The sequence below is a fragment of the Streptomyces sp. NBC_01669 genome (assembly GCF_026339735.1).
Classification (GTDB): Bacteria; Actinomycetota; Actinomycetes; order Streptomycetales; family Streptomycetaceae; genus Streptomyces; species Streptomyces yanii.
Genome location: NZ_JAPEQG010000001.1, coordinates 8,480,489 through 8,538,159 on the forward strand (window position 1 = coordinate 8,480,489; position 57,671 = coordinate 8,538,159).

Annotated in this window: 45 protein-coding genes and 7 pseudogenes (2 of these 52 running past the window's edge); 25 read left to right on the plus strand and 27 right to left on the minus strand. The window is 68.7% G+C overall.

What is annotated here, in order from left to right:
* The 4 genes from OG972_RS37935 to OG972_RS37950 all read right to left on the minus strand — a co-directional run.
* Nucleotides 1–3,219: the 5' portion of a S8 family serine peptidase gene (locus tag OG972_RS37935; protein ID WP_266989292.1), read on the minus strand. The gene continues 453 nt to the left of window position 1, outside the view; 3,219 of the gene's 3,672 nt are visible here — the first part of the coding sequence; it begins with the start codon at nt 3,217–3,219; its stop codon lies off the left edge, out of view.
* Between the two features lie 548 nt (nt 3,220–3,767).
* Nucleotides 3,768–7,505, minus strand: a complete 3,738-nt coding sequence (locus OG972_RS37940) for a S8 family serine peptidase (RefSeq protein WP_266989294.1) — start codon at nt 7,503–7,505, stop codon at nt 3,768–3,770.
* Between the two features lie 385 nt (nt 7,506–7,890).
* Nucleotides 7,891–8,628 (minus strand): response regulator transcription factor, encoded by a 738-nt coding sequence (locus tag OG972_RS37945; protein ID WP_266989296.1) that lies wholly within the window; start codon nt 8,626–8,628, stop codon nt 7,891–7,893.
* Complete coding sequence (locus OG972_RS37950) at nt 8,625–9,818, minus strand: sensor histidine kinase (protein WP_266989298.1); 1,194 nt, start codon at nt 9,816–9,818, stop codon at nt 8,625–8,627. The genes OG972_RS37945 and OG972_RS37950 overlap by 4 nt, the downstream gene beginning before the upstream one ends.
* 994 nt (nt 9,819–10,812) lie before the next feature.
* Between OG972_RS37950 and OG972_RS37955 the strand changes: the two genes are divergently transcribed.
* Nucleotides 10,813–11,073 carry a hypothetical protein gene (locus OG972_RS37955; protein WP_266989300.1) on the plus strand — a complete coding sequence of 87 codons (261 nt, stop codon included), beginning with the start codon at nt 10,813–10,815 and terminating at the stop codon, nt 11,071–11,073.
* A gap of 91 nt (nt 11,074–11,164) precedes the next feature.
* On the opposite strand, the gene OG972_RS37960 is transcribed toward OG972_RS37955, so the two are convergent.
* The gene (locus tag OG972_RS37960) at nt 11,165–11,344 is read right to left on the minus strand and encodes a hypothetical protein (protein ID WP_266989302.1); all 180 of its coding nucleotides are present in this window, start codon (nt 11,342–11,344) and stop codon (nt 11,165–11,167) included.
* 70 nt (nt 11,345–11,414) lie between these two features.
* Here OG972_RS37960 and OG972_RS37965 point away from each other — a divergent pair, with 70 nt between their 5' ends.
* A complete protein-coding gene (locus tag OG972_RS37965) occupies nt 11,415–11,624 on the plus strand; it encodes a hypothetical protein (RefSeq protein ID WP_266989304.1) in 210 nt (69 codons plus the stop codon).
* 83 nt (nt 11,625–11,707) lie between these two features.
* Here the strand turns inward: OG972_RS37965 and OG972_RS37970 are convergent, their stop codons facing one another.
* Entirely contained in the window at nt 11,708–12,934 is a 1,227-nt protein-coding gene (locus tag OG972_RS37970; RefSeq protein ID WP_266990983.1) for a cytochrome P450, read from the minus strand.
* A gap of 105 nt (nt 12,935–13,039) precedes the next feature.
* Between OG972_RS37970 and OG972_RS37975 the strand changes: the two genes are divergently transcribed.
* Entirely contained in the window at nt 13,040–14,272 is a 1,233-nt protein-coding gene (locus tag OG972_RS37975) for an FAD-dependent oxidoreductase (protein WP_266989306.1), read from the plus strand.
* A 467-nt stretch (nt 14,273–14,739) separates the two neighbouring features.
* On the opposite strand, the gene OG972_RS37980 is transcribed toward OG972_RS37975, so the two are convergent.
* The 5 genes and pseudogenes from OG972_RS37980 to OG972_RS37995 form a co-directional block, all read right to left on the minus strand.
* Nucleotides 14,740–16,707, minus strand: coding sequence for an ABC transporter ATP-binding protein (locus tag OG972_RS37980; protein ID WP_266990985.1), 1,968 nt, complete (start codon nt 16,705–16,707; stop codon nt 14,740–14,742).
* A gap of 23 nt (nt 16,708–16,730) precedes the next feature.
* The gene (locus OG972_RS37985; RefSeq protein ID WP_266989308.1) at nt 16,731–17,189 is read right to left on the minus strand and encodes an NUDIX domain-containing protein; all 459 of its coding nucleotides are present in this window, start codon (nt 17,187–17,189) and stop codon (nt 16,731–16,733) included.
* 325 nt (nt 17,190–17,514) lie between these two features.
* A pseudogene (locus tag OG972_RS49665) lies at nt 17,515–17,676 on the minus strand (IS5/IS1182 family transposase); the annotation flags it as partial.
* 107 nt (nt 17,677–17,783) lie between these two features.
* Nucleotides 17,784–18,095, minus strand: coding sequence for a hypothetical protein (locus tag OG972_RS37990; RefSeq protein WP_266989310.1), 312 nt, complete (start codon nt 18,093–18,095; stop codon nt 17,784–17,786).
* A gap of 188 nt (nt 18,096–18,283) precedes the next feature.
* Nucleotides 18,284–19,836 (minus strand): annotated as a pseudogene (locus tag OG972_RS37995) (MFS transporter).
* A gap of 113 nt (nt 19,837–19,949) precedes the next feature.
* On the opposite strand from OG972_RS37995, the gene OG972_RS38000 reads away from it, so the two are divergent.
* From OG972_RS38000 to OG972_RS38010, 3 genes and pseudogenes are all read left to right on the plus strand, one after another.
* Nucleotides 19,950–20,879: a TetR/AcrR family transcriptional regulator C-terminal domain-containing protein gene (locus OG972_RS38000; RefSeq protein WP_266989312.1), complete on the plus strand. Its 930-nt coding sequence runs from the start codon at nt 19,950–19,952 to the stop codon at nt 20,877–20,879.
* Between the two features lie 76 nt (nt 20,880–20,955).
* Nucleotides 20,956–21,402, plus strand: a pseudogene (locus OG972_RS38005) (transposase); the annotation flags it as partial.
* 403 nt (nt 21,403–21,805) lie between these two features.
* Nucleotides 21,806–22,567, plus strand: a complete 762-nt coding sequence (locus OG972_RS38010) for a hypothetical protein (protein ID WP_266989314.1) — start codon at nt 21,806–21,808, stop codon at nt 22,565–22,567.
* 153 nt (nt 22,568–22,720) lie between these two features.
* On the opposite strand, the gene OG972_RS38015 is transcribed toward OG972_RS38010, so the two are convergent.
* Entirely contained in the window at nt 22,721–23,257 is a 537-nt protein-coding gene (locus tag OG972_RS38015; protein WP_266989316.1) for a hypothetical protein, read from the minus strand.
* Nucleotides 23,258–23,547: 290 nt separating this feature from the next.
* On the opposite strand from OG972_RS38015, the gene OG972_RS38020 reads away from it, so the two are divergent.
* Complete coding sequence (locus tag OG972_RS38020; protein WP_266989318.1) at nt 23,548–23,931, plus strand: hypothetical protein; 384 nt, start codon at nt 23,548–23,550, stop codon at nt 23,929–23,931.
* A gap of 243 nt (nt 23,932–24,174) precedes the next feature.
* Here the strand turns inward: OG972_RS38020 and OG972_RS38025 are convergent, their stop codons facing one another.
* Nucleotides 24,175–24,630, minus strand: a complete 456-nt coding sequence (locus tag OG972_RS38025; protein WP_266989320.1) for a MarR family winged helix-turn-helix transcriptional regulator — start codon at nt 24,628–24,630, stop codon at nt 24,175–24,177.
* A 154-nt stretch (nt 24,631–24,784) separates the two neighbouring features.
* Here OG972_RS38025 and OG972_RS38030 point away from each other — a divergent pair, with 154 nt between their 5' ends.
* Complete coding sequence (locus OG972_RS38030; RefSeq protein WP_266989322.1) at nt 24,785–26,242, plus strand: MFS transporter; 1,458 nt, start codon at nt 24,785–24,787, stop codon at nt 26,240–26,242.
* Between the two features lie 89 nt (nt 26,243–26,331).
* On the opposite strand, the gene OG972_RS38035 is transcribed toward OG972_RS38030, so the two are convergent.
* Complete coding sequence (locus OG972_RS38035; RefSeq protein ID WP_323135926.1) at nt 26,332–27,765, minus strand: site-2 protease family protein; 1,434 nt, start codon at nt 27,763–27,765, stop codon at nt 26,332–26,334.
* Nucleotides 27,766–27,999: 234 nt separating this feature from the next.
* Between OG972_RS38035 and OG972_RS38040 the strand changes: the two genes are divergently transcribed.
* A complete protein-coding gene (locus OG972_RS38040; RefSeq protein WP_266989324.1) occupies nt 28,000–28,176 on the plus strand; it encodes a CsbD family protein in 177 nt (58 codons plus the stop codon).
* Nucleotides 28,177–28,476: 300 nt separating this feature from the next.
* Here OG972_RS38040 and OG972_RS38045 read toward each other — a convergent pair whose 3' ends face one another.
* Nucleotides 28,477–32,097, minus strand: coding sequence for a S8 family serine peptidase (locus tag OG972_RS38045; RefSeq protein ID WP_323135963.1), 3,621 nt, complete (start codon nt 32,095–32,097; stop codon nt 28,477–28,479).
* A gap of 46 nt (nt 32,098–32,143) precedes the next feature.
* Nucleotides 32,144–32,617, minus strand: a complete 474-nt coding sequence (locus OG972_RS49350) for a phosphotransferase (RefSeq protein WP_323135964.1) — start codon at nt 32,615–32,617, stop codon at nt 32,144–32,146.
* 390 nt (nt 32,618–33,007) lie between these two features.
* On the opposite strand from OG972_RS49350, the gene pip reads away from it, so the two are divergent.
* Nucleotides 33,008–33,970 carry a prolyl aminopeptidase gene (gene pip, locus OG972_RS38050; RefSeq protein WP_266989328.1) on the plus strand — a complete coding sequence of 321 codons (963 nt, stop codon included), beginning with the start codon at nt 33,008–33,010 and terminating at the stop codon, nt 33,968–33,970.
* A 596-nt stretch (nt 33,971–34,566) separates the two neighbouring features.
* Entirely contained in the window at nt 34,567–34,947 is a 381-nt protein-coding gene (locus tag OG972_RS38055; RefSeq protein WP_266989330.1) for a tetratricopeptide repeat protein, read from the plus strand.
* A 411-nt stretch (nt 34,948–35,358) separates the two neighbouring features.
* Here the strand turns inward: OG972_RS38055 and OG972_RS38060 are convergent, their stop codons facing one another.
* Complete coding sequence (locus OG972_RS38060; protein ID WP_266989332.1) at nt 35,359–35,766, minus strand: DUF2795 domain-containing protein; 408 nt, start codon at nt 35,764–35,766, stop codon at nt 35,359–35,361.
* 130 nt (nt 35,767–35,896) lie between these two features.
* Between OG972_RS38060 and OG972_RS38065 the strand changes: the two genes are divergently transcribed.
* From OG972_RS38065 to OG972_RS38075, 3 genes are all read left to right on the plus strand, one after another.
* Nucleotides 35,897–36,163, plus strand: a complete 267-nt coding sequence (locus OG972_RS38065) for a hypothetical protein (protein ID WP_266989334.1) — start codon at nt 35,897–35,899, stop codon at nt 36,161–36,163.
* 380 nt (nt 36,164–36,543) lie between these two features.
* On the plus strand, nt 36,544–36,675 hold the full coding sequence (locus OG972_RS38070) for a hypothetical protein (protein WP_266989336.1): 132 nt from the start codon (nt 36,544–36,546) through the stop codon (nt 36,673–36,675).
* 202 nt (nt 36,676–36,877) lie between these two features.
* Complete coding sequence (locus OG972_RS38075) at nt 36,878–37,954, plus strand: glycerophosphodiester phosphodiesterase family protein (RefSeq protein ID WP_266989338.1); 1,077 nt, start codon at nt 36,878–36,880, stop codon at nt 37,952–37,954.
* A gap of 416 nt (nt 37,955–38,370) precedes the next feature.
* On the opposite strand, the gene OG972_RS38080 is transcribed toward OG972_RS38075, so the two are convergent.
* The 3 genes and pseudogenes from OG972_RS38080 to OG972_RS38090 all read right to left on the minus strand — a co-directional run bounded on the left by OG972_RS38080 (nt 38,371) and on the right by OG972_RS38090 (nt 40,572).
* Nucleotides 38,371–39,390, minus strand: a complete 1,020-nt coding sequence (locus tag OG972_RS38080) for an LLM class flavin-dependent oxidoreductase (protein WP_266989340.1) — start codon at nt 39,388–39,390, stop codon at nt 38,371–38,373.
* A gap of 327 nt (nt 39,391–39,717) precedes the next feature.
* Nucleotides 39,718–40,002: pseudogene (locus tag OG972_RS38085) on the minus strand (GyrI-like domain-containing protein); the annotation flags it as partial.
* A 3-nt stretch (nt 40,003–40,005) separates the two neighbouring features.
* Nucleotides 40,006–40,572: an isochorismatase family protein gene (locus OG972_RS38090; RefSeq protein ID WP_266989342.1), complete on the minus strand. Its 567-nt coding sequence runs from the start codon at nt 40,570–40,572 to the stop codon at nt 40,006–40,008.
* A gap of 361 nt (nt 40,573–40,933) precedes the next feature.
* On the opposite strand from OG972_RS38090, the gene OG972_RS38095 reads away from it, so the two are divergent.
* On the plus strand, nt 40,934–42,118 hold the full coding sequence (locus OG972_RS38095) for a PP2C family protein-serine/threonine phosphatase (RefSeq protein WP_266989344.1): 1,185 nt from the start codon (nt 40,934–40,936) through the stop codon (nt 42,116–42,118).
* Between the two features lie 221 nt (nt 42,119–42,339).
* Here OG972_RS38095 and OG972_RS38100 read toward each other — a convergent pair whose 3' ends face one another.
* From OG972_RS38100 to OG972_RS38120, 5 genes are all read right to left on the minus strand, one after another.
* Nucleotides 42,340–43,392 carry a PP2C family protein-serine/threonine phosphatase gene (locus OG972_RS38100; RefSeq protein ID WP_266989346.1) on the minus strand — a complete coding sequence of 351 codons (1,053 nt, stop codon included), beginning with the start codon at nt 43,390–43,392 and terminating at the stop codon, nt 42,340–42,342.
* A gap of 208 nt (nt 43,393–43,600) precedes the next feature.
* Nucleotides 43,601–45,973 (minus strand): SpoIIE family protein phosphatase, encoded by a 2,373-nt coding sequence (locus OG972_RS38105; RefSeq protein WP_266989348.1) that lies wholly within the window; start codon nt 45,971–45,973, stop codon nt 43,601–43,603.
* Between the two features lie 569 nt (nt 45,974–46,542).
* Complete coding sequence (locus OG972_RS38110; protein ID WP_266989350.1) at nt 46,543–47,379, minus strand: alpha/beta fold hydrolase; 837 nt, start codon at nt 47,377–47,379, stop codon at nt 46,543–46,545.
* A gap of 69 nt (nt 47,380–47,448) precedes the next feature.
* Entirely contained in the window at nt 47,449–48,213 is a 765-nt protein-coding gene (locus tag OG972_RS38115) for an alpha/beta hydrolase (RefSeq protein ID WP_266989352.1), read from the minus strand.
* Nucleotides 48,214–48,804: 591 nt separating this feature from the next.
* Nucleotides 48,805–49,149 (minus strand): hypothetical protein, encoded by a 345-nt coding sequence (locus OG972_RS38120; protein WP_266989354.1) that lies wholly within the window; start codon nt 49,147–49,149, stop codon nt 48,805–48,807.
* Here OG972_RS38120 and OG972_RS38125 point away from each other — a divergent pair.
* The 5 genes and pseudogenes from OG972_RS38125 to OG972_RS38145 all read left to right on the plus strand — a co-directional run.
* Nucleotides 49,078–49,269: pseudogene (locus OG972_RS38125) on the plus strand (TetR-like C-terminal domain-containing protein); the annotation flags it as partial. The gene OG972_RS38120 and the pseudogene OG972_RS38125 sit on opposite strands and share 72 nt — an antisense overlap.
* A gap of 103 nt (nt 49,270–49,372) precedes the next feature.
* Nucleotides 49,373–49,630, plus strand: a pseudogene (locus OG972_RS38130) (lipase); the annotation flags it as partial.
* A gap of 142 nt (nt 49,631–49,772) precedes the next feature.
* A complete protein-coding gene (locus OG972_RS38135; RefSeq protein WP_266989356.1) occupies nt 49,773–50,528 on the plus strand; it encodes a dienelactone hydrolase family protein in 756 nt (251 codons plus the stop codon).
* A gap of 305 nt (nt 50,529–50,833) precedes the next feature.
* On the plus strand, nt 50,834–51,364 hold the full coding sequence (locus tag OG972_RS38140; RefSeq protein WP_266989358.1) for a hypothetical protein: 531 nt from the start codon (nt 50,834–50,836) through the stop codon (nt 51,362–51,364).
* A 438-nt stretch (nt 51,365–51,802) separates the two neighbouring features.
* Nucleotides 51,803–52,051, plus strand: a complete 249-nt coding sequence (locus OG972_RS38145) for a hypothetical protein (protein ID WP_266989360.1) — start codon at nt 51,803–51,805, stop codon at nt 52,049–52,051.
* A 94-nt stretch (nt 52,052–52,145) separates the two neighbouring features.
* Here OG972_RS38145 and OG972_RS38150 read toward each other — a convergent pair whose 3' ends face one another.
* A complete protein-coding gene (locus OG972_RS38150) occupies nt 52,146–52,604 on the minus strand; it encodes an Lrp/AsnC family transcriptional regulator (RefSeq protein ID WP_266989362.1) in 459 nt (152 codons plus the stop codon).
* A gap of 176 nt (nt 52,605–52,780) precedes the next feature.
* Here OG972_RS38150 and OG972_RS38155 point away from each other — a divergent pair, with 176 nt between their 5' ends.
* Nucleotides 52,781–53,425 (plus strand): AzlC family ABC transporter permease, encoded by a 645-nt coding sequence (locus OG972_RS38155; protein ID WP_323135965.1) that lies wholly within the window; start codon nt 52,781–52,783, stop codon nt 53,423–53,425.
* The gene (locus OG972_RS38160; RefSeq protein ID WP_266989366.1) at nt 53,418–53,747 is read left to right on the plus strand and encodes a branched-chain amino acid transporter permease; all 330 of its coding nucleotides are present in this window, start codon (nt 53,418–53,420) and stop codon (nt 53,745–53,747) included. The genes OG972_RS38155 and OG972_RS38160 overlap by 8 nt, the downstream gene beginning before the upstream one ends.
* A 406-nt stretch (nt 53,748–54,153) precedes the next feature.
* Here OG972_RS38160 and OG972_RS38165 read toward each other — a convergent pair whose 3' ends face one another.
* Nucleotides 54,154–54,426: a DUF6225 family protein gene (locus OG972_RS38165; protein ID WP_266989368.1), complete on the minus strand. Its 273-nt coding sequence runs from the start codon at nt 54,424–54,426 to the stop codon at nt 54,154–54,156.
* A gap of 211 nt (nt 54,427–54,637) precedes the next feature.
* Between OG972_RS38165 and OG972_RS38170 the strand changes: the two are divergent.
* The 3 genes and pseudogenes from OG972_RS38170 to OG972_RS38180 all read left to right on the plus strand — a co-directional run.
* Nucleotides 54,638–54,886 (plus strand): annotated as a pseudogene (locus tag OG972_RS38170) (IS200/IS605 family accessory protein TnpB-related protein); the annotation flags it as partial.
* Nucleotides 54,887–55,360: 474 nt separating this feature from the next.
* Nucleotides 55,361–55,882: a hypothetical protein gene (locus tag OG972_RS38175; protein WP_266989370.1), complete on the plus strand. Its 522-nt coding sequence runs from the start codon at nt 55,361–55,363 to the stop codon at nt 55,880–55,882.
* A 397-nt stretch (nt 55,883–56,279) separates the two neighbouring features.
* A protein-coding gene (locus tag OG972_RS38180) for an AAA family ATPase (RefSeq protein ID WP_266990987.1) crosses the window boundary here: on the plus strand, nt 56,280–57,671 show its 5' portion. The gene runs 819 nt beyond the window's last position; only the first 1,392 of its 2,211 coding nucleotides appear in the window; the start codon lies at nt 56,280–56,282; its stop codon lies beyond the right edge, outside the window.

Genomic DNA, 57,671 nt, shown 5'->3' on the forward strand with positions numbered 1-57,671 from the left:
GTCGACCGCGTTGTCGTCCCGCGTGACCCACGTGGTGAGCTGCCGTTGGCTGGCCGGCTTGGGCATGTCCATCTCCACTACAACCGGGCCGGCGTCGGTGGTCCGGCTCCAGCCGAAGTAGGTAGTCACCCCGGGCCGGTCAGCGTGGATACGGTGGTCGACACGGTCGAGCTCCTCGGGCAGGACCTTGTACGGCAGGCTGGCGGGAATCCGACCGCTGGTGCTGAACGCCAGCGCGTAGCTCTTCGACACCTCGCTGTTGCCGCCGAGTTCGACCTGGACGCCGGAACTCGCCCCGCCCCCGATCCGCCGGATCAGCGTGGCGGCCTCGGCCGGGGATACGGTCACGATCGGCAACGCTGCGTACGGTTCGACCGGCGGGCAGCTGTCCGGATCACTGTTCTCGCACTTGTAGTTCCGGGTCCCGTACGACTCCAGGGTGACCCGATCGGTCCCGCCGGCCACCAGCACCCCGACCGCACCCGCCGCGGCAGCCGCCGCCACTCGCTCACGGAGTGCGGTGAAGTTGCAGGTCGTCGTGCAGATGTCGGTCGGCCGCAACAGCACCAGCGCACCCTTCGCGTCGACCTTGGCGAGCTCCTCGGCCGAGCCGGTGCCTGCGTAGACCACGGGCTTCTGCCCGTTGGTGGGCAGTCGGGGGATCGTCAACCGCACGGAGCGGACCCGGTTCTTCCCGTCTTCCTTCCACCCCTGGCCCCCGCCGTGGATGGAGTTGTCCGGCGTCGCGTAGCGGGCGTCCAGGTCGAAGGAGTCACCGTTTCCCGTGACCTTCATCGTTACTGACGGCGGTACCAGGACATGGCGGCTGTTGAAGGTGAGCGTGCCGAGGCTCACCTCGCTGGTCGGCAGTACCCACCAGTTCGGTTCACCGGGACCGTATTCGGTGCCCACCCCTCCGCCAAGCCCCCAATTGCTGTCCACAGAGGTCCGCTGGTATTTGAAGGCCGCGCGGTATGTCTCCGTCGGCTCCGGGGCGTTCACCCTGACCGGCTTGGCCTTCCGCAAGTCCAGCTCCACCGTGGTCGCCCCGGTGATCTGCACCTGCGGTGCCATCGGTGCGGCCCGGTGCAGCTCACCGGCCGCGTCCCGCCACGACATCGCGAGGCCCGCCGCGACCGTGCCGGCGAAGACCCTGGCCTTGACCGTCTCGCCACCCGGTGCCACCAGCGGGTCCTCGTAAAGGCCCAGCTTGTCCTCGTTCATCGGGACGATCAGCGCGTTGCCGTACCGGATGTCGGTGGCGCCGGCCGGAGGAATGACCTTGATGGTCAGGTCGTGACGGATCGGCTCCAAGAACGCCGAGAGCCGCGACGTTCCCAGCGTCGTCCCCGTACTGTCCTTGGCGGTCAGGGCGCCTGTGTATCCGCCGTACTGCCCGGCATCGTCCACCCCCTTGCCGTCCAGGGTCACCGTCACGTCGGCCGACCCCTTGGCGGGCACGGTCACCTGGTTGGCGCTGAGCGTGAGCAGCCCCGCCGGCGCGGGCTTGCCCGAGGAGGAGGCCGAGGCGGAAAGCGTGAGCGTGATCGGCTCGTCGGTCCAGTTGGTGTAGGTGACCGTCCTGGACGCCGACGAGTGCGGGTATTCGAGTCGGCCGAAGCTCAGGTTCCCGTCCGGGATGATCTTCGGATCGATCGCACGGGCCACGTCCACCCGGCCGGCGCCCTGCGCGTACACGTCGTGCCCGAGGTCCTTGGCGGTGGCCATCAGCAGCGCCTTGATCTGCCGCCCGGTGAAGTCCGGGTGCTGCTGGGCGATGATCGCCGCGGCACCGGCCATATGGGGGGTGGCCATGGAAGTGCCACTGGCGGTCGTGTAGTAGTCGTCCACGGGCTTGCCCATCGCGGTGCCCTTGGCCCGGGCTGCGGTGATGGCGACGCCCGGAGCCGCGATGTCCGGCTTGGCCCCGCCGTCCCCGATCCGAGGCCCGCGGCTGGAGAAGGGGGCCATCTGGTCGCTCTTGTCCACGGCCGCGACCGTCAGCGCCTCGTCGGCAGAACCTGGCGACCCGACCGTCTTGGCGCCGGGGCCGTTGTTGCCCGCGGCGATGACGAACAGGGTGCCGTAGTCCTTGCTGAGCTTGTTGACCGACTGGCTCAGCGCGTCCGTTCCGTCGGAGGGCGGGCCACCGAGGCTCATGTTCACCACATCGGCACCGGACTTGGCGGCCCACTCCATGCCGGCGATGACCGCGTCGCCGGCGCACGAGCCGTCCGGACCGCAGACTCTGCCGATGAGCAGCTTCGCACCGGGCGCCACACCGCGACGCAGCCCGTCGGAGGCCTTTCCGGTGCCGGCGATCGTGGACGCCACATGGGTACCGTGTCCGTGTTCGTCCACCGGACCCTTCGGGCTGTTGGTGAAGTCAACCGCCTCGGCGATCCGGTCGGCAAGATCGGGGTGGGTGGCATCGATGCCACTGTCCAGCACCGCGACCTTCACGTTCGAACCGTCATAGCCGCGGCTCCAGGCGGCGGGCGCGCCGATCTGCGGTACGGACTTGTCGAGCTGAATCTTCGTCAGCTCGTTCAGCCACACCTTTTTCACTCCGGCCAGCGGGCCGGCGGCCCGAGCGGCGGAGGCGGACTTGCCGGCGTTATTCTCCCGTACCTCTCGCCACCACTGGCCGTTGCCCTTGATGGTCATCGAGCGGGCGTTGATGCTCTTCAGGACGTTCTTCGCCTTGGTACCGTCAGCGGTCGGCGCCGTCCGAGCGCCGATCTTTTCGGAGTACGCGGCGATCGCCGGGACCTCACCGGTCGTACCCTTGGCCGCCCAGTCGGCCAGCTTGGCTAGGTTGAAGAGCTCCCAGTCCAGCAGGTCGGCACGGAGCAGCGGCAACGCGTCGTCCGGTACGACGTAGAGCTGGCCGTTCCTGGTGACGGTTTGGAAGACTACCGACTCGTTCCCGGGCCGCTTCGCCGGCTCGATCTCGTGGACGACCGGCTTTCCGTCCGCGGTGATACCGATCTGCACCTTGTCGCCGGTCACCAGCGTCAGCGACAGCTTTGCCTGAGTTCCGGCGGCAGCGCGGAGAAGGTCGCCGCCGACCGAAGCGGGCTGGATCTGGTTGAGGGCTGCAGGGGTAGAGGGAGCTGGGGTTGGGCTGGCAGCAACCGCCGAGGGGGTCGATATGACCATCCCGAGGATGGTGATGCCGGCGACCGAGGCGGCCAGTCGGCGCCCAAAACGCCTCATCGCCAGGCCTCCTGAGATGCCGTTCTTTCGGTTTCGCCGTGAATATGGCGAGGGGGATGCATAAGTGCCTCCTGCTCGTCGCGACAAAGAAGTCCTTGCCGTATCAGCAGATACTTTCGGGCTCAGCACCGACCGAGGCAACTGATTGAGCGTGGCGGATTTCTTCCATGTCACAAACCCGCCACAGCAATTGGCCGGGAAATCGGCGAGGAACGCCACGCCGCCTTGCTGATGCTGGTCGGGCGCGCCGGAGTACCACGTCGAGACGTACGCCCGGTGATCCAACCCGAAGGATTCATGGACAGGAAAATACCGCCGGCGCCGCGTTCAAAAATGTGGAGCTGCGCCGATGGTGCGGTGCGTCAAGCAGGCGGGTACAGACGTCGAGAACTCTCGGACACGTCCGGCACTTTCAAGGACTTTGCTGATTTTTTTCGGCAATACGGAGTCCCGGCAAGATATTTGATTGCCAGTACAACGGGGTGCGTCCCTGGCGCGAGGGCGTGCCTTGCGCCAGGGGTGCGGTCGGAAAAGGTCTGTCATGAGCGTCAGCGCACGGCGTATGCCTTGATCAGGGTCTGCTCGATCTTGCTGCCGTTGTTGTCCTGTGCCTTGACGCGCAGGGACACGTGGCCCGATGCCGGGTTGCTCACGGACACCTTGTAACTGCCGTCGCTCTTGCTCATGACCTTCGCGGGCTGCCAGGTGGCACCGCCGTCGGCGGACGCCTCCACCTCGACCCCGTCGATGTCTGGGGTGGCGCCGTTCTGGAGAACGAACGCCAGGTCGAAGTGGTAGGTGTTGCCGCCCTGGGTGGTGTTCTGCGCATCCAGGTTCAGGTCGTACCTCGGCCAGAGCAGCGCCAGGTCCTCCTCGCCGTTCGCCGGCCGGGCGGACTTGAACGTCCACGCGGTGCTGGTCTCGGTGGACAGCGGGAACCACGCCGGGTGCGACGTGTCCATGGTGATCCGGTAGGCCGCCGGGTCAGGGCTGACCGGCAACATCATCATCGCGCGCGTCGTCTCGGTGAGGAGTTTCTCGTCCTGGTACACCCGCACCATCGCCTTGTCGGACGCCGCGCCGAACCAGCCGAAATGCTCCGGTTCGCTGTCACCCATCTCCGGCACGATGAGGGTCATGTCGTCGCCCTCGCGGACCGCGCGGGTGTTCGCCGGTCCGGCCGGGCCGTTCGCCGCGCCCAGCCAGGTCTCCTCGCGCTGTTCGCCCGGGCTATAGGTGCGGAGCACGTCATTCATGCGGCGGGCGATGTTGGTGGGGTCCGGGAAGACTGCGTGGGACCACCGCATGTCCTTCAGGGTCGGCCACCTGCTGCCGGTGGAGGACCACTCCTCCCGGTCCAGCGGCCCATCGACGAACTCCACCACCTGGACGATGAGGCGCTCTCCCGGGCGGACCACCGAGTCGGTCTCGCCAAGTTTGGTGCCCTTGGAGCCGCGGTAGTGGGACTTCACCACGGCCGAGTTCTCCGCGGTGACCGCGTCGACGGGGTCGACCGGAATTCCACCGGGAACCATGAGAGCGATGTTGTACACATACGGGCTCTTGGCGATGCCGTGCAGGTTGATCTGCGTGGGACCGCCGGCCATCCGGTCGAGGAGCACCGCGCCTTCGTCCTGGGGGAGGGTCCAGGCCGGGATGGCGGTGCGGGCGACGAGCGGCACACTGGCGTAGAAAGAGCCCGGCTGGTCGCCGACGATGATCACTGCCTTCGCCCCGGCATCGGCCACGGCGGCGATCTGGTCGGCAGTCTGCCGGGTGGCATCGCTGGTGACGACCGCGAGTTTGCCACCGAGGTTCTTGCCGGCCAGGTCCTCGGGCCCTCCCTTGTCGGCGTTGACTGCCCGGAGCGTGCTGGGGCCGTCCAGCCGGGCCGCATTGAACACTGGCTCAAGCGGGAGCGCGCCGGCCTGCCCGGCAATGGACGCCCGGATCACTGGGGCGTACCTGCGCTGCTGGAAGTTGAACTCGAAGGTGCCGTTCGTCACCGGCGCGGTGGGCACCGCGTAGGCATGATCCCAGATCGCGCTCGACATGATCTTCATGAAGTCAATCCCGTAATTGCCGGGGAGTTGCTGGCGGTACCCGATTCTGTAGCCGTTCGGCTCGGACTCCTTGGGCGTCGCGACCTTGACCTCCTTGCCCAGCCGGGCATCCAGCGTGATCGTCTTGTCCGCCTTCAGTTCCACCATGGGGTCGCCGGCGAGGGTACTGTTCAGGATCTCGACTCCGGCCTTGTCCCGCGTGTAGACGACACCCATGACCGAGTAGCGTCCCAGCGGCACTGCGACAGTTGCCGTTCCGTCCCGGAGGTAGGGCTGGATGACCTCGTCCTCGTCCAGGTCGAACACGGTCACGTCGGTGCCCTGCGCCGGGTTTCCGTTCCGGTCGATCGCGTTGACGGTGAGGTCGACGGTGGGCACCCCCTTCGTCGCGCCGACGGTGGTGTGGATCGCGGAGCCGTCGGGCGCGGTGGCGGTGACGACACCCGTGTAGTCACCCAGGACGCAGAGTTCGGGGTGGTAGGTCACCGTCACGCTCGCGGTGGAGTTCGGCGGGACCGTCACGCTGGTGGCGCTGAGCGTGAACGTGCCGCCCGGTGCGGGTCCGGTCTCCCCGGAGGCGGCCAGGCGGAGCGACAGCGTCTTGTCCGCGCTGGACGTGTTGACGTAACTGACCGTCTTGGTGACCGGCGCGCTCTCGGCCGTCGACTTGCCCATGCTGACGACGGCGGGGCTGGAGTAGACGGTGGCGTCGATGGCCTTGGGCACGTCGACCCGGCCGCCGCCCTGCTGGTAGGCCGTGTACGAGCCCTGCTCGGCGGTGCTGACCAGCACCTGCTTGAGCCGGTCGGCGGTCCAGTCCGGGTGGCGCTGGGCGAGGATCGCCGCGGCGCCGGCCACGTGCGGGGTGGCCATCGAGGTGCCGTTGGCCGAGGTGTAGTTGGCGTCGACCGGGCGACCCATCGAGGTGCCGGCGGCGCGCGCGGCGACGATGCCCACGCCCGGTGCGGTGATCTCCGGCTTGACCGCGAAGTCGCCCTTGCGAGGGCCGCGGCTGGAGAAGCCCGCGAGCAGCTCCGACTTGGACACCGCGCCGACGGTCAGCGCGGCGTCGGCGGCACCCGGCGAACCCACGGTCGACTTGTCCGAGCCCTCGTTGCCGGACGCGATGACGAACAGCGCGCCGGAGGACGCGGTGAGCTCGTTGACGGCCTGGCTCAGCGGGTCGGTGCCGTCACTGGCGACCGGCGAACCCAGGCTCATGCTGACGACGTCCGCACCTTCGGCCACCGCCCACTCCATGCCGGCGATGACCCCCGACTGGGGGCCTTCACCGGCGCTGTTGAGGACCTTGCCGATGTACAGGTCGGCGCCCGGCGCCACACCCTTGTACTTGCCGCCCGACGCGGCACCCGAGCCCGCGATGGTCGAGGCGACATGCGTGCCGTGACCGTGGTGGTCGACCGCGTCGGGGTCGTCGGTGAAGTTCTGCGTCTTCTTCACCTGCCCCGCCACATCGGGGTGGTTGGGGTCGATACCGGTGTCGAGAATGGCCACCTTGGTGCCGGTGCCGTCGTACCCGGCCGCCCATGCTTCCAGGGCGCCGATCTGCGGCACACTCTGGTCCAGCGTCACCTTGACCGGCTTGTCGAGCCAGAGCTTCTTGATGCCGCCGGCGAGCTTCGGTGCGGTCGTCGCTGCGGCGCTGTCGTCGTCGACCGCCTCCCAGAACGTCGCCGCCTTCTTCTTGCTCGCGCGCAGCGCCACCGCATTGGCGCTGGGCAGCTCGTCGGACTTCACCGAACCGGCCGGCGCGGCCTGCTTACCCGCCTTGCCCGCCTTGCCCGGCGCGCCGGCGTAGGTCGCGATCAGCGGCACGGCGGGGCGGTGCGCGTCGTCGTAGCCGTACTCGACCAGCTTGGTGACGTTGAACAGCTCGCGGTCGAGCTCGTTCGCGGCAAGGTACGGCTGTGCCTTGTCCGGGATGACATAGACCTCCTCGCCCACCCTCATGCTGGAGAAGCCCGCTGGGGTGCCGTCAGGTGTGGGCGCGACCGTCGCCGCCTGGAAGCCGCTGGCGTGACGCTCCAGCGTCACCACCTCTCCCGTAACGAGAGTGAGCTTGTGCGTGGCGACAACCGGGCCGACCTGCTGCGGCCGGGCAGCCTGAGCGGCCGACGCGACCGGTGTCGCTGCGGCGACGGGCAGGGTGCAAAGCGTTCCGGCCACACAGGCCGCGGTGAGCACCCCCAGGGCCGTACGCACTGGACGGCGTGTCAGCCGGTAGGCTATGGAGGTGGTTGAGCGGGCTGAGGATCTGGTCGACCCAGCCCGTCGTGACTGTCTCATTGAGGCGATGACCTTCTCTGAGAGGGAATGAAGGCGCGCGAAAGCCACGCGGTCGCGGGAATTCGGCGCCGCGTCGGATCACTGCATGTGGATGCGGTATGTGGTTGTGCTGCACTTTCAGGTGAGAGCAGTGCAGCAGTACCAGGACGGCGGACCGCGTGCCGTGTTGCGGCGTCGGCCATGGGCCGCCGCTGTGTCAGCTCGGTGGTGTGGCAGGGGAACCTCGCTGCGCTGTGGGGTCCGGAAACTCGGGCCGGCCGGAGGGGGTGGGCGGGTCTGCAGGATTCGGTCGTGCGGTCGGCTAGGTGGGGCCGGGCAGGGGTTCGGGGATCAGGCCGTGGGCCAGTGCCGCCGTCACGGCGCCGGTGCGGCTGTCCACCCCGAGCTTGGCGAAGACACGGACCAGATGGGTCTTCACTGTTGCCTCGCTGATGAACAGCGCGCGTGACACCTGCCGGTTCGACAGTCCCTTCGCGAGCAGGACGAGAATCTCTGTCTCGCGTGGGGTCAGTGTGGACTGCGGTGCCCGCATGCGGCCGAGCAGCCGAGTGGCGACGGGCGGAGCCAGCACGGTCTCGCCGGCCGCGACTGCGTGCACTGCGGAGATCAGCTCCTCGACCGGCGCGTCCTTGAGCAGGTAACCGGTCGCACCCGCCTCGACGGCGGCAAGGATCTCGGCGTCGGTTCTGTAGGTGGTGAGGACCAGCACCCGGGGCGGGGCCGGCAGGGCTCTGATCCGGCGGGTGGCCTCGACACCGTCCATGCGCTCGCCGCTGCCTCGCCCGCTGCCGGTCGCATCGGTGGCGACGCCTGACATCTCGTCGGTACCGCCGCCCATGCGCAGGTCCATGAGGACCACGTCGACCTCCGTCGACCCGGCGACCATTCGCAGCGCCTCGGCACCGTCCCCCGCCTCACCGGCCACCACGACCTCGGGCACGTCATCGAGCAGCGCACGCAGGCCACGGCGCACGACCGGGTGGTCGTCGACGATCAGCACGCGTACCTGCGCGACGGAGGCGGTCTGCGGCGCGGTCATGATGTCACCCCATTCGGAATTGGCAGACTGGCGGCGACCGCCGTTCCCTCGCCGATCGCGGACTCGACGGTGAGCGCGCCGCCCAGCTCCTCTATCCGCTGGCGCATCCCGAAGAGCCCGAAGCCGCCACGGGAGTCCTGTAGGGGCAGCTCCGGATCGAAGCCCTTGCCGTCGTCGAAGACATCGAGCGTCACCCGGTCGTCCAGGTAGCAGAGGCTCACCACGCACCTCTCGGCGTGCGCGTGCCCGCGCACATTGGCCAGCGCCTCCTGGGTCAGCCGCAGTAGCGCCACATCGCACTCGGCACCCAGCGGGTACGGCTCCCCGTGCAGATGGAAAGCGGTGCTGAGACCGTCCTCGGCACTCCGGTCGACCAGTCGGCGCAACGCCTCGGGCAGGGGCGTCTCGACCAGGGGCGGCGGGCTCAGTTCGTACAGGAAGCGCCGGCACTCGGCGAGGTTCGCCGTCGCGACCTCGGTGGCCGCGGCGGTCCGCTCCTGCGCCAGGGATGCGTCCGGTGGCAGCGCGGCGTCGGTGGCGCGCAACAGCATGATCACGCTCGAGAGGCCCTGCGCGACCGTGTCGTGTATCTCCCGGGCCAGCCGCTGGCGTTCGGCGAGCCGGCCGGCCTCCCGCTGCGACTCCGCCAGCGCGTCCCGGGTGACGACCAGCTCAGCGATGAGCGCCTTGCGGGCCTGGCTCTCCCGGTACAGCGACTGGTACCCGAGCAGCGTCAGCGTGGAGACCAGCGCGCCCAGCAGCGGTCCGGCCACCTGGGGGATCCCCAGCGCGCCGGCCTCCGCTCCCTTGGCGGCGACCACGATGGCGGTCCCCAGAGCGACGGCCACGACCGCCAGCCGCAGCGGCAGGTGCAGGACATACAGTGCGAACAGCGGGAACCCCAGCCAGCCGAACCCCGAACTGAACGCCATGAGGCAGGTCCATACCGCGGTCAGCGCGCCAAGCCAGCGCAGCGCACGGCCCGGGTTCCCTCCGGTTATGTCGACGGACTCGGTGGGTTCCTCGCGACGTCGAGAGTCGGCAGGCCTGGCAGGGCCGGCGAATCCCACCGCGTACGTGGCGGCGAGGAGCACGGACAGGGCGGCCACGATGGACGTGTCCTGGCTCGGCACAGCCGTGCCTGGACCGATCACGATCAGGAGGGCAGCGACGAGCGAGGAAACGAACAAGCCGTTCAGTGCATGCCGCAGCGTCGGCGGCATGGCGCACGCCGCCCCTCTGGGCTGCCCAATCCTCATCCGCGCCTCACTCCTGGTTCACTTCAGGCGGTCAGCGTTGAGACTAAGCCGTGCACCGGTTCGGGGTCGTGTCCATCGTTCGGTTGACTTGGGAGGGTGCTTGATCCTTGATCGCCCTTGAATGCAATGGTTCTCGAGGCGGATGGCGGCCGCAGAGAAGTGGCCTGCCGGGGCTGATGTGCTAGATGGGGGAGAGCGATTCGAACACTGCGCCCGTCTTTCCTCGCCTTCCTCCTGTCTCATCACAGGTCGCCTCGATCCTCCGCAACTGCCACCGACGCGACGTCAGCTATCCGGGCAAAGCAGGCCGTTCGCGGTACCGGCCCGGCCCTGGAAGATGCCGCTGAGGATCTCGAGAGGCGCGGCAGTGTCGACATCGTGGGGCGATAGGTTCGGACCATGACAACCGAAGGTTCCTGGTAGGTCCTGGTCGAGGAGAACATCGAGTCGCGCGAGCCGGCGGGCGACGGCTGCGCCGCCATCCCCCGTTGGCAGGTGACCAGCGGCCGGCCGGGTACTCCCGCGCGGGCGGTTTACCGTGCCGCCGAAGGATCGTGGCTGACCGTCGTCCGGCGCGGAACGGACAACTGGCACTTCCGGGTCACCGCAGCCGAGTTGGTGCACACGCAGGAGTACGTGCACGCACCGCGCTACCGAGGCGATGCCTCGGCAGCGCGGACGGCCCAGCCCATGACCGGACCGGACTCCGAGTCAGCCGCCTGCAGCGTCGATGCGGAGGACTGCGACGAGGTGTTGGGGTCGTTGGTGAGGATGTTCTTGGGTGTCGTCCGTGCTCGACGGATCGCCTCCGACCTCGTTGTACACCAGCTCTGCGAGCAGATAGGCGGACAGGTCGTATTTCTGCGCTGCATTCCACCGTCTGAAATCCACCCTCCGCCGCACGCCCGCTGGAAGGATTCCGGCCATGACTGACAGCGCCCCGGGCCAGCAGGCCCGCGAATTGCTCACCAAGGCATCCCAGCACCCGATCGCCAGCCCCCAGCGCGACGCCCTGGTGGCCGAAGCCGCCGTGTGGGCACGGCTGGAGCACGCAGCCAGCATGGACAAGTACACGGCCGCAGCAGTCGATATCGAGTCCGCACTGGCCTCCCTCGCTGCCCCCGTGCAGAAACTCGGCAGCGAGGTCGGTGATCTGACCGAACGCATCAAGCTCGCCCAGAAGTGAGCGGCCACGCCTCCGGCAGCGGGGCAGGAGTGCGGCGTTCGGCGATCGTCATGGCACCACGAACACGCCCTGTTCAGGCGCCGCCGGCGGGTCAGGCCGCAGCCAGGCGGCGAGGGGCCCGGGTGTCGGCGTCGGTGCGTTCGAAATGGAAGATGTCGGGGGTGCTCCGGATGTGCTCGGGGGCGACGGATGTGGGGATGACGACATTGCCCAGCCGTAGGTGCTGGCGCAGGATGACCTGCGCGGGGGTCTTGCCGGGGCGTTCGGCCACGGTGGTGGTCGCCCGATCCCTGAGCAGGGCTCCCTGAGCGAGCGGGCTCCAGCTCGGTAGCGATGCGGTGTTGGGCGCGGAAGGCGCCCAGCTTGCTCTGCTGGACCCGAGGGGGCAATTCGATCTGATCGACGGCGGGGGCGCTGTTGTTGTGCTCCAGTCGGTGTTGCACGTGCGCGAGCTGGAAGTCGGACACTTCGTCACGCTCCGGGGCACCGCGCCGGACAGCGCCGACAACAGCGTCTCCCGGACGATCACCCGGGCCTTCGGCCTGCGCTGACGTCATCGGCGGAGTACCTACCGGGTGGGGTCGAAGCCGGAGGCGTTCCGCCCGTTACTCGCGCCAGGCCGGCGTTCGCTTGCTCAGTTCGGGTCGGCCGACGTGAAGGTGACGGGCAGCCGCTCGGGGCCGCGCAGCCCGCCCGGTCGCCACTGCAGCTCGCCGGGCGGCACGGCCAGGGTGAGGTGGTGAAGGCGACGCAGGGCAGTGCCGATGGCGATCTGGCCCTCGAGCCGGGCCAGCGGCGCCCCCAGGCAGTAGTGGATGCCGTGCCCGAACGCGAGGTGAGCATTGTCCTGTCGGGTGATGTCCAGGCGATCGGGTTCGGAGAACCGTGCCGGGTCGCGGTCGGCGATGGCGGAGGCGACCAGCACGGTCGCACCGCGCGGGATGGCCACGCCCGCGATGGAGACGTCCTCGCGCGCGAACCGCGCGATCCCGGGGCTGACCGGTCCGTCGTAGCGAAGGAACTCCTCGATCGCGCCCGGCAGAAGCGCCGGATCTTTCCGCAGCATCTGAAGCTGGTCGGGGTGGGCGAGCAGCGCGGCGATGCCGCTGCCGATCAGGTTGACCGTGGTGATGTATCCGGCCACCAGCAGCAGGAAGGCCATGGCGATCAGCTCGTCCTCGTCCAGCCGGTGCTCCTCGTCCCGGGTGGCGATCAGCGCACTGAGCAGGTCGTCCCCGGGCCGGGCTCGTTTGGCCTCCAGGAGCCTGGTCAGGTACGAGTGCATCTGCCGCCACGCCGCGTCCATCCGGGCCGGGTCCGGCAGCTCCGCCCCTTGCAGGATCATGTCGTCGGTCCACCGCTGGAAGTCGTGCCGGTCGGCCACGGGCACCCCGAGCAATTCGCTGATCACCGTGACCGGAAGCGGCAGCGCGAAGTCCTCGACGAGGTCGGCGTTGCCGACCGGCACGATCGCGTCGAGCAGTCCGTCGGTGATGGCCTGGACACGAGGCCGCAGCTCGGCCACCCTGCGCGCCGTGAACGCACTGGAGACCAGGCGGCGCAGGCGGGTGTGGTCGGGCGGGTCGGAGCGGAGCATGTTGCGCAGTACGGACTCGCGTTCGGTCGCGGGCAGCCGCTGCAGGAGGCGCGGATCCGACGCGTCACGGACGTCGCTGCTCAACCGGGGGTCGGACAGAGCCACGATGCCATCCTCGTAGCGCGTGACCAGCCAGGCTTCCAGGCCGCCGGCGATGACGGCGCGCCGTACCGGGCCGTCCTCGCGCAGCTGTCGGTAGAGCGGGAAGGGGTCTGCCACGAAGGCCGGGTCGGCGTAGGGCAGAAGGACCGGCTGCTGGCTCATCATGCCTCCCAGAAGGATCCGTGAATCTTCACGGCAGATTTGCAGGTTTTGATGGTATATGTCCCAGTGAGGGATACCGGGATTTCACCGAGGGCAGGGGCTGCGATGGAACGGACCACGTGCTGTGTTGTGGGCGGCGGCCCCGCCGGAATGGTCCTCGGCCTGCTGCTGGCCCGGGCCGGAGTAGCGGTCACGGTCCTGGAGAAGCACGGCGACTTCCTGCGCGACTTCCGCGGCGACACGGTGCATCCGTCCACCCTGGCGCTGCTGGACGACCTCGGCCTGGCGGAGCGGTTTGCCCGTCTGCCGCAACGGCGGGTGACGACGGTCCAGTTGCCGCTCGGCCCTGACCGTTCGCTGGTCACCGTCGGAGACATCGGCACGCTGCGGGGCCCCTACAACTACGTGGCGATGGTGCCGCAGTGGGACCTGCTCGACCTCCTCGCGGACGAGGCCGCTCGAGAGCCGTCGTTCTCCGTGCGGATGAGCACCGAGGCGACTTCCTTCCTGGTGGAGCGCGGACGGGTCACGGGGGTGCGGTACCGCACCCCCGACGGCCGCACCGGCGAACTGCGGGCCACCCTCACGGTGGCCTGCGACGGCCGGGGCTCGCTGGCCCGGTCTCGGCCCGAACTGGGCCTGCGGAGATTCACCTGCCCCATGGACGCCTGGTGGTTCCGACTGCCACGGCGCGAGGGCGATCCGCACGGGCTCGTGGGAGGCGTCGGCGAGGGGTTCCTCACCGCCATGATCGACCGCGGGGACTACTGGCAGTGCGCGGCGCTGATCCCCAAGGGGACCGATGCCGAGCGCCGTGCCGCCGGTCTTGAGCGGTTCATGGCCGACTTCTCGGCCGGCGTTCCCTGGCTCGGGGACCGGGTGCACGGGCTGCGGTCGTGGGACGAGGTGAAGATGCTCGACGTACGGCTCGACCGCCTCCGGCGCTGGCACCGCCCGGGATTGCTGTGCATCGGTGACGCGGCGCACGCGATGTCCCCGGTCTTCGGTATCGGCATCAACCTTGCTGTCGAAGACGCCGTCGCCACCGCCCGGTATCTCGTCGAGCCGCTGCGCAGGGGTACGGTCGGTCTGGCGGACGTACGCGCCGTACAGCGCCGGCGGTGGCCGACCACAGCCGCGACGCAGGCGCTGCAGCGATTCGCCCACGCGCGGGTCATCGCACCCGTACTGGAGGGACGCCCGCCCTTCGGTAACGCCAAGCGGTCACAGCGGATGGCCGAACTGTTGACCACCTCGCGGTGGCTCAAGCGAGTGCCGGCGTACTTCATCGCCTACGGCGCGGTACGCGAGCGTCCACCCACCGCGTCCATGCGATGAGCCCCTGCTCCTGGCCTGACCTGGCCCGGCCCCGTCCTCGCTTCTGGCCCACGGACCCCTCAATACGTCCGCGGCCCGGCCACCGAAGCGGGGCCGGACGACACCAATGAGGGCGCGATCGCCCGCGTCCCGGGAACGCGGGACGTGCCGGCCGGGCTGGAACACGCGGCTTCCGGTATCCCGGCCTGCAGCCAGGGAGCGGAGACTGATCTGGTCACCCGCCCGTCCCCCATTGTGGCGGGTGGCGACGATGTAGTCGGCGTATCCCGCGTCGAGGCCGCCTCGGGGGCGAAGGCGCGCCGAGGCATCCTGCGGAAGGCGGTCTCGACAGCGGGGGTGCGGATCCGGTCGGCGCCGACGAGCTGGTCGGTCAGCCGGTTCCGCACCATGGAGGGAGCCCCGGCCCGAGCGGATGTGGCGGGGGGTGGGGGAGCTCGGCGGCACGACCGTCCTTTCGGTCTGCGGGGTCAGGAGTGGTCCGGGACGGGCGGGGTGCTGGGGTTCGGTACCTGGGCGCGGGAATCCGGTGCGTACTGGGCGGCCTGGGTGTGGAACATGGCTGCGTACCGTCCGTCTGCGGCGATCAGTTCATCGTGGGTGCCGTGTTCGCTCAGGCGTCCCTGGGTGAGGACGTAGATGGTGTCGGCGTGGCGGACACCGGACATGCGGTGAGTGACCAGGACCACGGCCCGGTGTGGCCCGGCGAGTTGGCGGATGCGGTTGAAGGCGGCGATCTCCGCTTCGGGGTCGAGCGCGGAGGTGGGTTCGTCGACGATCAGGACGCTGTCCGCGGGGCACGTGGAGCTGCGCCAGTGCGTACGGGCGAGTCCGATTTTCTGCCACTCGCCTCCGGAGAGCTCCGAGGCACCGCGGAACATCCGGGCCAGCAGGCTCCGCAGACCGTGGGGCAGTTTCGCGATGACCGGGGAGGCACCTGCGTAGTCGACAGAGGGCTCCAGTTCCTCGTGCTCGGCATCCTGGTCGGGGCGGCCGATGCGGATGTTCAGGGCGGCTGTCACCGGCCAGCGCTGGAAATCCTGTGTCAGCAGTGCGACGCGGTCGAACACCTGGGCGCGGTCCAGGCCGGTCAGTTCGGATTCGCCCCAGCGCACCGTGCCGCTCTGCGGCAGCAGCAGGCCCGCCAGGACCTTCATCAGGGTGCTCTTGCCCGATCCGTTTTCGCCCACCACTGCGGTCACCGACCCCATGGGGAGAGTGATCGAGACCCCGTCCAGTGCCGGAGCGTCGCGGTCCGGGTAGCGGTAGGTGACCTTGTCGAGGACGACCTGTTCGACCTGGTGCGGCACGGGTTCCCCGCCCGAGGGGATGGCTCGTCCTGCGGCCTCGGCCAGGAACCTGTCGTGGTCCTGGACGTAAAGACTCTCCTCGTGCAGCTGGTTGACGTTCATGACCAGCGCGCCCAGGCTCGCGGAGCCGGAGCGTACGGCGATCACGGCGGTGCCGGCCACGGCAAGACTCATGTGCCCGGCCGTGATCAGCCAGAACATCACCCCGTACGTGCCTGCCATGGCCAGACCGGACAGGGCAGCGGCCACCAGCTCGGTCAGGGCCTTGCCGTTGGCGAGCCGCTTCTGCTCGGCCTCGGCGCTCTCGGCCATCCCCTTGTACTTGTCCAACAGGAACGGGCCGACCGAGTGGATCCGCACTTCCTGGGCCGCGCTGCGCTCGGTGAGGAGGTTGCCGATGAGGCGGCTGGCGCGCACATGCTCGACCCAGGTCATCACCGACACATAGCGCTCCTGCGCCACCCGCATGGCTCCCCAGCCGCGCGGTGCCGCGATCAGCAGCAGCATGGGCAGCAGCGCGGGGTGCAGGATGGTCAGGACGCTTGCTGTGGCGATCAGAGAGATCGTTCCGTTCAGTGCGGCGACGCAGGCGCTGATCATGCGTCGGGCCGAGGCGGCACCGTATTGCGCGACATCGATCAGGCGCCGGAACTCCGGGTCCTCGATGGCCTCCAGCTCGACCGCGGTGGCTGCGGCCAGGTACTCGGTGGTCGCGATCCGTTCCACCAGGGGCTCCAGGCGCCCGGCCCGTGAAGTGGACCAGCCGGCGAGGCCGGCGTTCACCACCGCGACGACCGCGCCGGCGATCAACGCGGGAAGGGCGCCGTACAGGCGGTCGACAGGCGTGCCGCTGCCGAGCAGGGCATGCATCACGGCGTTGACCGCGAGCAGGCTGACGGCTGCCGCGATGCCCTGGCCGATCTCACTGACCCCGACTGCCAGCAGCGCGGGCCGGTCGGCGGACCAGGCCCTGCGCAGGGTTCTGCCGACCAGTCGGGGCATGGCACGAATGGCCGAGAGCATGTTCAAGTCGAGCCGTGCACGTTCATGTTCGGCCCAGCCCATGTCGTAGCGCAGGGGCCCGCCGAACAGCTCGTGCTCGGCTGCGGAGACTGTCGGCTCGACCATCCGCACCCGGCGCAGATACCGCTTCACGATGCGCCTCCCCGGGTGGGAACAGGCCAGTGCAGGGCCAGGTACGTGCGCCTCTCGGCGAGCAAGCGGCAGATCGCCACGGTGTAGGGCCGGCAGTCCTGCGACGCCTTGCCCACGGCAGCCCGGAACAGCCCATCGTGCCTGTCGGGCTCAGCATGGTGAGGCTCGCCGCTCCAGGATTGCGCCACGAACGCCGGGGTGATCCGGTCCTTGCCGAGGGGGACGTCACGCATCAGGCCGCAGAACTCCTGACGATGCGGGTCGACATCGATCCCGGACTCCACGCGTGCTGCCTGATCGAGCGACTCACCCTCTTCCAGGTGGTCGCCCGCCCCTGGGAGTTGTTCCGGCGCAGGGTCGGAACCGCCGGCTCTGCGGACGGACAGGACATGTCCGTGCGAGCGGAACAATAACCGGACAGCATCTGCCATCAAACGGTAACGATCGTTGGTCACGCGAAGGTCCCCCTCTTCTGCCACTCCACCGTGGGCCAGCCTCGCGCGGTCACGGCCTCGCCGCCATACCGCGGCCCGTAGGCCGGAGCGCCGGCTGCGTCCGCCGCTGCGAAGCGGACCAGGGCGTATTTCTCAGGTCGGCCTGCCGAGGCTGCCCAACTTGCGCGGCGGGATGCCATGCTCCCCGGGCTCGGCGAGCGCCGTCACCGAGCCGGGCGGCATCGACCCTCTGGTGAACAACGTCGGAGTGGGGGACGCCGTCCTGCCGGTCGGCGCCTCGACAGCGACGACACTCAGTGGATCCGCATTTTCGACCTCAACCTGCTCAGCACCGCCCCCGAGTCGCTCTGCCCAAGGGTTGTTCCGTCATTCCTGGTGCCGGCAGAGCGGTGAACACTCGGTCCCAGGTGTCATCGATCGCCCAGTTCCGAAGACGACCGTCGGCGCCCTTCCACGAGCCGAACTCCGCAGGCAGAACCATCCACGGAGATCCTGTCCGGTTACTTCCGGGCGATCGCGTCGATCACCTGGCGACCCATCGAGCGTCGGTCAACACACCCGGATCACCGACGGCCCGCCCACAGTCGCAACGCCTCAGAACCACGCCATCGACTTGTCGAGCACTCCTCCCACCGCACCGTAAATGCTGCACCGGACGGAGTGCCGTGCCTTGCGGCGGAGGGCGACCCCCACGAGGAAGGAGAGCGTGAAGAGCCCACCAAGGACTACTGCTACCACCGGGTTGTAGACGAAGTAGACGAAGCACGCGACGCCAACCCAGACCAGGATCGGTAGGAGAGAGCCGCGTAGAACCTTCCAGAACGTGATCCGTACCGTCCCAGGCGGCAGCACACGCGCATTCCACACCTCGATGTGGTTCCTGGTCACGCAGTGCTCAAGGCGCATGGAGTCATCAGATCACCACCAGTTCCTGACTGACGTGGTGATCCGTAAGAAATCGCCTCTGCTCGGTCAGCCTGCGAACCCTGACAGGATGTGCCATCACGCCTCCCCACGCCCGTCGAACGTGTCGTCACATCCAACCGGAGCAGGAATCCCCAGCACCAACCCGGTGATCGCTTCCGGTCACCGCACTAGAGGAGCGTGGTGAGTCCCGGTTCGGTGGACGATTGCGTCGAGCCTTTTGTCTTGCCTACGCCTCGCAGGAAGCCGAGTGAGAAGAGACCCGCTCCGGCCATGACGACGGCCGCGCCGACTGACGCGACGCCCATTCCGTGGGTGAAGGCGTCACGTGCAGCCGCCAATACGGCGTCTGCCATGGCGGCCGGGAGATTGGCTGCCGTCGCGCCGCCCAGGGTTTCGCGTACTGCTTCGGCGTGCGGCATGTCGGATGGCAGGGCGTCGGACATGTCCCGGCTGTAGACCGCGGCTCCGATGGAGCCGAGGACGGCCATGCCCAGGGCTCCACCCAGTTCCTGACCCGACTCGAGTACGGCCGCGGCTGAACCCGCGCGCTGCGGTGGGGCCGCGCCCAGGGCGAGTTCGTTGGCGAGGGTCATGGCGGCGACCAGCCCGCCGGCATAGACGGAGGCGCCGACGAGGGTGAACCAAAGGGCCGAGTCAGTACGTACCTGGGTCAGCCAGAGGAAACCGCAGGCGGAGACGAGGAAGCCGCCGCCCATGACATACGCACGGTCGATCCGCTGTGCGAGCGCCGCCCCGATCGGGGCCATGACGGCCACGCCCGCGGCCGGCACCAGGCTCCACAGCGCGGCTGTGAACGGGCTCAGGCCGAGCACGGACTGCAGATACTGGGTGAGGAAGACGGCCAGCCCACCGTGGCGAACATAGCGAGCAGATTGGCGAGCACAGGGCCGCCGAAGGCGCGCCGGCCCAGGAGGCCGAGGTCGATCATGGGATGAGCGAGGTGCCTCTGGCGACGTACGAATGCGAAGCCGAGCACGAGTCCCACGGTGATGCCGAGAACGGGCAGCGGTTCGTAGCCGTGCCGGGCCCACTCCTTGATGCCGTAGATGACCGGGAGCAAAGCGCCGAGTGAGAGCGCCGCACTCAGCGGGTCGAGGCGGCCTCGGACGGCTGGTGTGGACTCTGGCACCAGGAAGGGCACCAGCGCGAGCAGCAGCACCATGGCAGGCAGGTTGATCAGGAACACCGAGCCCCACCAGTAGTGTTCCAGCAGCAGACCACTGACCACCGGTCCCAGTGAGATCCCGGTGGTCATGACGGCCGTCCAGATGGTCACCGCCTTCCCGCGCTGCTTCTCGTCACGGAAGAGGTTGCGGATCAGGGCGAGGGTCGAGGGCATCAGGGCGGCGCCGCCGAGTCCGAGCAGCGCGCGCACGGCGATGAGCAGGTCGGCGGAGTGCGCGTACGCGGCGGCCACCGAGGCCGCGCCGAAGACCGCGGCTCCCGTGAGGACCAGCGTGCGCCGCCCGATCCGGTCGCCGAGCGCGCCCATCGTGATGAGCAGCCCGGCGAGTACGAAGCCGTACATGTCGAGAATCCACAACTGCTGTGTGGCGCTGGGCTCCAGGTCCTGGCTGATGTAAGGGATCGCGAAGTACAGGATCGAGACGTCCATCGAGACGAGGAGCAGTGGCAGCATCAGGACACCGAGGGCGACCCATTCCTTGCGGCCCGCGCGGGGGCCGGGTGTGTTCTCCATGGTGGTACGGAATCGGGTCATCACGTACGCCGCAAACAGATGCCTAGTGCACTCTGCTGTACCCCCTGTCAAAAGGGCGGGGAGGGCAACCAGTGCACTAGTACGGTGAGGGCATGGCCACCGAACCGCCCTACCTCCGCATCGCCGGGGATCTCCGCCGCCGCATCGCCTCGGGCGAGCTGGCCCCTGGCGACCGAGTCCCCTCCACCCGGCGTATCACGCAGGAATGGAGCGTCGCGATGGCGACCGCGACAAAGGCGCTCACCACGCTGAACCAGGAGGGACTGGTGCGGGCCGTGCCTGGTGTCGGCACGGTAGTTGCGGAGACAGGGCGAGAGCGCAACGCGCCCCCCGGTCAGCGTCTCACCCGCGAGCGCATCATCCGTGCCGCGATCGCGCTCGTCGACGCGGAGGGTCTCGCCGCGCTCTCCATGAGGCGAGTCGCAACCGAGTTCGGTACCTCCACCATGGCGCTCTACCGCCATGTCCCGAACAAGGGAGAGCTCATACGGCTGATGTCGGAAGCGGTGTTCAGCGGGGGACCGTCCGGCCCACCACCGGCGGGTTGGCGTCCGCGGCTGGAGCGGGAGGCGCGGTGGTTGTGGGGTCAGTACGAGCAACATCCCTGGCTGGCGAGAGCCGTGGCCGCCCTCACTCGGCCGATGGCTTCGCCCCATGCGATGCAGTACACCGAGCGGGCCCTGAGCGCCTTGAGCGGGCTCGGCCTTACCCCGGATCAGATGATCCATGTCCACCTCACGCTTCTCGGATACGCCCAAGGCGTCGCGATGGCCGTTGAGCTGGAATCCCAGGCGCGGCAGGACACCGGAATGACAGCCGAGGAATGGATGACATCCAATGAGCCACGGATGGAAGCAATCCAGACGACCCAGTCTTATCCGATCCTGTCCACGCTCTTCGACCAGGACGGGTTCGAACTCGACCTCGGCACCCTCTTCGAATTCGGGCTCGCGCGGATGCTGGACGGACTCGAGTCACTCCTCGATCGGCTTCCGAGGGAGCCTTCGCGGTGGAGCCTCTGACGTGTCGGTGCCACTGCCTGTTGGGCCGCGACGCCTGGCAGGGCAAGGTTTGCTGCGACGACGTGTCCGGTAGGTGACACGCATCAAGAACCGGATGCGCGGGCTTCTCGCACCCGGATCCACCCCTCCATGGAGCGGGTCCTGGGGCCCCGTCTTGACCATCCGGCCGTTCCGGCCCTGCTCGAACGCTGCGGCTCCCCGGTCAGCCATGTGAGGAAGGCAGGACGGCGAGGACTGGTCACCCTGCTGCGGCCCAAGGCCCCGCTCATGGCTGGACGTGTCGTCGAAGACATACTCGCCGCCCTCGACGAACAGAGGGTCGTCGTCCCTGGCGCCGACGCTGCCGCGCTGACCCGGCATCGGGGTCAGGACCGCAGCCCGGATCCTCATCGACGTCGGCGACGGCACCGCCTTCGCAACCGTCTGACGTCCGGCGGCCTACGCCGCCCCTGCGCCTGCCACGCACAGATCCGGCTCGTGCATCCGCGGCAAGTACCCCTCCCGACGCGGGAGCAAGCAACTCTAAGGAGCCTTCTACCTTGCCGCCTTCGCCTCACGGGCCTACTACGCGCCACCGTGAGTGGAACCAGTGCGAGCCCCACCAGCAGGCTGTCCGTCGGAACAAGGCCCGATCCGTGCTTTGAGCAGGTCCGGCCCTGGCCTCTTCCGTCGCCCTCTGCCGCGGCAGATCGGACACTGACTGGCACTCAGAGCGCTGAGCCACAAGGCAAGTGACAGCCATTCAGATAGAGATCGACGTGACTATTTTTCAAATAGACGCGGCTCTATGCATAAATGGCGCAAATTCACCCTATCGGCCGTCGGCATCACACTTTAGATGCGCCCGACATGACAGATAAAAGCACCATTAAGTACGTTTGTCACGCATCGGCTACAGCCGATGTCTCTGAGACAGGAGAAGTGATATGACCACGCGTACTGTCGTCGTGACCGCTGCCGCTGTAGGCGCCGCGGCCCTGGCGGCAACTGGTATCAACTACGCCACGGCCGCGGATACCCCCGCAGCCGCGCCCGTTGTCCAGCAACAGGGCGCCGCTCCCGGCGTGCCTTCGCAGGACGGCGGCGGCGCCGGGGAGAAGGGTAAGAGCAACGGAGGTGGCGGCTTCGGCGGCAACGGCAACGGCAACGGCAACGGCAACGGTGGCGGCTACGGCGGCAACGGTGGCGGCGGCGGTGGCGGCGGCTACGGCGGCAACGGCAACGGTGGCGGCTACGGCGGCAACGGTGGCGGCGGCGGTGGTGGCGGCTACGGTGGCGGCGGTGGTGGTGGCGGCTACGGTGGTGGCGGCGGTGGTGGTGGCGGCTACGGCGGTGGCGGTGGCGGCGGCTACGGCGGCGGGGAGAAGGGTAACGGCGGCCGCGACAACGACTTCGACAAGGGAAGGATTTTCTTCAACGAGCGGTCCTACTCCGCCCACTCCGACGGCTGCATCACCGTGGTGAGCGGTCTGGGCTCCAGGACTCTCAACGTCCGCAACGACAGCCGCCGGACCGTTGAGGTCTTCCGCGGCGCAACCTGTGACAACGGCTCTCCTGTTGCCACGGTCGGCCCCTGGAGCACCAGCAACGGTGTCACGCCGCGCTTCGTCCACGGCGGCGTGTGGGTCAAGAACGGTGTCGTGGGCAGCTTCCGAGTGATCAGGGACTTCCGCAACGACAAGTGGTAACAGCAACGCCCGCACAGAATGGAAACCCTGGCCCGCCGGAATCGGGCCAGGGTTTCCGGCATTCGATTCGCGGTGCTCATCGGGTCGGCGTCGCGGAAGCCGGAGGGCGCGCGGCCGCGCACGGGGTGGACGACCGGTATGCAGGCTTCGAGGTTACCTTGGCTCGGGTGAGCTTCTGGCCGGGGCGATCTCGAGGAGGCCAAGCAGTGTCTCGCGGTGGAGGTCTGCGATCGGGCTGACAAGGTCCGGGTGGCGCAACAGCGGCGCCGCGCGGTGATCGCGAGCGCTGGGAATGGTCAGCCGACGCGCATCGCCCACACTGCCCGCGCCGTGGTGGGTTGCGGCCAGGCAGGCCGCTGCCACGGTCGCGAGATCGGCGTCGGCCAGCAGGCAGGCCGCCCAGCTGACAACGGTTTCGTCCACCCAGGTGCGCCAGGCGTATTCGGCGCCATCCAGCGGGTGGGTATCGGTGCCGGTGGCAGCGTCCAGCCGTTCGGAGCCACCCGGGCCGAGCAAGTTCAGCAGTTCGGCGTCCAGCTCGGTGGGGTAACGGAGGGCGGCGGCGATCGTGGCCGCCTGCCATGCCTGGGCTTCGGCCAGGGCATCGTTCAGCGGGCCAGGTGCCGGTGGGAATGCCGACAGCAGCCAGCGAGCGGCGGCAGCTATGACTGGCGAGAGATCACTGGGCATGGTGAACCGTCCTTCACACGTGCCCGCCATGGTTGTGTTGCCTGTGCGTGATCCGGTCGCGAGCGCTCGCGCGCCCGGGGCGCGCGTGGCAGGTAAGCGTAGGGCGGCCGCCTGAGTGGCAACAGGACGTACGTCACAGCCGGGGCGCCCGTCCTCGCCCACGGCTGCGCAGGCCGCGGCCGATGCCGAAATCACGGGAGCGGTCCATGAGCCCGGCGCCGGGAGTCAGCAGCTTGTCGGCGAGTGGCTTGTCCGGCGAGCGCCTTGGCCTTGCGGATCTTGTTGCCTCTTTGGATCGGGACAGCATCCCCACCGATCGGGCCGCGAACACACTCCGCAACGGCGACAACGGCAAGTGCATCACCCAGGTCTACGACGCCGCGGACTACCGGGACTGCTCGGATTCGACCGTCTGGTGGACCGTGCAGAGCAGGTCGGACGGCAGCTTCCAACTCGTCAACCAGCAGACCGGCCAGTGTCTGTACTCCAAGGGGCTCGGCCAGGCTGTCTTCGTGGGCGACTGTGCCCAGAGCACCGGCCGACTGTGGCGTACGGGTTCAGGCGGCGGCCTCCGGAGCGACTACGGCGGCTGCCTCGACCTCGGGACGAGCAGCGGCCTGGTGACGCAGACGTGCCCCGGGGAGGCTTCGCAGCGCTGGACGAGTCAGGCCTGAGGGCTGTCCCGTAATCCCTGGCGGGCGCGCGACGACAGCTACGGCACCTCGCTGCGTTGTCGGAGCCCGAATACGCGCAGTATGAGGACCCTCCTCCGCCTTGCGATGCACCGCATCCGACGCCGCGCGCTGTTCCGCCTGGGATCACGGGACAGCCCTTAGAGGAGCGAATGGCCGGCGGAACGGCTCAAGCGGCACTGAGTGCGGCGCCGGGCCCGCCCAGAAGGCACTTGGGCTGCCGTCTCACGGCCGCGGCCAGGGCCTACCGTCCAAGCGCTCGATGTCGGTGTTGAAGCGCTTGAGGTAGTCGGCGAAGGCGGCGATGTCCTCGTCGGACCAGTCGGTCATGATCTGGTCCAGGGTGTGGATGGTGCCCTCGCGCTCCTCGTCGAGACGCCGCTCGCCTTCCGTGGTGATACGGAATTTGCGTGCCATGCCGCCGTCCGGGTCCGGGATGCGCTCGACGAGCCCGGCGCGCATGGCGGCCGCGGTCTGCCGGTTCAGGGTGGACGCGTCGAGGCCGAAGGCGTCACCGAGCTGGCCGATGGACATCGGGCCCTGCACCCGGATGCGGCTGAGCAGGATGTACGCGCTGCGCTCCAGGGTGCTGCCCTGGCGCCGCCCCTTCGACTTGTGCAGGTGAAGGTAGCGGCTCTGCAGCATCTGCTCGTACTCCACCTGGCGCGTGGCCCTGCTCATCGGATCTCCTCGACGGCCCTGTGCATGCCGGACGGTGCATGCGATATCACAATGATCCTGCCTCATGCATGATGCATTCAACATGGTCGATACATGAGATATGTATGATGCATATTCCATCCCAGCCTCGAATGTCGAAGTAGAGGAGTCCTTCATGGACGGCCCCGGGCCCACCCCCCGATCGGGCGGCGTCGTCGCCACGCTCGCGCTGGCCGGTACCGTCGCCGCGGTCATGCAGACCCTGGTGACACCGCTGATCGCGGATCTGCCGAAGATCCTGCACACCACGTCCTCCAATGCCACGTGGGTGATCACCGTCACGCTGCTGTCGGCCGCGGTCTGCGTCCCGGTCGCCGGCCGCCTCGGCGACCTGTTGGGTAAGCGCAAGATGCTGCTCGCCTCCTGTGTGCCGCTGCTCGTGGGCTCGGTGGTGTGCGCCCTGACCTCGTCCGTCGGGATGATGATCGTCGGGCGCGGGCTGCAGGGCATGGGCATGGGCGTGGTGCCGCTCGGCATCAGCCTGCTGCGTGACCTGCTGCCGCCCGAGAAGCTCAGCTCCTCCATCGCTCTGGTCAGCGCCTCCATGGGCATCGGCGGCGGCCTCGGCCTTCCGATCGCCGCCGCGGTCGCCGAGTACGCGAGCTGGCGGGCACTGTTCTGGGGTTCGGCCGTCCTCGCCGCGCTGATCGGCGCGATGATCTGGTCCTTCATTCCCGACGTACCGGCCGCGGCGAAGGGGCAGCGCTTCGACCTGGCCGGTGCGCTCGGCCTCGGCGTGGGCCTGGTCTGTCTGCTGCTCGCGATCTCCAAGGGTGCGGACTGGGGCTGGGGTTCGGTCAGCACGCTCGGCCTTTTCGTCGCCGCGGTCGTGGTCCTGCTGGTCTGGGGTTTCTGGGAGCTGCGCACCCGTGACCCGTTGATCGATCTGCGCACTACCGCCCGCCCCCGGGTGCTGCTCACCAACGCCGCCTCGGTCCTGATCGGCGTCGGCATGTACGCGCAGATGCTGATCGTGCCGCAGCTGCTGCAGTTCCCGAAGGCGACCGGCTACGGCCTCGGCCAGTCGATGCTGGCGATGGGCCTGTGGATGGCACCCGCCGGCCTCGTCATGATGGTCGTCTCGCCGTTCGGCGGGAAGCTGACCAACGCGCGCGGCCCGAAGTTCACCCTCGTCTCCGGTTCCCTCGTCATCGCGGCCGGCTATGCCCTGTCGATGGCGCTGATGGGCTCGACCTGGGGCCTGCTGATCGTCACCGTCGTGATCAGCGGTGGCGTCGGTCTCGCCTACGGCGCGATGCCCGCCCTGATCATGAGTGCGGTCCCGGTGTCCGAGACGGCCGCCGCAAACGGCTTCAACACGCTGATGCGCTCGCTCGGCACCTCGATCGGCGCCGCGGTGATCGGTGTCGTCCTCTCGCAGATGACGGTCACCATGGGCGGCTTCACCTTCGCCTCCGAGGACGGCTTCCGCACCGGCCTGCTGATCGGCGGCGGCGTCGCGCTCCTGGCAGCCGCGGTGGCCGCGACCATCCCGGGCGTTACCCGCTCCGCGGCTGCACAGGACGGTGAGGCGGAGAACGCCGTTACCGCCGAGCCCGCTGCCAAGGCCTGACGCAGGCGCAGTAGCGTTGTTGTCCGCTCCGGGACGTCGGTGCCCCGGAGCGGACGCGTGCCCACCACCGTTCAGGGCACGGCGTCGAACTATCCGTCCGGCAGCCCCGGATGCGGCCGCGCGTCGAACGTGTTGAACGCCGTCACGAGCAATCCGTGCGCTCCCACCGTGAACACCAGGTCCATGAGCTGTGTTCGTCGCGTGCCCTCCGCGACTCGACCGTTGCCGTTGCCGAATCCGCCGTCGCCCCGCCGCGCCTGATCGTCGAGCGCACGGCGCCACAGACGCAGTCGGCGCCGTCCGGTCGCCCTGGAACCCGATGGGGTGCGCGAACGTACCCGCTTCTTCGCGGGTCCGGATACGGCAGGCCGTGCCGGAAGTCGTTCGTCGGGAGTCGGAGTAGCGCCATCAGGGCCCGTTCTGTGCCGCTGGGCGACTCGGTGGATGTCGTGAGCGGTGACGATCCCGTCGAGTCGGCCGCTGTCCGTGACCAGGATGGGCAGTCCGCCGCCTGAGCCGAGGCGGTCCAGGACCTCGGTGAGGAGTTCGTCCGGTGTTGCGAGCGTGCACTGCGACAGCGGGGTCGCCACTTCCCGTATGCGCAGCGTCTCCCGCTGCTGGGACGGCAGAGCACTGAGTCGGCGCAGTCGTATGACACCGCTGGGACGGCCTTCGAAGTCCACCAGTGGGAGGACCGTATGACCCGACTGTGGGGCCACGTCGGACAGGAAGCGGTCCACCGTCAGCCAGTCCGCACCGGTGGCGGCCGGACTGGTCATCGCCTCCCTCACGCGTATGCCCCGCAGGGCCGTGCGGAGCTCGGCCCACCGTCGTTCGGCCGCGGCGGTGAGCGCCACGAACCAGCCGATGACCATCAGCCACAACCCACCCGGCACCCCCCGCACAAAAGCCAGCCATCCGACCACGGCGAGGCCCGTGCCGATGACCTGTCCGCTGCGCCCGGCCACCCGCCAGGCCCGGTCCTCGTCACCCGTACACCACCACAGCGCGGCCTGCAGGACTCGGCCCCCGTCCAAGGGCGCGGCAGGCAGCAGATTGAAGACGCCCAGCAGCAGGTTCGTGCCGCCCAGCCAAGCCAGCACAACAGCTGGTATCCGCCAGCCCCCTGCCCCCACCCCGGCCGCGACCCCCAGCGCGGCCCCACCGAGCACCAGGCTGGTCAGCGGCCCGCTCACGGCGACCGCGAGCGCCGCCCGTGGCGTCTCAGGCCGCTGCATCCGGGTCATTCCGCCCAGCGCCCACAACGTAATGTCCCGCACGGGGATCGCGGACCTGCGGGCCGTGAGCGCGTGCGCCACCTCATGCGCCACCAGACTCACCAGCAACAGCAGAGCACCGATAACTCCAGCCACCGCGTACACCACCGGCGCCAGGCCCGGCGCGTACGCAGGCAGTGTGCGGCTGCCCAGACCGTACGCGAAGAGCAGCATGATCAGCGGCACACTCCAATGCGCACGCAGCTCCAGCCCCCGCACACTCCCGATCCGGATCGAACCCTTCATCGCGATCACCTGCAGACGGAACACGAGGCACGGCCGCCGACCGGAGTCCGTCCCCTTACATGGTCCGTCAGCCGCCCCGGCGACCGGAACCCCCAGCATCAGTGCGAGGTCGGCCGTCCCGCCGTCATCGTCAGCGAACGAGCCGGTTTGCGGCACTTCGAGGGCGGAGGCAGGGTGGGAAGAAGGCCCCGCTCACCTCACCTCTGCCGACCTCTCGGAAGGACTGGGATTCTGATGACCAAGGGCACGGCGAAGGCGAAACAGGTCAAGGGCAAGATGAAGGAGACCCTTGGCAAGGCAATCGGCGATAAATCCATGCAGAGGCATGGCCGGGGCGAGCAGCTGCGCGGGAAGGCGCAGGAGCTCACCCACAAGACAGCCGACCGGTTCCGGAAGCGGACCGGGCACTGATCTCGACCACTCATCAGCGAAGTAGAAGCAGCGTTCTGCCGCTGCGTCATTCCTGCCCGGGCCCGGCGCCGGGTTCGCTCACTCTGCGGCAATACATCCGGGGACCCTGACCCCTCCGCCCCGGCCCGCGGGGTCGGCGTGGCGCGCGGGCGCCGACTGCTGTCCAGCGGGGCATGAGGCGGCTGGGCGGGGCGTTGGGCATGGGTGGGCCGGGACAGGGCACGGCGGGTGCCAGGGTCCACACTCCCCGGCACCCACCGCGGTTCAGCCCGGTTGGTCCGGGCTACCGTTCCCGGCGACTCATGCGGTGCCGCGCTGCAGGTAGGCGCGGTCCACCGTCTGCCGGACGGTGTTACCGGCCGCGTCCTTCGCCGTCACGCGCAGCGTCACGTACGCGTCGCCGTGGACCTGAGTCGGCTGCTCCACGGTGGCGGTGAAGCCGCTGCCCTTGCGGGCTGTGGTGGCAGGGGTCCAGGTGCGCCCGTCGTCGTAGGACGTCTCGACCTTCAGCGTCACGCCGCGCGGCGCCGCCATGCCGTCCTGCATCCGGACGTTCAGGCCGAGAGTGTGCCTGCGCTGCGGGCCCACCGCGTTCCGGACGTCGACCGGCACGGTGTAGTCGACCTGAAGCATCGGCAGCAGGGCGGTGTGGGCTGCGGTGTCGGAGCGGAACGTCCACGACGTTCGCGTGCTGGTGCCGAAGCGCCAGTCGTCCGAGGTACGGGCGGTCGTCAGGTCCATCCGGTATTCGGCGTTGCCCGCGGGCACCTCGAAGTTGCCCCACGCGCCCTGGTCGGACTCGGCGATTCGCTTCCCGTTCCGGTACAGCACCGCCGTGGCCGTGTCGCTCACCGCGGCCGCCGTGACGCCGGTGCCGACGCCGCCACCGAAGGAGTCGGCCTCCGCGAACGACCAGTGGCCGGTGCCGGAGTCGTTGAACTCCGGCACGTACACCGACAGGGTGTCGCCGTTGCGCACCGACGGCAGGTGCCCACCACGCGGGATCGACGGGCGGACCACCGCTCCGTACCAACGCTCCGTGGCGTGCTGGCCCGGCCGGTAGGTCCGCGGGTCGTCGTGCATGCCGGCCGCCAGCGGGAAGTCGGGGACGTCGATGACGTTGTGGTGCACGACGTGCTTCCACAGCGTGTCACCGCCGGTCACGTACTCGATGCGTTCCTGTCCCGCCGGAACGTAGCGCGTGTACTGGTTCCACGCGGTGTCCTGGTACGGCCGCCATCCGAAACGCTGCTCGCTCGCCCAGGACGAGGCGCCGGTGCGGGTGTACGTGCTGCGGACCACCGCGCTCTCGCGCTCGGAGACGGTGTACACCAGCCGCTTGGGGACGGAGCCCTTGGCCACCTGCATCACGTCGTACAGGTACGGGCTGCGGACCGTGCCGGAGAACTCCACCGTCGTGGTCCGCTCGCCGGCGCGCTTGAGCACCGCGGTGCCTTCCGCCGTGCCGGCGCGCATGGTGGGCAGAGCCATCCGGTCACCGGTCGGGGTCCACCGCGTCCAGGGGTAGAAGCCGTCCTCCACGACCAGCATCAGTGCCTTGGCCCCGGCGTCCGCCGCGGCCTGTGCGAGCGCCCGGTCGTCGGAGAAGTCCCAGCGGACGACGGCCAGCTTGCCGCGTACGTTGGCGGCGCGAAGCTCGGCGCTCGTGCCCTTGCCGGCGTCCACGGCGGTCAGCCGTGCTCCCTTGTCACTGAAGGCCGGGGAGGCGTTCACGTAATACGGGCTGAAGCTCAGCGAGGTACCGGCGACCTTCGCCCGCAGCTGCGGGGCCACCATCTGCCAGCGCGAGGAGAACTCGAAGTCGCCGTCGGTGACCTTGGCGGTGGGGCTGACGTAGATCCGCTTGGCGATGTCGAAGAACATCACGCCCTGGATCAGGCCGTTGCCGTCGATCTTCCGGTACGTCTGGTAGCTGAGCACACCGCGCTGCTCGGCAGGGCGGGGCGTGCGGATCTGCACCGGGGTGGTGTCGGCGGCGTTGAGCGTCACTGACATGTCCCTGGTGACCTTCACCTCGGGGTTGACCACCTCGCGCAACTCCTGGCCGTCGGCCGCCCTGTCCAGCGTGCCGAAGCTGAGCTGGTAGGTGCCCTCCTCCACTTCGGCGACGGCCGGCTCCATGCTCGTGTAGTTCACGAAGCCGTCGGCGCCCCAGATCACCGGAGCGGCGCCCGCGATGACCTTGCCGTCGCGGTCGCGGGCGACCACGGTGAGCTTGTGCACCGGGGCGTGCACGTTCAGGGCCACAGTGGTGTGGGCGAGCACGGTGCCATCGGCAGATGTGGCGGTGACGTAGCCGTAGTACTTGCCGCGGACGGCGTTCGCCCCGTCGGTGTGCAGCGGTGTTTCGGCCGTGGCGCCGGGGGCCAGCTGCACGGTGCGGGAGCCGAGGGTGACCGCGCCGTCGGCGAGGGCGCGCCCGGTGTCGGTGGCCAGGGTGGCGGCCAGGGAGAGCGTCACCGGCTTGTCGCCGGTGTTGGTGTAGCGGACGGTGGCCGTCTGGCCCCCCGCGCCGCCGGCCTGAAGGGGCGTGAGGGTGACGCTGCCGGTGGCCGTCACAGGGCCTATGGCCGTGGCCAGGTCGATGCGGCCGCCGCCCTGCTCGGTCACCTTGGTGCCGGGCGCCGTGTGGGAGGTGCTGATCAGGGCGTCCTTGAGCTGCTGGGAGCCCCAGTCGGGGTGCTGCTGGGCCAGCAGCGCGGCGGCACCGGCGACATGCGGGGTCGCCATCGAAGTGCCCGACGCGGAGGTGTAGTTGGCATCGACCGGGTCGCCCATGGTGGTGCCGGACGCGCGGGCGGCGACGATGCCGACCCCGGGTGCGGTCACGTCGGGCTTGACCGCCTTGTCCCCCTGCCGCGGGCCGCGGCTGGAGAAGGGGGCGAGGGAGTCGTCGCGGTCGACGGCCCCGACGGTCAGCGCGGCGTCGGCCGCTCCCGGAGAACCGACGGTGGAGGGGCCCGGGCCCGCGTTGCCCGCGGCGACCACGAAGAGCGTGTCGGTGGACGCGGTCAAGGTGTTGACGGCCTGGCTCATCGGGTCGGTGCCATCGGTATCGGCGTCCGAACCGAGGCTCATGTTGACGACCTTGGCGTGCTCGGCGGCAGCCCACTCCATGCCGTCGATGACGGAAGACTCCGAGCCGTAACCGTCGTCGCCCAGTACCTTGCCGATCAGCAGGTCGGCGTGGGGCGCGACACCGCGCCGGGTGCCCGACGACGCGGCGCCCGTGCCGCCGACGATCGAGGCGACGTGCGTGCCGTGGCCGAAGTGATCGTCCGTGCTCGGGCTGCCGGAGAAGTCTTTCGCCTCCGCAATGCGACCGGCCAGGTCGGGGTGGCCCGCGTCGACACCGGTGTCCAGCACGGCCACCTTCACGCCCTGGCCCTCGTAGCCGGCCTTCCAAGCGGTGGGTGCGTTGATCTGCGCGGTGCTGCGGTCCAGCACGGCCTTCACCCTGCCGTCCAACGAGACCCGCGGAGCGACCGCGGCACGGGCGGCGTCCGACTTTCCGCCGGGGTTCAGCGTCTTCCAGAAGCGGCCCAGGTCGTCGTCGGCGACCCGCAGCGACCGCGCGTCGAGGCTCTCCAGCTTACGGGCGGGCGTTGCGGCCGCCTTGAACGCCACCAGCCGGTCAGCAGTGGCCGCGGCGGCCTTCGCCGCCTGCGAGCTGACCCTGGCCCCGATCCGTGACGGCTCCGAGGAGACGATCAGCGGAAGCATGGAGGCGTGGGCCTCGTCGTAGCCATCGGCGATCAGGGCCGTCACGTTGAACAGCCGACGGTCCAGTGTGCCGGCGGACACCAACGCCTCGGCGTCGAACGGCAGCACGGTCAGCGCCTTGTCGTCCCCCTCCAGCGTCCTGAAGGGGATGTGCTCGCGCCCGGGTCCGGGCTGCACCGACGCGGTGCGCCGTCCGCCGGGCAACCATGTCACGGTCACCCGGTCACCGGTCACCAGCCGTACGGTCGCGGAGCGAGCTCCCGGCACGGCGGCGGCTCGAGTGGTGGTCCCGGTGACAGCCGTCCGCGTCGTGGCGGCGGCCGGCAGGCCTCCGGTAACCAGCATCAATCCTGTCGATACAGCCGCCGTCAAGCGGATCCATCTCATCAGCGAAAGACCTTTCGTACAGCTGGGGGTCACAACCTGTCCGAAAGAATCGGCTGATGAAGCCGGACGTGTCACTGACCTCACGTGTCGCACCTGCGACATGTCCCAACAGCGACACGTCACGCCGGCCGTCCGCCGGATGTTCGCCGTCGGCCCAACGGCCCACGGCCCACGGCCAGGGACAGTTCTCGACGGGTCGTCCCAGGGCGATCGTCTCGGGCACGGCGACGGGCATGACCGGCGCCGGCTGCGGTAGCCAACGGTGCTCGAACTCGGCCTGCTCGATGGCCTCCTCGACGGGGTCAGACAGCCCGGCCGTAGCCGTCGGCTCACGGGGGAGTGCTCGTGGAAGCGCCGGATGTGCTCGGTCAGGTACGGCGAAAGATGAGGGGCGGACGCGTCCGCCCCTCGAACGGTTGCGTCAGCAAGGGTGCACCTGTGATCTCTGGGGTGCTGCTGAGCAGATCTTCGACGGCTGTTCCGACGACAGCTTCCGCCGGCCCTCGCCCGCGTCGCGGCGCAGTACCCGGACACGGACGTCGTGTACGAGATCGCTCCTTGAGGGGCACCGCCTGGCGGGCGCGACCTGACGATACGAATGCCGCCTGAACGACGGCCCGTCAGCTGAGCTGCCTCGGCAGCCCCCGGGGAGACCTGTACGGTCGAGACCGACCACGTTGCCGTCGTAGGAGATCACTGCATGCCTGCCACGTTCTCCTCGACCGCGGCCCGTGACCACGGAATGTTGGATGTCGGCGACGGAAACCTTGTGTACTGGGAGGAGCGCGGGAACCCGGACGGCAAGCCGGCGCTCATCGTGCACGGTGGCCCAGGCAGCGGGAGTCCGTCCGGAACCCCCAAGGCATTCGATCCGGAGCGCTACCGGATCATCCTGTTCGATCAGCGGGGCTGCGGACGCAGCACTCCGCATGCGAGCGATCCCGCCACAGACATGGGTCTCAACACCACAGAGCACCTGCTGTGCGACATGGAGCAGTTGCGCGCGTACCTGGGCGTTGAACGGTGGTTGGTCTTCGGCGGGTCGTGGGGGTCGGCGCTGTCGGTCGCCTACGCGGAACGTCATCCGGAACGAGTGTCGGAGATGGTGCTGCCGGCGTTCTGGACGATGGGCCGGTCGGAGGTCGACTGGCTGTACCGCGGCGGGGTCGCGCGACTCTTCCCCGAGCAGTGGGAGCGGTTCAGGGACGGCGTGCCCGAGGGTGAGCGCGGCGATGACCTGGTCTCCGCCTATGGGAAGCTCCTGGACCACCCTGACCCGGGCGTGCGGGCGCAGGCGGCCCTCGGCTGGTCCGCCTGGGAGGACGCTGTTCTCTCCCTGGAGCCCAACGGCAAGCCGACTCCTTACAGCAACCGAGCGTCGGACGCGCTGGTGGCGTTCGCGCGGATATGTGCCCATTACGCCGCCCATGACGGCTGGTTGGAGCACGGCGCGCTGCTGCGCGGCGCCGGGCGCCTGGCCGGGATCCCCGGCGTGATCATGCATGGCCGGCACGATCTGAGCTGTCCGCTTGTTACCGCCTGGGAATTCACCCGGGCCTGGCCGGCATCGGAACTGCTGGTCTTCGACGACGCCGGACACCAGGGCAGCGCTGCAATGAACGAGCAGGTGCGCCGCGTGCTGGAGAGATTTGCCGGGCGGTGACGGCAGAGCGCGCAGTCGAGCGGTGTCGGTGCTGGTCGCCCCACGGCAGAGGGCGATGCCGAGATCGCACGGCCGTGTCTGACGTCGGCAACTTCCGTCCCGAAGCCGGATGAACAACACGGGAGCCCGTGGGTGTTCTGCAGGGTTCTCGACAACGCAGGAGCGTGCATGTGGAAGGACGCTCCCCGTCGGGTGGCGCCTCGACGGGGTCGGCCGAGCGGCCGTCGAGGGGGGGAGCAGGGTCGGGCGGTACGTGTCGGCCGGGCGTCGGGTGCAGGAGCTGGTCGTCCCGAAGGGCGGCGGCCGCACCGACGGCTTCACCCCGTGAGCGGATGCATCTCCAGCCCTTGCCGCGCCGAGGCCGTCGTTCCCGTGCCCGTCCCGGCCTCCGTAGGCCCACGGAGAGACAGAACCGCTCGACGACGTCCCCTCTGCGTCTCCTTCCCGACGGCGGAACCCGCACGGGAATGATTCAAGCTTCAACTAAGTTTCCACGGTCAGGCGACGGGCTCATCGACTCCCCGCGTCTTGGAATACCTCAGGCGCCAGGCGTCTGAACCGCTGAACGAATGCTCGCGCAGTGAACGGAGAACGTGATGGCCGGTATACAGGGAGTGAGCTGGAGCGAGCGGCGGCAATATGCGAGCCGCCTCTTCGAATCCCAGCGTTACCGCGCGGCCTCCCGGGTTCTCACGGACCTGGTTGCCGCCGCGCCCCGCAACCTCGACCTGCGGATGCTTCTCGCCCATTCGTACTACTACACGGCGCAGCTCTCCCTGGCCGAGGCGGAGCTGCGTCACGTCCTGCGTGACGAGCCCGCCCACGCCTCTGCCCACCTCGCTCTCGCCCGCGTCCTGGAGCGCCGGCACCGCTGCTCCGAGGCGGCTCCGCACATGAGGATTGCGGACACGATGACCGCACGCGATCTTCTTGCCCTCAGGTACCCCCACAGTGCATCCCCCCGACTGGCTGCTTGAGGCCGCTCCCGGCCGTCGGCCGCCGGCTGTGCGCCGCCCGGGGGTGGCAGGCCGGTTATGCGCCGCTCAAGGCGCGTGGAAGCACCCCGGTCGGTTGTCTCCTCGAGTGGCCGTGGCCTGGCTGCGGGCCATCGTGGACAACGGCAGCGGGCTGCGCCTGGGGCCCATCGCGAGGTGGCCCGGCCGACGGGGTGGATCTGCAGTCGAGGGCACCCGGGGCCGGGAGCAGATCCTGGCCGGTCACGCACTGCGTGAAGGGACCTGGCACGCGAAGCGGGAACCGTCGCCGCCCTTTCGTGTGGCGGTCATGCTGCGGGGCTCCAGCAGGATCGCCTCCGGCGAGAAGATCGCATCGGGCGCGGAGGCACCTCCATGCGTGGACGGGGCCAACGATGCGATGTTTCCGCGTAGTCAGGCGTGGGGCCGGTGGCCCAGCGCCCGGACGATCTGCCCCGCGTTTTTGTAGCGCTCGTCCCCGGGCAGTTCACGCACCGCATCGACCAGAGTGTCCGGAGCATGCTCCTTCGACAAGGTCTGCACGAGTGACGAACGATTGCCCGGGAAGGCCGTGCGATTGAGGTGGCGCGCCAGATCGGACCTCAGGGCTTCGGCCGCCTTCTCGGCACGCATCCGGTCCCTTTCCTCGCCGGGCGGGGGCACGGGGCCGCCCGCGTCCACTCGCACGTCGTCGTCGGCTGCCGGCTCGGGATCGTAGGTCTCCTCGGCATGGGTGGAGTGGCCGGACCTCAGGTAGCCCTGCAGTTCGTGCTTCCTCGCATCGTCCTTGTACGGGCTGACCTGGTTGCTTCCTCGCTCCATGGTGGAACACCTTCTCTGTGTGCGGTGATGCTGCCGGACGGTCAGCCGACGGACAGGGCTTCGAGCAGGTCCCCAGCGGCCGGATCGGGCAGCGCCCGGGCGGGCCGGGCCTGTGGTTCACGAGCGGCCGGTGGCCGCTTCCTCAACCATCGAGGTGTCGACACACCAGCCGACGCGCCTCACCGACCGCCTCTTCCGGACGGTCCACGACGTGCTCCTGCACGCTGCTCCGGTCCTGCGTGTACTGCTGACGGGCAGTCGAGGCCAGCGGCTTCGGATCGAGGTCGTCGTGCCGTTCTTCGTGGGCGGCAGATCGCGCTCTGCCGCCCCCTTGCGCAGGCTCGGCGCCTCGTCGTCTGAGGGCTGGGATGGCTTCGGCTTCCTGGTCATGTCCTGACCTCGCTGTCCAGACTTCGTGCTCAGGCGGCTCTCTGCACACCTTTCGAGGGTAGTCGAAATCACCCATCTGCGCGTATGAGGGCACTCGGGGTACTTTGCGCCCCTTCCCCGTCGGCTGCCGCCGGGTTGAGCCGCTGCCGCCCCTGGTCGGGAAGGGCCGCCTTCGTGGATTGGCCCGCCACCGGCGTTGTGGCTCTGAGATCACCGGCGGCTCTCGGCCGCTCCGGTTGCTGCCCATGAGGAACCCCACCCAGAAGGGGAACACGGCCCGACAGCCGAGAGGGCCTCCTGGTCCGCAAAGGGTCCACAGGCCCCCGCCCATGGACGGTGGACACGAACCGACCCCGTCGTGGACGTCAGGTCGTAGGATGGTCGTCCATGGGAGACGCTCCGCACGAGGTCAACGCATGGCGCCAGGGGCGCAACCCGCAGCGCCGGAAAGTCGGGGTGCTCGGCTGGGCCTTGCTGGTCCTGCTCGTAGTCGCGCTGTTCACTCTGGTGCCGCGCTGACTCATGACCCCGCGACGAGGCCGGCCCAGCACACCGAGGCCCACCTCACCTGAGGCACGATCATATGGGGCGTTTCGCTCCGGCGCCCTGTGAACAACAGTTCCCCGGGCATTCACGATGCCCTCATGTCTGGGCTTCGTACGGGCTGGAACCGCGGCTTAGCGTCACAGGGACCAGTTCGTCCGATGTACATGAGGTTCATATGTCCCTCCGGCACGCAGTCGCCGCGCTGGCCGTCGTACCCGCGCTCGTGGTACCCGCGACGGCCCACGCGGCCACGAATGACAATGGCCACGTCCCGCCCCAGCAGACCCACTTCGACCTCCAGGCTCACCGCGGCGGCATCGGCATGACCACCGAGGAGTCCCTGGAGGGCTTCGCCAAGGCCCTGCGCCTCGGAGTGACCACCTTGGAGTTGGACACCCAGATCACCAAGGACCAGAAGGTCGTCGTCAACCATGACCGGCAGGTCAGCGCCCAGAAGTGCAAGGACACCGGGCCGGTGACGCCGGGCGACCCGATGTACCCGTACGTCGGGAAGTACATCAAGGACCTGACGCTGGCCCAGATCAAGACCATGGACTGTGGCTACCAGCAGCTGCCCGGCTTCCCCGAGCAGGAGCAGATCAAGGGCTTCCGGATGGTGGAGCTCAAGGACGTCCTCAACCTCGTCAAGAGTTACAACGCCAAGCAGGTCAAGCTCAACATCGAGACCAAGGTCGAGGCGGGCGCGCCGGAGCAGACTGCGCCGCGCGAGCTGTTCGTCCGCCGCGTCCACGAGGAGATCCACCGCTCGGGGATCGAGCGGCAGGTCACCATCCAGTCCTTCGACTGGGGCGCGCTGAAGGAGATGCACAAGATCGCGCCGTCCTATCCGCTGGTGGCGCTGACCAACTACGACTTCCTTCAGGTCGGCAAGCCCGGAGCCTCCCCGTGGCTGGGCGGCATCGACGCCGACGACTACGACGGCGACTTCGTCAAGGCCGCTTCCGCTGTCCCTGGTGTCACCGCGCTCTCCCCCAATTACGGCTTCCCGCAGAACGGCACCGTCGCGGACCCGAACTTCCGCTTCTACCCCGACGAGAAGATGATCTCCGAGGCCCACGCCCGCGGCCTGAAGGTCATCCCGTGGACCTGTGACGACAAGGCCACGGTCGAGGCGCTGATGGACATGGGCGTCGACGGCATCATCACCAACTACCCCAACCACGTACGGGAGATCATGGCCGAGCGCGGCATGCGCCTGCCCAAGGCCTACCCCGCGCCACACGATCACTGACGAGTGCCGGCACGCCACAGGCGCATACGTCCCCGGAGCAGCGTTTGCTCCGGGGGCGTACGCCGTTATGGGGGCGCGCGCCGTTACAGGGAGGTGGCGCCACTGCTCAGCACAGGGGGGTCACCACGTTCTGCGCCGGGACCGCGCCCCGACAAGCCAAGTTTGCGGCAGGTGCGTCCCAGTTCGGCCTGGTCTCGCCCTCACGATTAGGTCCCCCACAGACGGCCGAGCCGGGGAAGCAGGGCATTCGACGGTCCTCGACCTTTGGCCATGGCACCCGTCAGGGCGGCCAAGAGGAAGATGCCCCTCGGCCTCAGGCTTCAGGAAACCGACTGGTCCCACGGCGCCCTCCTGAGTCCCGCCCGGTCACCGCTCGGTTCATCGTTCAGGTGTCAGGGCCCTGTGCGTACCGGGCCTCAGGAGCCGGGCCGCCAGCCCAGGGCCGGCCCGAGAACGGTGGAGATGTCGGTGAGGATCTGGACGTAGTCGTCGTGGTCGAAGGTGAACGGCAGAGCGAACGCGACCTCGTCGACCTCCCGGAAGGCGGCGTCCGCGTAGAGCCTTTCGGCGATCTCGGCGGAGGGCCCGACGAGATCGGGCGCGAACATCATGCGCGCCGGTCCCTGCGGCTGGGCGGTACGCGGCAGTCGCGTGCGGGCGTACTCCTCGTACTTCGCGCGCTGCTCCGGCGAGGCGGAATCGGTCGGAATGACGACGAGCCCCTGCGAGACCCGGGCGAGGTCGCCGTCGGGGTGATGGGCGCGGAACGTCCGGATGTGCGAGAGCTGGATCTCGCCGAAGTCCTCGGACTTCTCCGCCTTCACGACGCTGCTGGTGAGGAAGTTCATGCCGTGCGCACCCGCCCACTCGGCCGACCGCAGGCTGGCGCCGCCGTACCACATACGGCTGCCCAGGCCGGCGGACTGAGGCTGGACGCGGTCGGAGAACACCTCGAAGCCCTCGACGCCGCTGAAGTCGGTCGCGGGTACGCCGCGCACGAAGTCCAGCAGCCGCCGGACCCGCTCGTAGCTGAAGTCCTCGGCATCGGCGGTGTCGGGGTAGAGCGCCTCCCGCACCTTGGCGAAGTGCATCGGCGGACCCACGCTGACCCCCGGATTGAGGCGGCCCCCGGACAGGATGTCGACCGTCGCCAGATCCTCGGCCAGACGCAGGGGGTTCTCCCAGCCCAGCGGAATGACCGCGGTGCCCAGCTGGATACGACTGGTGCGCTGGGAGGCCGCTGCCAGCAGGGCGACGGGGGAGGAGATGCCGTACTGCAGATGCCGGTGCCGCACCCACGCACTGTCGAAGCCCAGCCGCTCACCCAGCTCGATGATCTCCAGCGTCGACTCGTGCCCGCGACGGGGCTCAGCGGCGTCGAACAATCCGATGGTCAGGAACCCCAACTTCCGCAACGGTTCAGAGATCGGCGGCACAGGGTCCCTCCATCGTCCACGGCAGGCGCGAATCACCCACGGGTACGACAACGTCGGTGCGGGAACGGGCATTCCGAGTCGGGCGGCGTCTTGGCCTTTCCCGTGCGAACTCGGGGCGACCGGCCCGGTAGCCGCGCATGTACGTGGCCGCGCCCGACGGTCGGGTACCCGGTCCTTTCGGTTGCCGCTGCGGTGCGCTCGGCGATCACTTCTCCCAGGGCATCTTCAGCCGGTCCAGCAGCGGCGCCGCCCAGGACGGGAAGGCCGCGGGGTGGGACAGCGCGGGGCGTGGGAGGTGGCGGGCGAGCTGGGCGGGACGCCACCGGCCGCCCAGATGCCGGCCGGAACGGGGAGGACAGTCGTGCCACCGGTGGCAGCCTCTGGCGTGATCACCCCTTGGTAGTAGTCGAGTTCGGTGCCTTCGGCGCGACGCGGGTCCAAGTCGTCGCAGACCGCGACGATGCCCAGTGGCTCCTGGTCCGACAACTTCTCCAGGCGCTCCAGGGTCTGCGGTTCGATCCCGCGGACGAAGTCGATGCCCGCCAGGTTCGACCCCGCGTGCACCAGTGGCACTCGGGCCTTGAGGCCGGCGACGGTGAAGGCCGGCGCCTCGTCTCAGGCGCTGGACTTCACAGCGAAATCGACGTCTGCGGTGTTGACCGTGCCCGCGGTCCGGCCGGGAGCCGTGTGGTATTTCCAGTACAGGTTCGTGTGGGCGATGACCTTGTCGGGTGTCGGCGCTCCGTACTGCGACAAGTCCTCCGTGGTGTGGGCGTCGCCGACCAGTGTCGCGTCGTAGCCGCGGGTGATCGCGCCGTGGAGCGTCGAGCGGATGCACTCGTCGGTCTGCGCGCCGGCGACGAAGAGCCGGCTGATGCCGCGCGCGGCGAGTACCGACTCCAAGTCGGTCTCTTCGAAGGAGTCGGCGTACGCCTTCTGCACCAGGGGCTCGGAATCGCGCCGCACGAGTTCGGGCACGTACTGCCAGCTCTTGCTGTCCCGGGGCAGCTCGTCGCTGTTGTGCTGCACCCAGACAACGTCGATGCCGGCGTCGCGCGCTTTGTCGACCAGGGTGCCGATGTTGGCAACGATGCCGTCCCGGGCGTACGCCTCGCCCACGACGCCGTTCTGCACGTCTATGACGAGCAGGGCGGTGTTCGGCCGGTTGACGAGCGTGCTCACGGTGCCTCCCGGCACATGGGGATCGGGGTCTCGACGATGCTATGCCAGTTCGGACGTGTAGCGGGGGCGTTGCCGAACTTGAGTGGCAAACGGCAACTCGCCGGCGCCCGAGCCCGCAGGCAGTTGCGCGACCGCTCGGTGGAGAGTTTGGGTGGCACCCTGGGTGAGTGCGACGGCGCAGGGAGTCAGAGCGTCAGAAGAGCGTGCCGCGCCTTCGGAGTGGGCCGGACCCTTCGCAGCCATTTCCGTCGGACAAGCTGATCTGCGGTTCTTCACATGGGCGTCGTGGGCGCTGCGTTTGTCACGGGCGGACCGCGAAGGGATGCGGTATCCCTGAAGTGTGGATTCCCGGAGCAGTCACTTGTCACTGCACCGGCACGGACCGTACTCGAAGGCACTGCTGGCTGTGCCGGTCGGCCTGGTCGGCCTGGTGACCGTCGTCGACGTCCTGGTACCGCCTGAGGTCCACCTCGGTCCGTTCCTCGTCGCGGCGCCGGCCGTGACGGCCTCCTTCGCCGGTCTCCGCATGACTGCTTTCGTCGGTGCGGTTGCCGTACTTGCACAGGCGCTGGTAGCTGTCATGCGCACCAGCTTCAACGACCTCAATCACACCTACCAGATCATCGCGCTCTTCCTGATCTCGGCGTTCGCCGCCTTCCTCGCCGGCCTGAGGGAGCGAAACGATCAGCGGCTCAATCAGTTGCGCTCGGTCGCTGAGGCGGCCCAGCACGTGGTGATGCGCCCCCTGCCCGTACGGAGCGGTCCCTTGCACATTGCCTCGGTCTACCTGGCTGCAGAGGACGAGGCGCAGCTGGGCGGCGACCTGTATGCGCAGGCACGCGCCGGCGACGGAACCCGGATGATCGTCGGAGATGTGCGAGGCAAGGGCCTCGATGCCATCGGCGAGGCTGCCGATGTGCTTGGTGCTTTTCGTGCACTGGCCCACAAGGACACCGAGCTGTCCGAACTGGTGGCTCTCCTGGACACGGGTGTCGCAGCCAATACGGCTGACGCACACCAGGAGCGAGCAGAGACTGCTGACGGGTCGGAGACGTTTGTCACCGCAGTGGTGATCGAAATCCCTGACGCATCTCGCGAGATCCACCTGATCAGTTGCGGACATCCGCCGCCTCTTCTGCTGCGTGGCGACCTGGTGATTCCGCTGGAGGCACGAGAGCCTTCGCCGCCTCTGGGACTGGGTAATCTGCTGGCCGCGACCTCCATGACCGACACGTTCACCTTCGATGTCGGTGACGTCCTGCTCCTGTACACCGATGGTGTCATCGAAGCCCGTGACCCTTCAGGAGTTTTCTACTCCTTGCCGCAAGCGGTCTCCGCCTGCCTCTCCAAGAATCCGGATTCCCTGCTGGCGCACCTGAAGGTCGATCTTCAGCGTCATGCAGGTGGTCACCTGAGCGACGATGCGGCCATGGTCGCCATCGAACGCCTGGACGTGACGGCCGCGCCCGAGGTCGTGAGGCGCCGCCCTGACGACAGACAGCGACCGGATCAGGTATCTCCTGGGTGGACGGACTTCGATCGCTGAGCCTTTTCCGACCGAGGTTTTTCGTAGGCGAGTGGAATCGCTGCACAACATGACGAAGCTCCTGGTGGACGGGTTCCCGGCCGAGATCACCCATATCTGTCGGCAGCTTCGTGTGCCGAGTGTGGGCCGAGCTCCAGCGCGTCCGCTCCACCCTCGCCCAGGTCGCCCATGACCCCGGGGCCGCCCTCGCCCACAGGGGCCGTCACTGCGGCAGGCGCCCGCTAAGCGGGGTGACCGATGTCTTCGGTGGCGGGGGTTTTCGGGCGGCGTACGGCGAGGGCCGAGATGTCGTCGTTGAGGTTTCCATTGCTGTACCGGAGGAGATCCCCGTGAAGCCGGTCGATCAACTCGCGGGGCGTGTCCGGGCTTTGCCGCCGCATCCAGTCAGGCAGCGGGAAGAACTCGCCGGTACGGTCCCGGGTCTCCGTGACGCCGTCGGTGTAGAGCAGCAGTTGGTCGCCCGGGGCGAAGGCGACGGTTTCGATGGTGTAGTCGTCTCCGAGAAGCGCCGCGAGGTTGAGGGGCGGCGAGGGGGTGGAGGGGTCCAGGACGCGGATCTCCCCGTGGTGCATGAGCAGCGGCGGGGGGTGCCCGCAGTTGAGGAGCCTGACGTGGCCGGCGCCGTGCGGGATCTCGGCGAGCAGGGCGGTGGCGAAGCGCTCCGGCAGGTCCTGGGAGGGGTGCGCGGCACTGTGGCGGGCAGTGCTGGTCTCCAGGCGGTGGATGATGCCTCTCAGGTCGGGCTCGTCGTATGCGGCCTCCCTGAAGCAGTTGACCACCGCCGAGGCTGCCCCTACCGCGGACAGGCCCTTGCCGCGTACGTCGCCGATGAGCAGCCGGACCCCGTACCGTGTGTCGGCCGCCTCGTAGAAGTCGCCGCCGATCCTGGCCTGCGCCTGGGCCGCCAGATAGAGCGACTCGATCTCGACTCCCCCGATGCTGTGTGGCAGGGGGCGCAGCAACACCTTCTGCGCTGTGTCGGCGACGATGCGGATGTGGAAGAGCGCCTCCTCCCGCTGGATTCTGATGTGGCTTGAGTATGCGGCCGCCGCGGTGACCGCGACGATCGCAGCCCCTGTGTACGCCGTCCCCAGGTCGGCGTAGATGAGGCTGAGACCGATCATGATCACTAGGCAGAACGCTCCCAGCAGGGCAGTGGGGAGCACGGGCCAGATGGACGCGGCGAGGGCGGGGGCGGCGGGCAGGAGGCGGCTGAAGGCGACCTCTCTCGGTGTGGCGAACGCCAGGCCGGCGATGAAGGCAGTCAGGATCACTGGTGACAGCAGCGCAGATTCCCACGGGCCGCGGTAGCGAGGAGGTCGGCGTCGCAGCCGTTGGGGCGTGATCACAAAACGCAGCATATCCGGGCAAACTGTCACCGACCTCCGACGGACGGGGCGGACCGTTGTTCCAGCGGCCAGTCGCTGTGCGTGGCCCGTGTCTCCGGGCCGACCGGCGCGCCCCCTCACCGGTCCCGCGCACCTACACGGGAAGGGGTTGCTCGGCCCAGATGGTCTTGCCTGTGCCGGTATGCCGCATTCCCCAGCGCTCGGTGAGCTGGGCGACCAGCATGAGGCCTCGTCCGCCCTCGTCAAAGATGCGGGCACGGCGCAGGTGTGGTGCGGTGCTGCTGGCGTCGGAGACCTCGCAGATCAGTGTCCTTTCCTTGATCAGCCGCAGCTGAATGGGCGGGGCAGCGTAGCGGATCGCGTTGGTCACCAGCTCGCTGACCACGAGTTCGGTGACGTAGGCCAGGTCATCCAGCCCCCAGGCGTGGAGTTGGGCGGTCGTCCGAGAGCGGGCTTCGGCCACAAAGGCCGGATCGGCGGGAAGATCCCAGACGGCGATGTGCCCGCTGTCCAGGGCACGGGTACGGGCGATGAGCAGCGCGACATCATCGGCGGGCCGCTCGGCGAGCAGAGCATCGAGCACGTGGTCGCAGGTGGTTTCCAAGGACGGAGCCGTGTCGGCGAGGGCTGTGCGCAGAGCGTGCAGGCCGGCGTCGACATCGCGATGGTGCGCCAGGACAAGGCCGTCGGTATAGAGGGACAGGAGGCTGCCTTCGGGCAGTTCGCGTTCAACGGATTCGAATGGCAGCCCGCCCAGGCCGAGCGGCGGGCCGGTGGGCAGTTCGAGGATCTCCACCTTGCCGTCAGGGGTCACCAGAGCGGGCCAGAGGTGGCCGGCGCTGGCGAGTGAGCACTTGCGGGAGGTGGGGTCGTAGACCGCGTACAGGCAGGTGGCTCCGAGTTCTCCGAAAGGCGCCTCGGCTTCGGACTCGGGCCCGGATCCGAGCCGGACGACGAGGTCGTCCAGATGCGCAAGCAGCTCGTCCGGGGCCAGATCGACGTCGGCGAGGGCGCGTACGGCGGTGCGAAGGCGCCCCATGGCAGCGGAGGCGTGGATCCCGTGACCGACCACATCGCCGACAACGAGGGCGACGCGGGCGCCGGAGAGCGGGATCACGTCGAACCAGTCACCGCCAACACCGACCTTCGAGTCTGCGGGCAAATAGCGGCTGGCTACGTCGACAGCGGACTGCTCGGGAATCCCCTGCGGCAGAAGGCTGTGCTGGAGGGCCAGAGTCGTGGTGTGTTCGCGCGTGTAGCGGCGGGCGTTGTCGAGACAGACTGCGGCGCGCGCCACAAGCTCCTCGGCGATCTGCAGGTCGTCCTGCTCGTACGGCCCGGCAGACGGATCCAGACGGACGAAGAGCACAACGCCGAGGTTGGTGCCGCGGCCGCGCAGCGGCACCGTCATCAGCGACTGCGCGCCGTGCCGACTCACCCAGGCGGTTCGGTCCGGGTCGTGGGCCAGCCAGCGGGTGATCTCGGGCTCGCCGATCTGGTGCACGGTGCCGCGACCGGTGGTCAGGCAGCGAGCAACCGGCGAAAACTCCGGGTAGTGGGACCACGCGCCGACCGTGACGACAGCCTTCACGTCGGGGCGGACGGCCGCGCGCCGCAGCAGCAAGGGACCCTGGAGGGGAACCGCCGGAGGCTCCTCGCCGTGCAGCACGGCGTCGAGGAGATCGACCGAGACGAAGTCCGCGAGGGCGGGCACGGCCACGTCGGCCAGTTCCTGGGCGGTGCGGGCCACGTCCAGGCTGCTGCCGATACGCCTGCTGGCGTCATCGAGCAGCGCCAGGCGTTCGCGGGCCGCGAACTGCTCGGAGAAGTCGAGGGCGGCCAACTGCACGCCATGCACCAGCCCGAAGGAGTCCTTGAGTGGGGTGAAGTGGATGATCCAGGGGTGAGCTTGGGGCTCTCCTGGCACCTTGACGTAATTCTCGATGTGCTCGGACTCACCGGTCCGCAACACGCGATCGACGGCCCGTTCCGGGGCCTGGAAGCCAGGATCGGGCATGTGCTCGGTGATCCGGAGCCCGCGAAGATCCTGCTCCGAGGCGGCGAGCTGCCTGGTCATGGGCTTGTTGGCCCGCAGGAGTCGGCCCTCGGTGTCATAGATCGCCAGGGCGAACGGGGACTGGTAGAACGACCAGCAGAGCAGAGGGTCCATGGCGCGGTCCACCTCCTCCACCACCGGGACGCCTTCCAGCAGCCAACTGGCTCGCTCGTCACCCGTGGGCAGCGGACGCGCCCGCAACCGGCATTCGACTGCGCTGCCGTCCCGGTGGCGGAGTACCACCCGCCCGGTCCAGTCCTCCTGCCGATCCCATCGCTCACGAGCGGCGTCGGGGAGGGGAGATGCAAGCAGCGCCGCCGCGAGCCGGCCGACGGCCTCACCGGCGGAGTACCCGAGCAACTGTTCCGCACCGGTGCTCCAGCTGGTCAGCGTCCCATCCGGAGCGGCCATGGCAAGAGCCGAGGCGGAGGTGAGGGAGTCACGAGGCATGCTCGCCGGTGTGTCCATGGCTGTCCATCCCGCCTTCGAGTCCACTGCTGATTCAAGGATCTCTCGGTCCTGCCGTCAGATCGCGTCAAACAGGGCCGCACGTGCCGGGCGCAGAGAATCGGACTCCGGGGAAACCAGGGAGTCAAACGACGGTGACCATCCGTAGCGGTTGCCGACAGGCGATCGACTGCCAGTATCGCGCTGATCAGCGTGCGAGCCGATCCGGCGGTGCCGCGCCCGCTCCGCGGCGTCGGACAGGACGGCGGGTTGAGTGCCCTCCGCCGGACGTGTCGGGCTTCCACTCGCGCGGGAGCCCCGGCGGAGGCTCCTGCGGGCCGTTTTCGCCGACGGGGATCACGGGTCCAAGGTTTTGGCCCTGTTCACGAACTTTGGCCCTGTTCACGAACTGGTGAAAGACGGCTCACCCTCGCCCGTGAGGGCCGTCTCTTGCGGGTTGCGCCTGCGTATCAGTCCATCACCGGCCCGGCGGCCGAACGCACCGCGTCCAGCACGGGGTGCGTCGAGCATGCGAGCCGGTGAGAACCGCTGAGGTACGGCGATGCGGTCGCTTACCCGAGGAACGCTCCGGTGGTGGCCACGAACCGGTCGGCGTCGTCTAGCCACGGAAAGTGCCCGGCTCCGGCCTGAACGACGAGCTCGGCGTTCGGAAACAGACCGGCGAACTCGGCCATCGTGCGAGGAGGGGCACCCGGATCGACCTCTCCGGCGAGCAGGAGTACCGGCGAAGCGAACCGGGCGAGCGCGGCGCGGGTGGCTTCCGGATCGAAAGCGCCCTCGGCACCGAAGGCAGCCACGACCTCCATGTTCATCTGCTCATCCCCAGCGGCCTGATGGGCCCGAGCCACCTCGTCCCAACGACCGTAGGAAAACGGTGCGATGGCCTTCCAGGCGTCGTTGGTGGCCTTGCCCGCCACTATCGCCTCCAAGGCCGCGAACGCCGCCGGGAACCACGGCTCGTCCCGGCGGAGCTGCGCAGTCTCGCGCCGAAGGTCGCCTGTGATCGTGAAGTCGACGGCCCGGACGCTCGGCGTGATCAGCGCCAGCTTGCTGACGCGTTCCGGATGGCGGCCCACGTACAGTGCTGCCAGATTCGCGCCGGCGCTATGTGCGAGCAGGTCCATCTGGTCAAGGCCGAGGTGCTCGCGCAGGGCTTCCAGGTCGTCGACGAGTCGGTCGCAGCGGCAGGATGCGGCGTCCTCCGGCATCTCCGACCGGCCGGTTCCCCGGAGATCCAGTCTGATCAGTTGCCGGTGCGTGGAAAGGCCGCCGAGGTCGCCCAGGTATACGGAGTCCGTCGGTCCTCCGGGCAGGCAGACCACGGGATTTCCGTCGCCGAAAACGTGGTAGGCAAGGTTGGTTCCGTCATATGCGGAGAAGGCAGGCATGGCAAAGATCCTTTCAGCGGTGTTTCGGAGAGAAGCGCCGAAGCGGTACGTCGGCTTGATCCACGCAGGTCAGTGGCGTGCCTGCGGGGCGTCGAGGTCTCGGACGAGATGACGTGCGAAGAAGCGCTGTGAGCTCTCCAGCTCGAACGCGGGGATGCCCGCGTGGCGGCCCGGGTTGGCGTGCAGCGTCTTCTCACGGGAGGCAAAGCCGTCGGAGAGCGCGAGGCCGGAGTCGCGCGGCACCAGCTCGTCGTCCCACTGCAGCGGAAACTCGACCGGGACGGTGACCTGTGCCGCCGCCTCGGCCAGGGTTTCGTGGCCCGCGCAGCCGAAGACGGCGGCAGGGATACTCGGTTCGGCTGCGGCCAAGGGCACGCCGATCGCGCTGCCCGGTGACACGCCCCAGAACCCCACCGGTCCGCTTGCGTCGACGTGGTCAAGGTCTTGAAGCGCGTCCAGGGTGGACTGCCACTCCGGAACGGCACGCGCCGCCAGCGAGACGCTGTGCCGGGCGATGAGCGGGTCGATGGGCTCGTCGACGGACATCTGTTCCTTGATGCCTGCCGCGAACTGCTTGTCCTGCTCGGTACTTTGGCGGTCGCCGTGTCCGGGCGCGTCGATGGCCGCCGCCGCGACGCTGCAGCGAGTCACGTAACAGCGGGCCCGGGCCACGAGGCCCTGCGCGCTCTTGTGCTGGCCGCCGCCATGGCCCAGCAGCGCCAGGGGGCGCCTGCGGGTGACACCGATGGGTGACCGGAGCAGACCTGAGATGCCGTCATGGGTGAACGGACGTTCCGAGACACCGTTCGAGGTCGTCTCCGAGGTGAAGTACATAGGTCGTGGCCTTTCGGGATGCCTACGGGCGCTCCCAGGGCCACCTATGTCAGATGAACCGCACAGCCGCGGGGGAGGAGAGCACCCAGCCTGATACAGCGTTAATGGGTCTCACCTCCTGGGTCGGTCAAGTGCACGGCGACGTTATCAGGCCTGGGGCCGGGGGAACAGACCAAGAGTGGAGCCGGTTGCCGCCGCACCCTGACCCGGCGCTGAGCAAGGCGTCCGAAGGGTTCGTCAGGCCAGTGCTCGGACGACGAGCCGGTTCCGTTCTCCGTCAAGGATGCCGGCCAGGAGGTTGTGGCTGTCGATCACCTCAGAGATGCCCCGGGTCTCGATCCTGTCCGACCACGCGTCCAGGTTCGGCCGAATCACTCCGGCAGCCCGCACGGCTCGGTCACCGCGTCCCGGAAGTCGTTGAGTGACTCGATCAGCCGACCGCGCAGGTCAACGATCAGCTCGCTGTCCGTCATCGCAGCAGACCACTGAATCCCGCGATGCGATCAACAACGTGGCCCAGGTGATCAGGGGTAAGTCTTCACACGGTGGTATCTCCCGTCACCAGGGCACGAGATACCACCGCGGTCATTTTCAGGGCAGGAATTCGTAGAACGGGCCGTCAGGCGCGAAGTTGCGAGAGCACAACGTCACGTCCCTACCCTTGAGATAAGCCAGCAACCACTCACTGAACGTCATCTCGTAGAGAGTCCAGGCCGGACTGTCGAACTCCTGGACCACGACGCGCCAGGGCGACGAGGGGTTGCCGGGAACGCGAAGGAAAACCGCCTCGCCCGTCGTGGCCGACGCCACCGGCATCAGTTCCCCGGGGTTCGCCCCCACCGGACTCGGCAGGAACTCCGCCATGTCCTGCGCGGCTACGACCTGACGGAGCCGGACCAGACCCACGCGGTCCGGCTGCTGGGCAGTGTCTTTCACGGCTACGTCAGCCTGGAGATGGGTGGAGGCTTCAGCCACAGCGCCCCCGACTCGCAGGAGACCTGGTCACGGGTCTTGGACGCTCTCGACGCCCTGCTGCGGAACTGGTCCGAGCCCTGACGTGCGTCCCATCAGCCGGATGCCATCGGCCGCCACCCACGTGATGACGGCTCATCGGCATTTCGTTACAGATCAGACGTGCAGACTTGGAAAGGCTCGGACAATGGACACCAACCACAACCTGCTCACCGCGCCCCTCACCGCGGACATCCTGCGCGGCGCCCTCGATCTGGAGCGCACCGAGCACGGTGTGCTGCCGCACCGACTGCCGGCCCGGGCCCGTGCCCAGTGCGCCGACGGCCAACTGGCCATGGCGGAGGCCCAGCTCTCCGGCGTGCGGCTGGTCTTCCGCACCCGGGCCACCGTCGTGGAGCTGGACACGCCGCCCACCAAACGCGTCTACGTGGGCGCCCCGCCCAAGACCTCCGGCAGCAGTTCCCCGTCGGAGACGACCGGCGGCTGATGGGTACCGGCTGCCGCGTCCATGTGGTGCCCGACAATGAGCACGGGGCACCCGCAGCAGCGCCCCCTACTGAGTCAAGACAGAAAGAAGAGAAGCGCCGATGACTGCCGTGCACGGAACAGCGGTGAATATTCCCACCCCGGATGGCTCGGCCGACGCATACCTGGCCCATCCCGACGATGGCAGCCCCCATGCCGCTGTCCTGCTCTACATGGACGCCTTCGGGCTGCGCCCGCACCTGAAGAAGATGGCTGACCGCCTTGCCGGGGCCGGCTACACCGTGCTGGTCCCCAACGTCTTCTACCGTCATGGCCGCGCCCCGGTGGTGGAGCTTCCCGACTTCATCGACCCCGTTCAGCGCCCCGACATCTTCCAGCGCATCGTCCCCATCATGCGGTCACTCACCCCCGAACTGGCGATGCGTGACGCCGACGCCTACCTGCGCTGGTTGGCTGCTTGCCCACAGGCCACCGACGGCCCGGTCGGCGTCACCGGCTACTGCATGGGCGCAGGCCTCGCCCTGCGTACCGCCGGCACCTACCCGGACCGCGTCGCCGCCATCGCCGGCTTCCACGGCGGGCATCTGGCCCCCGACACCCCCGACAGCCCGCACCTACTCGCCGACCGCATCACCGCCGAGGCGTACTTCGGACACGCCGATCAGGACCACGCAATGCCCTCCGAGCAGATCGACCGCCTCGAGAAGGCACTCACGGCAGCTGGTGTCCGCCACCAGGGCGAGGTCTACCGAGGCGCGCACCACGGATACACCCAGGCCGACACCGCCGCCTACAACCGCGATGCAGCCGAACGCCACTGGACGGCACTTCTGGACCTTCTCACCCGTACGCTCTGACCGACCCCGGCTCCTGTCGCCCGGTCCCGAGTGGGAATTCTCGCAACCGTTGCTGCTGTCGGCGCCTGCAGAACCAGTCGAGGCGGTATATCGACCTGGGGTCGGCACGGCTACCCGTCTGGTTCTCGGCTGCTCGTGGGCGTACTCGAGCGCCATCCGCGCCTCCACTCCGTTCCCACGGAACGTCACTGGGGCGTCAGGCGGCCACGAGGTAGCAACGGATGAGCGACGGCGCTGCTGTCTCTCGAAGCGGGCCGCATACGATCCGGGATATCGGGGGCGCGACCCCCGGGGGAGGGGGGCTTATGCGGCGGGCCTTTTCGTGGCCGGTGTTCCGGCGCTTCGTCGGCACCGTTGTGGTCGGTGCGACCCTCGTCGCGACCTCAGGGTGCACGGTCCCCGTTGATGCCGTCACCGGGATCTCCGTAACCGGCGACGGCCATCTGGTCGGCGTCATGATGATCTGCGGGCACCATATCGACGGCGCGACGCTCTACGTGGACAGCACCGACGTCAAAAGCCAGACGACGATGGGTTCATGGACCGCTGACCGTCCGCTCACAGCCGGGCTCGTCACCTGGCCCCTGGACACCCCCGCCGCCGGCTGGACCGTGACCAAGCCCCTGGCCCCACTCACGGCCGGGACCACGTATGCCCTCTACGGCTGGACCAAGGACAACTCCTGGTCATCGGCAAGCGTCTCCTTCACCCTGACCGACCGGGACCGGCTCACCCCGGGAGAGGTCCACTACGACGATCTCTCGGCCAACGGCGGTGGTTCCCCCACCGCCGTCCCCACAGCGGACTTCACAGCCACGGCCTGCCGGGACACGTAGCCACAGCCCGTCACGCCGAGGCAGGAGCAGCGGCACAGCCTATGTGCCACCGAAGTATGTGTGCTCAGATCTGAGCCGGTCCCTTCCCGGACCATGGATCACGTGATCATGCCGACAGGGGTGCGGCTGATCCACCCATCGCTGCGTGGGCGGCGCCATGCCCTGTTGGGCGTTGAGATAGGGGAGCGCAGTGACGGGGGGCACCTGGTCACTGGTGTCGGACCCGTCGTCCGGGCGGATCGCCTGGTGTCTTTCGAGCCCGCGGATACCTGCGCCTATCTGCTCCACGGCCAGCGCCTTCTCCGCCCTGGGTGTCTTGGTGCGTTCTGGCGTGGTGGATGTGGCCGGCCATGTGAGGAACTGCCATACATAGGCCGGGCCGACCGTGCTGGGCTCGGCCTCGTTTGCGGAGGGCGACGCGGCCTCGGTCAGGATGCGGTGCCCGAGCCACCAGCCCCCGCGGTGGTGCGGGGTACATCGATCATGGTGACGCTCCAGGTCAGAACCATGCAGGAGGTCCTGGTCACCGCCGTGCGGCTGACGGTCACCTCACGGACCGCCGCACCGGCCAAGGAGACCATGGTCGGATTCGAACAGTGCGGAGGCGGAGTCGACGAGCGTTACGTCGACCGGGACCCCTCCCGGCCCGCCGCGGCCTGGAAGGCGTGCCCGGAAGAACACGCATAGCCCCGGGACCGGCTGGGACCTGCACGGGTCCGCCATTCCGCCCTGACCCACCTCGGTGAGCAGGGCGCCTCTCGGCTGATGCTGACGGCTGCTGTCAGGGGCTGGTCTTGATCTTCTTCATGGTCAGGTGAGATTCGAGGCGGAGGACGCAGGGCAGGCCGCTGAGCTTGCCGGTGAGGAAGGCCTCGTAGGCGGCGTGGTCGGCAACGGCGACGCGGATGAAGTAGTCGGGGCGGCCGAACATGCGACGGAACTCGATGACCTCCTCGTAGGACGCCACGGTGGCCTCGAACTCCTCAAAGGTCTTGCGGTCGGTGGCACTGACCTCGACGTCGATGAGGACTTCCAGTCCGCGGTCGAGGGCTTCGGGGTCGATGACGGCCCGGTATCCGGTGATGACACCGAGCTCCTCCAGCCGCTTGACCCGGCGCAGGCACGGCGGCGGGGTCAGGCCGACTCGTTTGGCCAGTTCGACATTGGTCAGCCGCCCGTCCTGACTCAGATGAAACAAGATTTCACTGTCGATGCGATCAACATGTACTTCATTGCTCATAAGTGGATCGTAGAGCCATTGTCAGCAACCATATAAGGCAGATTTTGTCCTAAAGTTTCTACATGGGAATACCTCCGTCCGTTGCCGTTGATCCTTCTCGGCCTGCCGTCGCGTCCCAGGCCCCCGCTCCGCGCCTGACGCCTGCGGCTCTGGCCGCGTTCAAGGACTCCACCTCCGTGGGCCTGGGGCTGGTACCGCTCGGCCTCGCCTTCGGAGTACTCGTCACCCAGTCCGGCCTGGCTTGGTGGTGGGCGAGCGCGTTCACCGCCCTCATCTACGCCGGATCGTTCGAGTTCCTGCTCGTCGCCCTGGTCGCCGCCGTCGCACCGCTGGGGACGGTCGCCCTGACCGCCTTCCTGGTGAACATCCGGCACGTCTTCTACACGTTGTCCTTCCCCCTGCACCGCGTGCGCGGGCGCCTCGCGAAGGCCTACAGCACCTTCGCCCTGACCGACGAGGCCTACGCCCTGGCCACCAGCGAGCAGGCCCGCTCCTGGCCCAGCCGCCGCATCCTGTGGCTCCAGCTGTACATGCATCTGTACTGGGTCGGCGGCGCCACCGCCGGCGGACTGCTTGGCTCGCTCATCCCCGACAGCGTCACCGGCCTGGAGTTCGCCCTTACTGCCCTGTTCACCGTCCTGGCCCTCGATGCGATCAGGGACCGGCGCGATGACCTGCCCACTCCCGTCCTCGCGCTGCTCAGCGCACTTGTCGCCCGCCTTCTCTTCCCTGGCCAAATGATGCTGGCCGCCTTCGTCCTGTTCGCCGCTGCCCTTCTGACCCGGCACCTCACCGCCCGCACGAGGACCCGCCGTGCCTGACACCCCCTATCTGATTGCCGCAGTCGCCATTTCCGCCACCGTCACCTGGGCCTTGCGCGCCCTGCCCTTCGCGGTCCTGGCCCCCCTGCGCGCCAGCAGCACCGTCCAGTACCTCAGCACCCGCATGCCGGCCGGCGTCATGGTGATCCTGCTCGCCTACTGTCTGCGCGACCTTCATCTGACCGAAGTACGCGCCATCGCCCCGCTGGCGGCCCTGGCCGTCACCATCGGCCTGCATCTGTGGCGACGCAACGCCCTGCTGAGCATCCTGGGCGGCACCACCGTCCACGTGGTCCTCGCCAGCACCCTCTTCGCACACTGACCGGGCCCGCCCACCCGCGTCCACCAGCAGGGCGGCAGGCCCGGGGTGGCGATCACGGGACCGCCCCCTCGGACGGGGATTCCGTGTCGTTCCTCCTCGGTGACGTCCGGATCGCGCCGGGCGCAGGCTGCCGGGCAGGTCAGGAAGTTGGAAGGAGTAGAGCTGCCCGGCCCGGCCGTGCGGTTGTTCCACGCATCGCTGCGTGGGCGGCGCCATGCCCTGTTGGGCGTTGAAATCAGGGAGCCAGTGACGAGGGACACCATCGCTGCGAGCGCGGTGTCGGAGAAGTCGGACGCGGTGGGGAACGGCGCCGCCCAGGGTGCGGTGGGGGGCTCCTTCGGTGCAGGCGCGTCCGGCGAATACTGCAGCGGTAACTGACAGTCCGGTGGACCTGAGCGTGGCCGGTTCAGTCGAGAAGGTCGTACCTGTCCGGCTCCCAGTCCGCGAACAGGGTCAGCGCCTTCTCCGTCTCGGTGCGTTCTGGAGTGGTCGCGGTGGCCGGCCACCAGTTCTCCACCTGATGGGCGTCCACAAGGACGAAGCCGCGGTACCCGTCGAAGTCGCCGGGGTCGCTTGCCACACCGATATGGATGGGTGCGTCGTCGGGTAGATCTTTGAGGGCGTCGCGCAGCTGTGCGGCGTTCCAGATTTGGGGGGTGTGCTCGAAGGTGTCGGCCATGCGCACAGGTTGCCGGAGAGGGCTGTCCAACTGGGGGAGACACGACCGCTTGGAGGGCTAAAGCGCTGATCCGGTGCAAGGGTTGCGGGCTGCTGTCGGTTTACTGAGCCGATGTGAGTGGTGGCGTGCGGGAGTGGGTTCTGGTGGTGCATTCGCGGGGGTGGGAACGGGGGTTCTGGGGCCGAATGGGTGACCTTGGTGGCTGTTGCAACGCCCCGCCGTCCGGGCCGTCCCGTTGGAGACCGCCCGCGCCCGGGGCATGATCGGCGTCGACACCAACGCCGACCACTTCGCCGCCCACCACCTCGACCGGCACGGCAACCCGGTCGGCGACCCGCACCGCTTCCCCTACGACCTGACCGGTTCGGCCGGCCACCGCGACGCACAAATCCGCCACGCCCTGACTGGGTTGATCAACTGGGCGCGGCGGGCCGGTGTCGCCGCGATCGGTGTCGAAGAACGGACCACCCGCCGGGAGACAGGATGATGGGGCGCCGGTCAGAAATGTGTCACCAGCCGCAAACGGCCCCGCAGGGGCAGGGGAGATCCAATTCCGGGCGTCACACAAGGTCAATACGCCGCAGTGCCAGTCCATCGTAAAAACTTCGTCGCCGCTGGGACGGTCGCATGGTTCGTTCAACTGGAGTTGGGCAGGTTCCGGATCTCCGCCAGGTTTCTCCGGAGGAAGCAGACGAGATGCTCCGACGGCGACCTATAGCCATAGCCATGGGCATCTCCGGTGCCGGCCATGCCAGTTGAGCCGTCTGGTTACCCAGCCGTCGGAATCGCCTCACGAAGCACTGACCGGAACCGCTCTCCTGTGGATGCATTGCCCCAGCAGTTCCGCGGAGGGGCGCCGTCATGTCCGACCGGGGGGCTCAGTCGACCCCCGAACCGCTGGTCACAAGGGCCGACCGGCGTCGAGAATGTCGCCATGACCGACAGCCGCGACGACGCCGACCGCATATTCATCCGCAGCACATGGGGCACCAACCGATACGTCTACAACCCGCACAACCCCGTCGGCCGCGCCCTCATCATCGGCTCGCTGCTGTTCGCCGTCGGCGGGATGTACCTCCTCTATCATCCGGGCCTTCTCAGCGGCTCCAACAACTGGGACGGGGACGAACTGCGGTCCGCCGTGACAGCGGCGACCGCCGAGCTGTCGAGCGAGGCGCAGTTCGGACCCGGGACCATCAACTACGAGGACATCCTGCAGGCCCGCATCGCAGAGAAGGGCCACAGTTCGCAGGACGCGCTGACTGTCACGCTCGCCTCGGATCCGCCGGATTCCGCCGTGCTCAACGGGGGCGCGGAACAGGCCGACTACACCGTCACCGCCGACGGCACGGACACTGCCTTCTGCCTCGAGGTCTACGCCATGAAGCGCAAGCAGGCGATGGGCTACGACTTCGTTGCCACCTCCATCGGCGATGGCGCGTGCCCTGCATCCTGATACCCGTTTGTCCGCTCGGACGCGGGCCGGGCTCTGGTGCCCGTCCCGCCTCTCTTCCGAGCCACTACCGGGGTGGGCCGGCGGAGTCAGTGACCTCGGGGGAGGCCTCGCCCAGCAGGGGCCCGGGAGGAGCCCTGCGGCACGGGCGGCGCCGCGGGCAGGGATTCGCGCGCGGTACGGACATGCTGCCGATTCGCGCGTGCCGCGTCTGTCGTGACCTCAGCTCCCAGGCCATGGTCCTCGAGCACAGGAAATCCCCGTTCCGCAATTGCGGAACGGGGATTTCCTCACGTATATTGAGTGGTTCTGTGCACTCATAGAAAAGACCCCTCACCGGGGCCACTAAGAACACCATATCCGGCAGGGAGCGATTTTGTCAACTCGCGAAAACGTCGAATTGCAGAAGGAGCAGGAATTCATCGACCGGCTCTACAACCGGGTCGACACGCTGCGCGGGGTCACCGCGCAGCGTGTCGAGGACGCGTTGACCCCGGTAGGGAACGGCCTGCAGGCTCGTCTCGAACGCGATGTGCTCCTCGCCGAACGTTCCGGTCTGCTGGCAGCCCTGAACGCGGTGGACGGCTCGCTGTGCTTCGGCCGCATTGATCTCCGCGACGGTGCCGCGCACCATATCGGCCGTATCGGAATCCGTGAGGACGACACCGAACACACGCCTTTGCTGATCGACTGGCGGGCACCTGTCGCCCGGCCCTTCTATCTCGCCACCGGGCATACACCCATGGGTCTGCGCCGACGCAGGCACATCACCACCGAGGGCCGCACGGTGACCGAACTGCACGACGAGATCCTCGATCTCGGGGACCGCGAACGCAGCGGTTTCGAGGACCCCAGCGGTGACACCGTGCTGCTCGCCGCGCTCAGCTCCGCCCGCACCGGCCGCATGGGCGACATCGTGCGGACCATCCAGGCGGAACAGGACCGCATCATCCGTGCTCCGCACCGTGGTGTCCTCGTCGTCGAGGGCGGCCCCGGCACGGGCAAGACCGCCGTCGCGCTGCACCGTGCGGCCTTCCTGCTGTACGAGCACCGTGAGCTTCTGGCCAAGCGCGCGGTCCTGGTCGTGGGCCCCAATCCGGCCTTCCTGCGCTACATCGGCGAGGTGCTGCCCGCCCTCGGTGAGACCGGGGTCATGCTGGCCACGCAGGCCGAGCTCTTCCCCGGTATCCACGCCCGCGGAACCGATTCCCCCCGTGCGGCCGCCGTCAAGGGCGGCGCGGGGATGGCCGAGGCGCTCGCCCGCGCCGTACGCGACCGGCAGGGGCTGCCCGAGCCCGGCGCGCCGGTGGTCATCCCGCACGACGACGGGGACCTCGTCCTGGACTGGGAAATCGCCTACGAGGCCCGGCAGTCGGCCCGCGAGACCCGTCTGCCGCACAACCTCGCCCGTCCGTATTTCGCGTTCCACGTCATCGACGCCCTCACCGCGCAGCTCGCCGAACGCATCGGCGCGGACCCGTACGGCGGCCCGAACTTCCTCGGTGCGGACGACATCGCCCAGCTTGGCAAGAGCGTCGCCGCGAGCGAGGAGGTGCACGCCGCCGTCGGAGAGCTGTGGCCGGCGCTCACCCCCGAGGAGTTCCTCGCCGGCTATCTGGCCGAGCCGGTGTACGTACCGGACGAGGACGCCGAGGCCATCCGGCGCGTTCCCGGTGACGGGGAGTGGACCCCGGCCGATGTGCCGCTCCTCGACGAGGCGGCCGAGCTGCTCGGGGCCGACGACAGTGCCGAGCGGGCCGCCGCCGAGGCCGAGCGCCAGGAGCGGGTCGCT

Bases quoted from the DNA above. Each gene is read 5' to 3' on its own strand.
- OG972_RS37945 (WP_266989296.1), bottom strand. From the start codon at position 8,628: ATGACCGCGCCGCAGACCGCCTCCGTCGCGCAGGTACGCGTGCTGATC.
- OG972_RS37955 (WP_266989300.1), top strand. From the start codon at position 10,813: ATGACTGACAGCGCCCCGGGCCAGCAGGCCCGCGAATTGCTCACCAAG.
- OG972_RS37970 (WP_266990983.1), bottom strand. From the start codon at position 12,934: ATGAGCCAGCAGCCGGTCCTTCTGCCCTACGCCGACCCGGCCTTCGTG.
- OG972_RS37975 (WP_266989306.1), top strand. From the start codon at position 13,040: ATGGAACGGACCACGTGCTGTGTTGTGGGCGGCGGCCCCGCCGGAATG.
- OG972_RS37980 (WP_266990985.1), bottom strand. From the start codon at position 16,707: ATGGTCGAGCCGACAGTCTCCGCAGCCGAGCACGAGCTGTTCGGCGGG.
- OG972_RS37990 (WP_266989310.1), bottom strand. From the start codon at position 18,095: ATGCGCCTTGAGCACTGCGTGACCAGGAACCACATCGAGGTGTGGAAT.
- OG972_RS38000 (WP_266989312.1), top strand. From the start codon at position 19,950: ATGGCCACCGAACCGCCCTACCTCCGCATCGCCGGGGATCTCCGCCGC.
- OG972_RS38010 (WP_266989314.1), top strand. From the start codon at position 21,806: ATGACCACGCGTACTGTCGTCGTGACCGCTGCCGCTGTAGGCGCCGCG.
- OG972_RS38015 (WP_266989316.1), bottom strand. From the start codon at position 23,257: ATGCCCAGTGATCTCTCGCCAGTCATAGCTGCCGCCGCTCGCTGGCTG.
- OG972_RS38025 (WP_266989320.1), bottom strand. From the start codon at position 24,630: ATGAGCAGGGCCACGCGCCAGGTGGAGTACGAGCAGATGCTGCAGAGC.
- OG972_RS38030 (WP_266989322.1), top strand. From the start codon at position 24,785: ATGGACGGCCCCGGGCCCACCCCCCGATCGGGCGGCGTCGTCGCCACG.
- OG972_RS38035 (WP_323135926.1), bottom strand. From the start codon at position 27,765: ATGAAGGGTTCGATCCGGATCGGGAGTGTGCGGGGGCTGGAGCTGCGT.
- OG972_RS38040 (WP_266989324.1), top strand. From the start codon at position 28,000: ATGACCAAGGGCACGGCGAAGGCGAAACAGGTCAAGGGCAAGATGAAG.
- pip (WP_266989328.1), top strand. From the start codon at position 33,008: ATGCCTGCCACGTTCTCCTCGACCGCGGCCCGTGACCACGGAATGTTG.
- OG972_RS38055 (WP_266989330.1), top strand. From the start codon at position 34,567: ATGGCCGGTATACAGGGAGTGAGCTGGAGCGAGCGGCGGCAATATGCG.
- OG972_RS38060 (WP_266989332.1), bottom strand. From the start codon at position 35,766: ATGGAGCGAGGAAGCAACCAGGTCAGCCCGTACAAGGACGATGCGAGG.
- OG972_RS38070 (WP_266989336.1), top strand. From the start codon at position 36,544: ATGGGAGACGCTCCGCACGAGGTCAACGCATGGCGCCAGGGGCGCAAC.
- OG972_RS38075 (WP_266989338.1), top strand. From the start codon at position 36,878: ATGTCCCTCCGGCACGCAGTCGCCGCGCTGGCCGTCGTACCCGCGCTC.
- OG972_RS38105 (WP_266989348.1), bottom strand. From the start codon at position 45,973: ATGCCTCGTGACTCCCTCACCTCCGCCTCGGCTCTTGCCATGGCCGCT.
- OG972_RS38110 (WP_266989350.1), bottom strand. From the start codon at position 47,379: ATGCCTGCCTTCTCCGCATATGACGGAACCAACCTTGCCTACCACGTT.
- OG972_RS38115 (WP_266989352.1), bottom strand. From the start codon at position 48,213: ATGTACTTCACCTCGGAGACGACCTCGAACGGTGTCTCGGAACGTCCG.
- OG972_RS38135 (WP_266989356.1), top strand. From the start codon at position 49,773: ATGACTGCCGTGCACGGAACAGCGGTGAATATTCCCACCCCGGATGGC.
- OG972_RS38140 (WP_266989358.1), top strand. From the start codon at position 50,834: ATGCGGCGGGCCTTTTCGTGGCCGGTGTTCCGGCGCTTCGTCGGCACC.
- OG972_RS38150 (WP_266989362.1), bottom strand. From the start codon at position 52,604: ATGAGCAATGAAGTACATGTTGATCGCATCGACAGTGAAATCTTGTTT.
- OG972_RS38165 (WP_266989368.1), bottom strand. From the start codon at position 54,426: ATGGCCGACACCTTCGAGCACACCCCCCAAATCTGGAACGCCGCACAG.
- OG972_RS38175 (WP_266989370.1), top strand. From the start codon at position 55,361: ATGACCGACAGCCGCGACGACGCCGACCGCATATTCATCCGCAGCACA.